This window comes from Peribacillus sp. FSL P2-0133, assembly GCF_037975445.1.
In the GTDB taxonomy this organism is placed as follows: domain Bacteria; phylum Bacillota; class Bacilli; order Bacillales; family DSM-1321; genus Peribacillus; species Peribacillus simplex_E.
This window is the reverse complement of record NZ_CP150254.1, coordinates 1,666,959-1,724,629: the sequence shown is the minus strand read 5'-3', so window position 1 is coordinate 1,724,629 and position 57,671 is coordinate 1,666,959. Positions and strand designations below refer to the sequence as shown.

The window sequence follows — 57,671 nt, the reverse complement described above, 5'->3', positions numbered from 1 at the left end:
TCATCACCGAATGTAGCTCAACATCCTCTCCATTAACCAATTTGGTTGTAAGATCATCAGATGCCACTTGTGTTCCGTTGACTTTATTAATTGATTCTTTTAATACCGACGCAAAATTTCGGTGTGCTTCGTATGGTGTATTAGTATTGCTTTGATCTTTTTTCAATACATTACTTGCATTGTTCACTGTAGAAAGAGAAATCCCCTCCATATCAACAATCTCCTTTCAAACTTTTATTTTCCAATTTCCAAAGCTTTCATCATCATTCCCTTTGATGCATTTAAAACTGTCACATTTGCTTCGTATGAACGTGTGACACTCATTAAATCAACCATCTCCCGAAGCGGGTCGACATTTGGCATTTCAACATAACCATCTTCATTGGCATCAGGATGTTCGGGATTGTAATCCAGTTCAAAAGGTGTTTTATCTTTTACTATTCCAGTCACCTTCACTCCATTCCCTACTTCGCTCGTTTTTTGGGATGCTGCGTTTAAGAAACTTGAAAAACCGTTTTCCTTACTTTGCAGCACAACCGATTTTCTTGTATACGGCTTCCATGTTTTCGATTCCACGTCATATTCCGCCCTAGTCGTATCGGCATTAGCCATATTAGCAGAGATTACATCCATCCTTACCCTTTGACTCGTCAGGCTGGATCCGGTCATGTTTATACTTTGGAAGATTCCCATCACTTACCTCCTCTAATTACATTCTGCAATGATTGAAACTTACCTGAAAGCCTGTCGGTCACTGCATTATAATAAATCTGATTGGCTGCAAGCTCCGTCATTTCCTTATCAACGTCCACGCTATTTCCATTATTGTTATATCGGACATTTTTCTGCGTCACGATCTGAGAAGTATGACTCCCCTCTGACTTGAAAGTAAAATGCCGTTCATCGGTACGATATGACTCCAGGTAAGATTCCAGCTCTGCCTTAAAGGATTGTGTTTTCTTGACCTCTTTGGCTTTATAATTAGGCGTATCCGAGTTGGCTATGTTCTGTGAAATGACTTTTTGTTTTACATTAGAATAATTAAGGGCATTTTCTAGTGATTGAAAAGTATTTGAAAATAACTCCACATCGATCACCTCTTTCTATAATTTACAAATAATTACATTATCAATAAATTAACCCAGTACATTACGTTTTTAATTTTAAAGAAACATTATAACTATGTCCATAAACAATACATAGACTTTAGACCTATTATCGTCGAAATTTGTCATAACTTGTTCAAGTTTGTCGTTTTTATTAGTATGATTACATGGTTAATATTACGTAATATTACATTTTAATATGATATTCTACATATTAACCAAATTTTACTTCTATTAGCTTTTATATCATACCGAAAAACAAACCTATATACCTGATACTTTAGAACTAATTTTCACATTTACTTTCAATTGATTATTTCAATTTAGTTGATTTCACCCTTTAAAATAAAGGATTTATAAGAAAACAAAGGCTTACTGCCTTTTTTCTTTTTTTGAAAAAAAACGTTTTTTTCAAAACGCTGATTTATTCGACAAAATTCCCTAATAGCTTAAACCCGTTATCCATAGAATTTTAGCAATCTAAAAGTTATAACAACGTTCATTTTCACTATTGCAACAGTTATAATAATATAATTCCTCTTTTTAAGAAAAATTTAACTATTTTTTCAATTCTAATAGAAACCAAGCCTATATTCATATTTCCATTTAATTCGAATTACCTCTTTTTCCTTTCTCCCCCTGACATTCACCCGCTTTTGCTTATTAGTCCCAGAAAGCAACAGATCCAAATACCACAAAAAAAAAGCAGCCCTTTTTAAAGGACTGCTTTTTTAGTATGTTAATTATTTTTAAGCTTTTCTAATTCAAGAAGGAATTTATCGTTCAATACTTTGATATAAGTACCTTTCATTCCTAGTGAGCGGGATTCAATGACTCCGGCACTTTCCAGTTTCCGTAGAGCATTTACGATAACGGAACGGGTAATGCCGACACGGTCTGCAATTTTGGAAGCTACAAGCAGACCTTCATTACCTTTAAGCTCCTCAAAAATGTGCTCAATAGCTTCCAATTCGCTGTAAGATAACGAGGAAATTGCCATTTGAACGACAGCTTTACTACGAGCTTCTTCTTCTATCTCTTCTGATTTTTCACGCAGGATTTCCATACCGACTACTGTCGCACCATATTCAGCCAAAATTAAATCATCATCATGAAATTTTTCTTGTAATCGGGCAAGAACCAATGTTCCTAAACGTTCTCCCCCACCCATAATCGGTACGATCGTCGTTAATCCAGTTGCGAAAAGCTCTTTGTTTTCGACTGGGAAAGCAGTATATTCGCTTTCGATATCAAGATTCGAAGAGGTTTCAGGAATATTGAACAGGTTTTTTGTGTACTCTTCAGGGAATTGTTTATCTTCCAACATTTTGTACATGCGTTCGTTTTCAATTTGCTGACTTACCGCTATGCCAAGTAATTTCCCGCGGCGGCTGACGACGAATACATTCGCTTCGATAACTTCACTTAAACTTTCAGCCATTTCCTTGAAGTTAACTGCTTTACCTGCTGCTTTTTGGAGCATTGCATTGATTTTTCTTGTTTTTGCTAATAAGTTCATTTGATTTGTTCCTCCTAAAAATACCATGGTTCACAATAACTATGAAGTTGTATTTCCGTAATTTTATGTTCATTGCGTAGGCAAATCATTGCCAAGATTGTTTCTTAATTAAAGGATAAACTGGCTTAAATCTTTGTTCCGGGCGATAGAACCAAGCTTACCTTCGACATATTGGGGCGTAATTGTAATCTTCTCCATCGTTATTTCCGGAGCTTCAAAAGATAAGTCTTCAAGCAACCGTTCCAAAATGGTATGAAGTCTTCTTGCACCAATATTGTCTGTGTTTTGATTTACTTCGAAGGCCACTTCAGCTATCTTACGAACAGCATCGTCAGAAAATTCAATTTCTATACCTTCAGTTTCTAATAAAGCAACATATTGTTTTAACAAGGCATTATCCGGTTCATGAAGAATCCGTACAAAGTCATCTACAGTCAGTTTGTTCAATTCTACACGAATTGGGAATCTACCTTGCAATTCAGGGATAAGGTCGGATGGCTTAGCCATGTGAAAGGCCCCTGCAGCAATGAATAAGACATGATCCGTTTTAACTGAACCATATTTAGTCACTACTGTCGAACCTTCAACAATTGGCAGGATATCCCTTTGGACACCCTCTCTTGATACATCCGCTGATGAACTTCCAGATTGCTTACTGGCAATTTTATCTATTTCATCGATGAAGATAATCCCATTTTGCTCAGCCCCGTATACTGCATCGGAAGTGACTTCATCCATATCAATCAATTTTGCCGCTTCTTCATTTGTTAAAACGGTTCTTGCTTCACTTACTTTCAATTTGCGCTTCTTGCTTTTTTTCGGCATCAAGCTTCCTAAAGCGTCCTGCATGTTCATCCCCATTTGTTCCATTCCCGAACCTTGGAGCATATCAAACATCGAAGCAGCCTGTTCTTCCACTTCGACCGTTATCATTTCACTTTCTAACTCACCGTTAGCCAGCTTTTCAGCGACGGTTTTTCTTTTTTCCTGCAAACTTAAATCTTCGGAATTTTCTTCAGAATCCTGTTCGTCTTGATTGTTATTGCCTCCAAAAAAGACTTCAAGAGGATTCTTGAAATTACTCTGTTTTTTTGTTGATGGCACTAAAAGTTCTATTAAGCGGCGATTTGCATTTTCTTCTGCCCGCTCCTTTACGCTGACCATCTTTTCTTCCTTCACGAGGCGGACGGAAGTCTCCACCAAATCACGAACCATCGACTCAACATCCCGGCCGACATACCCGACTTCCGTAAATTTCGTTGCTTCAACTTTTACAAAAGGAGCACCTACCAATTTAGCCATTCTCCGAGCTATTTCTGTTTTCCCAACGCCTGTCGGTCCAATCATTAATATATTCTTCGGAACGACTTCATCACGAAGTTGATCCGAGAGAAGGGAACGTCGGTAGCGATTCCGAAGAGCCACTGCCACTGCCCGTTTTGCCTCACGCTGCCCTACGATATACTGATCCAGTTTTTCAACGATTTGCCTCGGTGTTAAATTAGCTTTTTTTGACATTTGCGCTCCTCCTTACAACTCTTCCACGATTATATTCGTATTCGTAAATACACAAATTTCCGCTGCAATTTGTAAAGATGATTGGGCGATTTCCTTTGCCGATAATTGGTCACTGGAAAACCGCATTAATGCCCTGCCGGCAGCCAGTGCATAATTCCCACCCGATCCTATGGCGAGAATCCCGTCATCCGGTTCAATTACTTCCCCGGTGCCCGAAACGAGCAGCAAATGGTTCTTATCCATCACGACTAGCATGGCTTCCAGCTTTCTCAATACATTGTCACTTCTCCATTGCTTTGCCATTTCGACGGCAGCGCGCTGAAGATTGCCATTATACTCTTCAAGTTTAGCTTCGAACATCTCAAATAAAGTGAATGCATCTGCAACGGAACCTGCAAAACCTGCAAGGACATTACCATTAAAGATTTTTCTTACTTTCCTCGCCGTATGCTTCATCACTACTGAATTTCCTAAAGTAACCTGCCCATCACCGGACATGGCACATTCACCTTTATGATGCACTGCAAATATCGTTGTCATAAAGTGTCCCCTTTCAACATTTAAGGCCGCGGATGTGATGCATTGTAGACTTTTTTCAATTGGTCTTTTGTAACATGCGTATACACTTGCGTTGATGAAATTTTAGAATGACCAAGCAATTCTTGAACCGTGCGAATGTCCGCCCCATTATTCAATAGGTGTGTAGCAAACGAATGCCTTAGCATATGGGGATGAAGACTTCCATCTGCGGCTGACTTTTTAATCAATTCATTCAATATATAGCGAACTCCCCTAGGTGTCAGAGGGTCTCCACGAAAATTAACAAATAAATAAACATGCGCCTTGGCGTCAGACGAAGTCAATTCCATCCTGGCTGTACGTATGTATAAATCTATCGCTTCCTGTGCATAGCTACCAACCGGAACGTAGCGATCCTTTTTTCCTTTTCCATGGATCAGTACCGTCCCTAAGGAAAGATCGATATCCTGCAGTTTAATCTCACAACATTCACTTACACGAATTCCTGTAGCATACAATAATTCCAGTAAGGCATTGTTCCTTATTCCTATCGGTGAATCCTTCTTTAAAGAAGAAAACAACTGATTCATTTCCTTCTCATAAAGAAAACGTGGCAGTCTTTGATCCTTTTTAGGTAAAGAAGCCAAAGAAAAAGGATTATCTTTCACATCACCTTCACGTAGTAAAAATCTATAAAGGCTCCGCAAGCAAGATGTTTTTCTTGCTACAGTGCGCTTAGAAAGGTTTTTCTCATATAAATTCGTTAAATATAACCGGACATCAAAATATTCAACGGACGTGATATCCTCAATGCCCTGTTCATTAAGGAACAGAAAAAATTCGTGAATATCACGTTTGTAATTTTCAATGGTGTATTGTGAACTGTTTTTTTCAATCTGTAAATATTCGATGAAGGATGATAATGCCTTTTTTTGATTAATCATGGAAACACCTCGCAAAGGCTAATAAATAGTATCATACTTTAAAACAGCAGGCAAATATTTTACAAATTTTTCACAAAGTTCTGAATTGTGTCCAAAGCGCGTTTAGCATGCGTTTCGTTCCGCTCTTTTTTTGATTTGATTCTCACTTCTAGGTCTGGAAGCAATCCAAAGTTGGCATTCATCGGTTGGAAGCTCTTACCATTCGTCGACGTTATATACCTTGCCATGCTGCCCATCGTCGTCTCCGCAGGGAATATGATAGGCTCCAATCCTTGGACGATCCTTGCAGCATTGATACCTGCAACAAGTCCTGATGCAGCAGATTCTACATACCCTTCGACACCAGTCATCTGACCGGCAAAGAATAAATCATCCCGATTCTTGAATTGATACGTAGGCTTCAATACATTAGGTGAGTTTATGAATGTGTTTCGATGCATAACTCCATAACGCACAATTTCCGCATTTTCCAAACCAGGTATAAGCTGCAATACTTCTTTTTGCGGCCCCCATTTCAAATGTGTCTGAAAACCAACAATATTGTAAAGTGTTCCTGCCGCATCATCTTGACGCAATTGAACTACTGCAAAAGGACGTTTTCCCGTTTTTGGATCTTCTAAGCCAACTGGCTTCAATGGACCAAATAACATTGTTTTCTTCCCTCGTGATGCCATCACTTCAATGGGCATGCAGCCTTCAAAAAAGATTTCCTTTTCGAATTCTTTAAGTGGTACTGTTTCAGCAGCGATCAATGCTTCATAAAAGCGGTCAAACTCTTCTTCCGTCATCGGACAGTTCAAATAAGCTGCTTCCCCTTTATCATAACGGGATTTCAAATATACTTTATCCATGTTGATGCTGTCTTTTTCAAGAATTGGCGCGGCAGCATCATAGAAGTACAAGTATTCTTCATCCATGATTTGCTTTAAGCTGTCAGATAGTGACTGACTTGTAAGCGGACCGGTTGCAATGACGGTAGGACCTTCCGGAATTTCCGTCACTTCTTCATTAATGACCGTCACATTTGGATGATTTTTGACCCTTTCCGTAACAAGACCGGCAAATTCATGACGATCAACAGCTAAAGCACCGCCAGCCGGTACAGCACAAGCATCTGCTGCGGACATGATGACCGAATCCAGGATACGCATTTCTTCTTTTAATACACCAACTGCATTTGTTAAAGTATTTGCCCGAAGTGAATTGGAACAAACAAGTTCAGCGAATTTATCGGTATGATGGGCTGGCGTTTGTTTTACAGGGCGCATTTCATATAGATCGACTTTAATTCCTCTTTTAGCTAACTGCCACGCCGCTTCACTTCCGGCAAGCCCAGCACCGATTACACTTACTTTTGTTTCTTTCATTTTTCGAACCTCCATGTATAGATATGATAAGACAGGATCATTTATCATTAAAACTGCTTTCATAAAATTTTCATTTTTAACGATATCTATGTATTTATACCCGAAATACTCATTCCTGCTAACGATAATTTTAAAGCATATGCCACAAAGCCGGCATTCTTCCTGCAATCCATCTTTTTAAAAAGGGTAACGGACGCAAATAGGAATTATATCTTTAAAAGAATGTACTTGTCCACTGAATTTTACATCACATGGCCTAAATAAAAAAGTTTCAAGCTTTATCCATTTTCTTCTTGGAAGCGAATCCACATATTATCATGATATCATACTTTCCTGAACATAAAGAAACCCGGCAGATGCCGAGTCAATTTATATTTAGGGTTTTTCGATAATTCACAGGGAAAGTAAACGATTTCACGGTCTTTTCTATGCTTGGGGCATTTCTTTGAAATCACAATCCATACACTGGACCTGGACGCCTTTTTTGAGTTTTTTCTCAACAAGTGTACCTTCACATTTTGGACAACTCCGCGGCAATGGTTTATCCCATGATATGAAGTCACATCCAGGGTAGGTATCACACCCGTAAAATATGCGGCGTTTTTTACTTTTCCTTTCAATGATGTTTCCTTCTTTACATTTTGGGCATTTGACACCGATTTCTTTAACGATTGGCTTTGTGTTACGGCAATCCGGGAAATTACTGCATGCCATGAACTTTCCATAACGCCCCATCTTAAAGACCATCCCATGTCCGCATTCCACGCAATCTTCACCAGCAGGTTCATCTTTAATTTCAATTTTCTCCATCTCGACTTCGGCTTTAGCCAGATGAACTGCAAATTCTTTATAAAATTCATCAATGACCTTTATCCATTCGATACTGCCTTCCTCGACGCTGTCGAATTCCTGTTCCATCTTGGCAGTGAACTCTGCATCAAGAATATCCGGGAAGAATTCGCGTATCAATTCAAGAACGATCTCACCAAGCTCTGTCGGGATGAACCGTTTATTATCCAAGGTAACATAGCCCCGTTTTTGAATCGTATCCAAGGTAGGGGCATATGTAGAAGGACGGCCTATTCCCAGTTCCTCTAGGGTTTTGACAAGACGGGCTTCAGTATATCGGGGCGGAGGCTGTGTGAAATGCTGCTTCGGCTCGATATCTTTTGAAAAGAATTGATCTCCTTTTTTCACATCCGGAAGTGCATTTTCCTTTTCTTCCACCGAGTCATCGGACCCTTCAACATATACCTTCATGAAACCCGGAAATTTAATTTTTGAACCATTTGCCCTGAAGATGACATCTTCGTTATGCAGGTCGATGCTCATCGTATCCATGACTGCCGAAGACATTTGACTAGAAACGAATCGTTCCCATATCAATTTATAAAGACGGAATTGATCTCTGGATAAGAACTCCTTGACTACACCCGGTTCACGTAATGTGCTTGTTGGCCTGACTGCTTCATGGGCGTCCTGGGCATTAGTTTGTTTTTTCTCCTTGCGCTGTTCAACCTGAACATAATCTTTACCATAATTATTTTGAATGAAGGTATGGACTTCCTCTTTCGCAACATCGGAAATCCGGGTTGAATCGGTTCTCATATAAGTGATTAACCCGACTGTACCTTCCTTGCCAAGCTCGATTCCTTCATAAAGCTGCTGAGCAAGCATCATGGTTTTCTTTGCACGGAAATTCAATTTACGTGCCGCTTCCTGTTGCAGGGAAGAAGTTGTAAAAGGGGAAGCTGGATTGCGCCTTCTTTCCTTTTTAGCCACAGCTCCTATCGTAAATTCGCCGCCATTTAAAGAAGCGAGCACTTTTTTGACGTCCTCTTCGGTATTTAATTCCTTCTTCTCGCCGCCAAGGCTGAAGAAGGAACCTTCAAACTGTTCTTTTCCTTTTACAAAATCAGCCTTGATTGTCCAATACTCTTCCGGGATAAAATCTTTGATCTCCTTCTCCCGGTCAATGATCATCCGTACAGCAACCGATTGGACCCGTCCTGCGCTTAAGCCTTTTTTCACCTTTTTCCACAAAAGCGGGCTTATATTGTATCCGACTAAACGATCCAAGATCCTTCTTGCCTGCTGGGCATCAACCAATTTCATATTTATTGGCCTCGGCGATTTAAATGATTCTTTGATAGCCTCTTTCGTGATCTCGTTGAATACCACGCGGCAATCTGAGTTAACGTCAACATCAAGACTGTGAGCCAAATGCCAGGCAATGGCTTCCCCTTCCCTGTCGGGGTCAGCCGCGAGATAAATTTTTTTCGCTTTTTTCGCAGCGGTTTTCAATTCTTTTAAAACCGGGCCTTTGCCGCGGATAGTTATATATTTAGGTTCATATTCATGTTCAACATCGACACCCATTTGACTTTTAGGCAAATCTCGAACATGCCCCATGGAAGCCTTTACTTTATATTTTTTTCCCAAGTAACGTTCTATTGTTTTCGCCTTTGCGGGCGATTCCACAATCACTAAGTATTCTGACATCCAATAAATCCTCCTCAAAGAGGTAATATAAATCTTCACTATTATTAATCATTCAAAAATCATTTGTCAACACCTCTTTACTTTTCAAAGCATGCTGATTCATTTATTAATAGGTATTTTGACAAGAGGTGCCATTTGCAAAACTTATAACAGTTTTACAATATTTTCAACCTTTTTGTCTAATAATTCAACCCATCCTTCTAAAAAAGCACCTTTTTTTCTTTTTTCCCGTTTGATTCTCCGTCTATCTTCTATATTATATTGTTCAAAACTCTTCCTCGATCTGCCTGTAACTCAAAACAAGTTTGGCACCATCGGAAATCAATTGATTGGTCCCCAGTGATTCAGGGCTCGTAACATTGCCTGGAAGCGCAAATACCTCCCTGCCGTGTTCCAAAGCAGCTTGTGCCGTAATAAGGGAACCGCTTCTTTCTTTTGCCTCGACCACGAATACTCCCTGTGATAATCCACTGATGATTCGATTCCTAAGCGGAAACATCCAAGGTTCCGCCTTCATTTCCGGTGGAGTCTCAGATATAAGCAGGCCTTTATTGATGATTTCTTTAGCAAGGGTAACATTGAATTTCGGATATATTTGCATAAGCCCCCCTCCTAAAACCCCAACCGTATCTCCGCCTCCCCTTAATGTGATCTTATGTGACTCTGCATCGATTCCAGCCGCCACTCCGCTTATGATCACGAACTTTTTCTTTACAAGCGGTAATAGAATCGATTTTAAGGCCTCCAGACCATACGAGGTTGGCTTACGTGTTCCAACAACACCTAGCGTATTCTTCCTTGTTAAAAGCTTCGTATCACCTTTATAATAAAGAACCCACGGAGGATCGAATATTTGCTTCAGCAAAAAAGGATATTCATCATCGAAGATCGTCAAACAATGGATTTGGCTATCTTCGTAATTTTTAAGTTTATCGATGGTATTGAGTGAATGTAAATCTTTGAAAAAGAGGTTAAGCTTATTTGAAGGGATAGGGAGCATTTTTGCCCATTCAACGTAATCCGTCGTGAACAGGGAAGATAATGACGGGTCTTTGGACATGATTGTTTGGATTGATTTCCATCCTGCCCCGCGGCAATGATGGAGATGGATTAACTTTTCTTTTTTATTCAATTTGAAACGCCCCTAATCGGATATTTTTAGTGGTAGGTTGATAGTGATGTACTAGGTGTTTCCCGAGGAAATTGGAGGAAAATAAGACCGACCCAAAAAAAGGTCGGCCCAGCTTAAATTAATGTGTTTTACAAGGTTCGTATATCTCTTTTTCTTTCAAGACGGAAATCAATGTTTCACCCATTACGGATGGAGTTTCGGCAACTTTAATTCCACATTCGTTCATAACGCGGATTTTCTCGTCAGCAGTTCCTTTTCCTCCTGAGATAATGGCACCAGCATGTCCCATGCGTTTACCGGCAGGAGCCGTACGGCCACCAATGAAACCAACAACTGGCTTAGTCATATTTTCCTTCACCCAGATTGCTGCTTCTTCTTCTGCCGTTCCGCCGATTTCCCCGATCATAATCACAGCATGTGTTTCCGGATCATCATTGAATGCCTTCAATACGTCAATGAAATCCGTTCCATTAACTGGATCCCCACCGATACCGACAGCCGAAGATTGCCCGATGCCTGCTTGCGATAATTGGTGAACAGCTTCGTACGTTAAAGTTCCAGAACGTGAAACTACACCTACATGGCCTTTTTTGTGGATATATCCTGGCATGATACCAATCTTACACTCTTCAGGAGTAATGACACCTGGGCAGTTCGGTCCGATCAAGCGAGTTTTTTTGCCTTCCATGTACCGCTTAACCTTGACCATATCCAGGACAGGAATATGTTCCGTGATACAAATGACAAGATCAAGTTCTGCGTCTACGGCTTCCAGAATTGCATCAGCAGCAAATGGCGCCGGTACATAGATAACGGAAGCATTCGCTCCGGTTTCAGTGACAGCTTCGGAAACTGTATTGAATACAGGTACCCCTTCCGCCTCTGTTCCACCTTTACCCGGAGTGACTCCTCCAACGATTTTCGTGCCGTATTCCAACATTTGTTTTGTATGAAATAATGCTGTTGCACCAGTGATTCCCTGAACGATCACTTTCGTATCTTTATTAATATAAACGCTCATTATGTTCCCCCCTGCCTATTATCCTACAAGTGATACTATTTTTTGTGCTCCATCAGCCATTGATTCAGCAGCCGTAATATTTAAACCTGACTCTTTTAGAATCTTTTTGCCAAGGTCCACATTCGTTCCTTCAAGACGAACAACAAGAGGGACATCCAGGCCAAGCTCTTTAGCAGCAGCCACGACGCCTGTTGCGATGATGTCACATTTCATGATTCCTCCGAAGATATTAACGAAGATGCCTTTAACATTTTTATCGGAAAGGATGATTTTGAAAGCCTCTTTCACTTTTTCCTCAGTGGCGCCGCCACCAACGTCAAGGAAGTTAGCCGGATCTCCCATATAATGTTTAATGATGTCCATCGTCGCCATAGCAAGCCCGGCACCATTAACCATGCATCCGATATTTCCGTCAAGCGATATGTAACTAAGGCCATGTTTGGATGCTTCAATCTCTTTTGCATCCTCTTCATCCAAATCACGGAATTCCGCGATGTCTTTTTGGCGGTAAATCGCATTATCATCAAAATTCAATTTAGCATCAAGTGCCATTACATTGCCGTCGCCCGTAACCACTAATGGGTTGATTTCTGCGATTGAGCAATCTTTTTCAACGAAAGCAGTATATAAGTTAACCATCAGCTTGGAAGCTTTATTTATAAGTGAAGCCGGAATATTGATATTGAATGCAATTCTCCGTGCTTGGAAGCCCGTCAGGCCGACAACCGGATCGATTACTTCTTTGAAAATTTTCTCTGGCGTCTTTTCGGCCACTTCCTCAATTTCCGTTCCGCCTTCTTCAGAAGCCATCAACACGACACTGTTCGTAGCACGGTCAAGGACCAGCCCGATATAATACTCTTTCGTAATGTCGCAGCCCTCTTCAATAAGTAAACGCTTAACTTCCTTGCCTGCAGGTCCTGTTTGATGGGTCACCAACGTCTTGCCAAGAATTTCTTCTGCATATGTACGTGCTTCATCAAGATTCTTCGCTACCTTGACTCCGCCGGCTTTCCCGCGGCCGCCCGCATGAATTTGAGCTTTTACGACAACAACTTCCGTACCTAACTCCTTCGCTGCTTCCACTGCTTCATCAACAGTAAAGGCAACCCGGCCATTTGGAACGGATACCCCGTATTGTCGCAATATCTCTTTCCCCTGATACTCATGGATATTCATTTCCCATCCTCCTTATCTACTAAAAAACAACTTCGGAATTTAATGCGTGTTTTCTCTATCATATTACAACAAAATTCTCCTTCGTGCATAATTTTCTTTCACAAAATTTTTAAAATATTATTATAATATACTTCCATACCCCTGTGTAAAATGGAAAAAACCTTCTTTGCGGTTGGTTTTTTTCTTATTAAAATCATTTATTTTTGCTCTGTACAAAAAAGTCATTACTGTTATAAATCTAGTGAAAACGCTATCATAAAAGCCTTTTCATCATTGACTCAGAGATCTTTTCATGAGAAATTACGGTTATCCTTTGACTGACCCTAAATAAAAGCAAAAGGACAAAGCCATTGCCTTGTCCTTTTGTTAATAGTTTAGTATTTTTTTAATATAATGAAAATACACCAGTGATTTCCCTAATATTCTACATAAACCAACAGAACTCCATTTGGTGAAATCACATGGAAAACTAGGATCCTACCGATTCTTTTCTTTGTCAACTTTATAAATGAATGCAAATACCTCTGCAACTGCTCCATATAATTCTTCGGGAATCGTTTGATTTATATCAAATTGACCTAAAAGTGCAGCAAGCGATTCGTCCCTCTGGACCGGTATATCCAGTTTCATGGCCTTTTCCAGAATTTTTTCAGCCGTTTTACCTTTCCCCTTCGCCAATATGACGGGCGCTTTGGATGTTCTTTGATCATACTTTAAGGCAATGGCTTCTTTTCGTAGATCATTTATCATATTCGAATATCCACTCCGCTATATGGACCGGCTTCTGAAAAAGGAATCGGTTTTACCCTTAGGTCCCGCTCTTTTTCATTCACGGGTTTTACAAATGAAACCCCTGATAATCTGTAATCCATTTTTCCGAGATTCTCTCTTAGGATGTCAAGATATTGACCGGCTGCCTCTTCAAGGACCGCACCATGCCCATTGATGACCGTCACTTTTATGATTCGGTTTTGAACCTGCATGTCGATGACCGTTTCTTTAAGACGTTCCAATTCTAAATAAAATAGGACTCGGCAGTAATCCGGGTCTATTTTGCCATCTTTTGTTTTCCTTCCGCTCCATTGTAAAGTTAGGTCCGTTTGAATCGATCCCAAATTGAGTGGAAGTGTCAGGAGCAAATTCTGAATCGGCCCATTTTCCTGTGAAAGGATCTGTTGCGCAGTAATCCGATTTAGGATTTGTTCTGCCATTTCCTTGATAGATGCCGGAATTTGCTCATTCAGCAATTTAAGCAGCAGCGGTTTAAGTGTCTCTAAATCATTCGGGATCTCCTTCATATCATCTCCAGAAAGATTAATGAGTGCATGTTCCAGCTGAAGGCCAAGGACCTTGGTCATTTCTTTTAGTTGGTGTGCAACGGAAGGCCCATTGGTGAAATCGATTGTTTGAAACTCGGCTTCCAGTAGATGTGAAAGGACAAGCTTCTCATTAATCCTAACGTATCGGGCTTCAGGAAGCTTATTAAGCGACTGAAACAGTAATTCAGCCACCTTACCCTTCGACTCCTCTATTTGCTCTGTATCCATATTCAAGTAGCCTATAAGGTCATTCACTTCTTTTTTTCCGCCTATTGCCTTTTTAGCTGTTGCTTCGGTAAAAGCACTCTGGAGTAAATGAAAGGCATGAGGGGAAAGTTTTTCTGCAGAAATGTTTTTTCTCTGTATCGAGTGGATATCAGCTGGCAGGTGATCATGACCGTTAAATATGCGATTAATGGTCGTTTCGATCTCTGCAACTTTTGCAAATGCACCGCTTTTTGCCCCGGATAGCAACTGCAATCCTTGGTGTAATTTATCAATCACTGAAATCTTGGCCATACCGGACCTTGCCTCAGCTCCATCCATTAAGTTTTCCAGAAAGACAGATTCTGTAATTCCCTTTGGAATTAAACCCGTCTTTTGAAGCAGGGAAAATGCACCGGATTTCATTTCTGGCGTTGAAGCGGGATCCAGCCAAGCGGCCACTAGGTTTTGCAAACCATTTTGTTGGAGCTGGTTCTGTTTAACAACATGTAAAGAGTCCAATACATCCATAAGCTTGACGGCCGTCCTCGTTACTGCCCCGACATCTTGCAGCTGTTGCTTGAAGACACTGAGTAGTTTGTGGAAAGGTTCACCTTTGTACTGTGTAAATAATGCATCAAATACATCTTTTAGAAATGGCAGTTGCTGAATGAACATCGATTTTATTACAGGTAGACCAGCTTCTGCAGCATCAGCAGCTTTTAACCATTGCAAAGCGGACTGAAAGGTTTCCTTGGTTATCGGAAGCCGATTTGTCAGGAGGTATTCGGCAAGTTTCGTAGCGGCCGGTTCAGGCGTCATGCCGAGATGAGCGATCAATTGCGCAGCCGTTCCCTTTAAGCCGGAAACGTTCAAATCGGGGGAATCTAAAGCTTTTAACACGACACCCCCCTCTATTGGGTGCCTCACTTGAAACCAGTACATTTCTCCTGACCGTAGCGGGATTTCGAGATTGGCAATCATTTTTTGATGGCCAATCTGTACCTCGGCTGTTTGGTCAGGAAAAACCTTATTCACCTTCCCGATAAGGATTTGCCCGTTTTTCAAACTCACAAATCCTTTTACTTCAATGGGTGAAGAAACGGGTTTGCCGCTTGTTATGGATTGCACCACTCATCCCCCCTTAGCCCTTCGTTCGTGCAGCGATTTCCTTAACTGGTGCAAAACTTCTTCTATGCCAAGGTGTAAGCCCGTGCGTGCCGAGTGCTTCTAAATGTTGGCTCGTCCCGTAACCCATGTGCTTTTCGAAACCATATTGCGGATATTTTTCACCATATTCCTTCATCATCCTATCACGGGTCACTTTCGCTATTATAGAGGCCGCAGAGATGCTAATGCTTCTTGCGTCCCCCTTTATGAGTGAAAGCTGGGGAATGGGCACATCCAGTTCCATCGCATCAATCAACAAATGATCAGGAAGTTCTGTCAAATCGTTCACTGCGGCCACCATCGCCTTTTTAGTGGCTTGGTATATATTGATTTCATCAATAACTTCGCTATGTACAACACCCACACCTATTGATAGTGCTTCCTTAAAAATCATCTCATAAAACCGTTCCCTTTTTGACTCTGGAATTTTTTTAGAATCATTAAGACCCGGTAAATAAAAAGATTCAGGCAAGATGACTGCACTCGTCACAACTGGTCCTGCGAGCGGTCCTCTTCCCACTTCATCGATACCAGCCAAAATGGAAAACCCCTGTTTTCGCAATTGCCGTTCAAACTCTGTCATTTCCGTGAAAGCATCCCTTAGATGTTGTTCTTTTTCATAAGTTCTTTGCCATTTGCTTACTAAGTCGGTTACTCCCTTTCTTCCGTCCTCCCGGCATTCTTGTAAAAATGAATCCTCGGGCTCTCTTATTGTCATTAACTTTGAGGAGATTTCCTTAATGCTCATTGCAGTTATCATCTTTTATCACCCATCATATTAATTATCGGCAGTCTTGCTTCCTTTTTTCAGTTCAGAAAAATACGGAGCGGAAAAGAGACATCAAAAAGAAATATCTTTTCGACATCCAACTCCAGCTCCGTATCACTTCATGTTAATCGGGGATATCAACCTCTTCATATTCCAATGGGACCTCAAACGTCAGCGGGCCCATCTTTTCTGAACGGATTTCACGTACGACCAACTCTGCGGTTTTATCATAATCGATGAAGCCCCCAGATGCCAAACAGCCCCTGAACTTTCCGACAGCATCGAACAATTCGAGCGTTTCCTGCGGAATTACATCCAGGTTATAACGGGATTTCATTCTATCCGGATATTCTTTTTCCAAAAAGCGAAGACCGTATAAAGAGACTTCGTGCAAGTTTAAAATCGTATCCTTGATCGCACCTGTCAATGCCAGCTTCAAACCAACTTCTTGATCCTCGAATTTTGGCCAGAGAATCCCCGGCGTATCCAGCAATTCCAATTCCTTACCAACTTTTATCCATTGCTGCGCTTTCGTGACGCCAGGAGTATTCCCTGTTTTGGCAATGTTCTTTTTGGCAAGTCGATTGATTAATGTCGATTTCCCCACGTTCGGAATGCCGACTATCATGGCACGGATCGCTCTCGGCTTTATTCCTCTTGATTCCATCCGCTCATACTTCTCTTTTAAAAGTTTTTTGGCAGCAGCTGTAATCTGGTTTAAACCGTTTCCTGCCTGCGAATTAATGGCAATCGCCGTTTTCCCCTGCGATTTATAATGCTCAAGCCACAAATTAGTTTTTACCGGATCTGCCATATCAGCTTTATTCAATAGGATAACCCTCGGTTTATGCTGAATGATTTCATCGATCATCGGATTTCGTGAAGATGCCGGAATCCGGGCATCCACAAGTTCAAAGATGATGTCGATCAGTTTTAATTTCTCTGTTACTTCCCGTCTTGCTTTGGCCATATGGCCAGGGAACCACTGTATTGTCAATGGAATCCACCTTCCTACTATTCCGCCAATCGAAAGTCTTCAATCGGCCAATAAACTAATTTAGTTTTTCCTAACACTTTATCGTAAGGAACGACACCTACGCCAATATGGCGGCTATCCTTACTAAAACGACGATTATCCCCTAGGACAAATAGAGTGTCCTCAGGTACCGTTCCTTGTTCTATGACATCACTTAATGTAAAAGGCTCCGTCAAATCCCCGCCATCAATCAATTGTTCTTTATATTCATCCAAGTATGGCTCATCATAAGCTTTTCCATTCACGTAAAGAGTATCATCTCTATATTCCACTTTTTCCCCTGGCAATCCGATGACCCGTTTTATGTAATCTTTGCCTTCAGGAGCTTCGAAAACGATAATGTCGAATCTTTTCGGTTCGCCAATCGAATAGGAGATTTTATTAACGATCATGCGGTCCGTATCCTTTAATGTCGGCATCATGGAATTACCGTCCACAACAATAGGAGCCAGGAGGAAATAACGAATCAGCGTCGCCGCTATAACCGCGATTATGACCGCCTTCGTCCATTCCCACAATTCATTTTTCTTTTTCGCCATCCTTACCCACCCTTTTTGAAGCATATCAACAATTATTTTAACATGTTGCGGACGCTATAGCGAGCAGGATTCTATATAGTTTTCACCGTATGTGTATTCATCGTTTCTTAAAGTGCAAAAAGGGAGCCTGATTAACAAGCTCCCTTTTTTTGCATGATACTGTTTGGTTATTCACCTTATGTGGATCATGGTAAACCCGCATGAAGATATTCGAAGGATTAACGACGAATTTCTTTAATACGTGCTTTTTTACCACGAAGTTCGCGTAGGTAATAAAGTTTCGCACGACGTACTTTACCGTGACGGATAACTTCTAGTTTCGCAATTTTTGGTGTGTGAACAGGGAAAGCACGTTCTACTCCAACGCCGTAAGAGATCTTACGTACTGTGAAAGTTTCACTAACTCCGCCGCCACGACGTTTGATTACAACGCCTTCAAACAACTGGATACGTTCGCGAGTTCCTTCAATAACCTTTACGTGTACACGTACTGTGTCACCAGGTCTGAATGATGGAAGATCTGAGCGAAGTTGTTCTTTTGTGATTTCGTTAATAAGATTTTGCATCGATTTCAACTCCTCCTGGACGCTCTTGCAAATACTTATTGTTTGCAGCGGAACATCGTTATAAGACTGAGCATTTTGCCCAAGTCACAAGTTATATCCTATCACACTATAAACGTCGATGCAATAGACATCAGTCTTCTTTTTTAATCTCGGATAATAATTTTTTTTCAACTTCCGATAGTTCATAACTATCGAGCAAATCCGGACGTCGAATCCAAGTTCTGCGCAGAGATTCCTTCATCCGCCATTCATCGATTTTTTTATGATTCCCGGATATTAGCGGATCGGGAACTTTCATCCCCCGGAAATCTGCAGGTCTAGTATAATGGGGATGCTCTAACAAACCAGAAGAATAGGAATCAAGAATCGGGGAGTCAACATTTCCAAGAACGCCAGGCAGCAAGCGCACAACGCTGTCAATTATGACCATTGCACCCAATTCCCCACCTGTAAGCACAAAGTCACCAATCGATATTTCATCAGTGACGACATGCTCCCGGATGCGCTCATCATAGCCTTCATAATGCCCGCAAATGAAAATGAGATGTTCCTCTTCAGCAAACTCTTCGGCTTTTTTCTGCGTGTAACGCTCTCCCTGGGGACAAAGCAGGACTACCCTTGGGGTTAGCTCACCTTGCCCTTTTAGAGCTTCCACAGCATCAAAGATCGGTTGTGCCTTCAATACCATTCCGGCACCGCCGCCATACGGATAATCGTCTACCGTCGAATGTTTATTATCTGCATAATCCCGAAAGTTGGTCACCTTGTAGCTGACAGCCTGCTTTTCCGCAGCCTTTTTTAAGATTGACGAACCAAATACCCCTTCGAACATTTCTGGAAAAAGCGAAAGCACATCGATTTTCATCAGTCCAAAAGTCCTTCCATCGGTGTAATGATGACCTTTTTAGCGGAAATATCCACTTCTTTTACAATTTGATCAATATATGGGATCAGGATGTCCTTACTGCCAGCTTTCTTAATGACCCAAACATCATTGGCACCAGGCGTAAGAACCTCAATGATTTCCCCAACTTCCATGCCTTCATCCGTAAATACCGAACAGCCGATGATTTCATGGAAGTAGAACTCACCTTCGTCCAATTTACCAAGCTGCGCTTCCTTGACTTTCAGGACCCCGTTTTTAAAAGCCTCGACCTGTCCGACGTTATAATAGTTCTCGAACGTCAACAGGTTAAAGTTTTTATGGGTGCGATGCGACCTGATGATAAGCGGCAAAGGTTTTTTCTCCGTGTCCCTAAACAAATACAGAGTATTTCCCACTTTGTATCGTTTTTCCGGAAAGTCTGTTGAAGAAATAACACGGACTTCTCCTAAAAGGCCATGTGTGTTGACAATTTTACCTACATTAAACCATTTTTCCATTCTTTCACCTCTAACGAATTTCCGAGACGATTCCATCTTTAATGACAATGGTCTTCGTTGCCATAATTTCGTCCCAATCTGCCCCAATTTCCACATCAATGATACTTTGAACTTCTCGTTCCTTCAATTCACTACCTGCGGGAAGGATCTCCAACTGCTCCATTTGAAATTCAAGCAGTTTAATTTTTTCTTGCCTCTGGTTTATTTCTTTTTCAAAATGAGCACGGAGACTAGCAGGTTGGAGAGTTCTTGTTTTTTCAAGTTTTTTCAGTTCAAAGCGAAGCTGTTCACTCTCTTTTTGAAGCTGAAGGCGTTTTGACTTGTATTTCTCGAGGAGCTGATTCTTGCTGGATTCCGTTAATACTTGGTTAACGATTACATTTTGGAGAATTTTCATTCCAGCACCTCCTATTATCTATGATTTCTTATTTCATTCAAAAAATATGTATGATGGGGTAATCTTTTTGAAATGGGGGTCATTCTCTTAAGTATAACGTAAATCGGTAAAAGATGCGTCTTAAAAAGGCGTAAAGTTTAAAGTCCTGGTCTATTCAATTAGGATCCCAGTCGGAATTTCACCTTCTTGAAGTACAAAAAAAGGAGGGGTATTAACCCTCCTTATTCGGAAATCTCCAAATAGATTTTCTTCTGCTGTGAAGATCCTGCTGCATATACCACAGTCCGAATCGCCTTAGCAACACGCCCTTGTTTACCGATCACCTTGCCCATGTCCTCTTTATGAACGGAGAGGATATAAACAATCCGGTCGGATTCTTCCTTGGAGGTCACGATGACCTCTTCCGGATAATCCACAAGTGCTGAAACAATCGTTTCAATCAGTGCTTTCATCAACTACCGTCGATTACTTGCTGTTTTTTGCAACATGGAATTTTTCCATGATGCCTTGTGTAGAGAATAAGTTACGAACTGTATCAGATGGTTTAGCTCCATCTTGTAACCATTTAAGAGCAAGCTCTTCGTTGATTTCAACTTTAGCTGGTTGAGTCACCGGGTTATAAGTTCCTACCACTTCAATGTAACGTCCGTCACGTGGTGAACGAGAATCTGCAACTACAATACGATAGAAAGGAGATTTTTTAGCTCCCATACGTTTTAAGCGAATTTTTACTGCCATTTTAAATAAGCACCTCCGAATAGTTTCACACAAGATAGTATAATATCAAATGTCTTGCATGTTTGTAAAGGTTTTTTTCTTAACAGGTGAAAAAAGTGTTGAAATACATGGCTTCGACCTGTATTTCGCTTCAGTTTCGACCTAAAATAAACCTTACATGAACGGGAATTTGAATCCCTTTTTCTTTCCTTTTTGCATGTTCGTAACCTGTTTCATCATCTTTTTCATTTCTTCGAATTGCTTCAGTAGACGGTTCACTTCTTGAATCGATCTGCCGCTTCCCTTGGCAATCCGTTTCTTGCGGGATGCATTCATGGTTTCCGGATGTTCCTTTTCATGCGTAGTCATTGAACGGATGATAGCTTCCACATGACCGATCTGTTTCTCATCGATCTGCAGGTTGTCCATCCCTTTCATTTTATTCGCACCGGGAATCATTTTCAGAATATCATCAAGCGGTCCCATATTCCGCACCTGACCAAGCTGATCAAGGAAATCATCAAAGGTAAAAGTGGCTGTACGCATCTTTTTCTCTAATTCTTTCGCTTTTTCTTCATCTACATTGGCCTGTGCTTTTTCGATAAGGGTCAATACATCACCCATGCCGAGAATCCTTGACGCCATCCGTTCTGGATGGAACGCTTCAATTGCATCCAATTTTTCCCCCATACCGACGAATTTAATCGGCGTGTCGGTGACTGAACGAATTGAAAGTGCCGCACCACCACGTGTATCCCCATCAAGTTTCGTTAAGACGACTCCAGTCAGACCTAGCTGTTCATTGAAGCTTTGGGCAACATTGACCGCATCCTGACCTGTCATCGCATCGACAACCAGGAAGATTTCATCAGGTTTTGTCAACTCTTTGATATCCTTCAGTTCGCCCATCAAGTTTTCATCAACATGAAGGCGGCCTGCGGTATCAATCAACACATAATCATGATGTTCTTCCTTAGCTTTTTCAATTGCCTGTTTGGCAATTTCAACAGGGCTGACCTGGTCCCCAAGGGAGAAAACAGGCATGCTTAATTGTTTGCCAAGTGTTTCAAGCTGCTTAATCGCCGCCGGACGGTAAATATCAGCCGCAACGAGCAATGGCTTGCGGTTGTATTTTTTTCTAAGAAGATTGGCAAGCTTTCCGGTGGTCGTCGTTTTACCAGCACCCTGAAGCCCTACCATCATAATGACAGTCGGTGGTTTCGAGGCAACGGCAATCTTGCTTTGTTCGCCGCCCATCAGCTCCGTCAATTCTTCCTTAACTACTTTAATTACCTGTTGACCGGGGGTTAAGCTTTTCAGCACTTCCTGACCTACCGAACGTTCACTGACACGTTTTACAAAATCCTTCACGACTTTAAAGTTAACATCCGCTTCAAGCAGGGCCAATCGAACTTCACGCATCATTTCTTTTACGTCCGCTTCGTTGACCTTCCCTTTTCCGCGGATTTTTTGCATCGTGCTCTGCAGTCGGTCGGCCAATCCTTCAAATGCCATATTGCCGCCTCCTAATCCAACTTCTCAAGCGTTGTGATTGCGTCAAGCAGCTCCTCTTTTGAAAAGGAATCCTTTTCTATGAGTCCCTTCATATTCGCAATCCACTGGTTACGCTCTTGAAATTTTTGAAATAACAAAAGCTTTGCTTCATATTCCTCAAGCATCGCTTCCGTTCTTTTTATATTATCATAGACTGCCTGCCTACTGACTTCGTATTCTTCGGCAATCTCGCCAAGAGAGTAATCATCCAGATAGTAGAGGGACATGTAGCTCTGCTGCTTCTCTGTTAACAACGATTGGTAAAAGTCATACAAATAATTAATCCGCGTTGTCTTTTCAAGCATCTTAGCAAGCCTCCCTGCTGTTAAGTGAAAACCCTTTACAAGTTTATATTGTAAAGCCTAGTTTATTTGATGTCAAGTTAAACTCCTTACCACTTGTTTGCAAAGCATTATTTTTTCTTTTTTCATCCTTTTTTTAGACCTTTCTGCAATTGCTACTCCAAATAACCACTGTGAACAAAAAACCAGAAGAGAAATATCTCTTCTGGCTTACAATTTTTCTAAATCTCTTCTTTATCGATGATATCAGCAAAAAGGCCATAAACATATTTCTCAGCATCGAATTCCTGTAGATCGTCCATTTTTTCACCTAGCCCGACAAATTTAACGGGAATGGCCAATTCATTGCGAATTGCCAAAACAATTCCACCTTTTGCGGTGCCATCAAGCTTTGTTAAAACAATACCGGAAACATTGGTCGCTTCCTTGAATGTCTTGGCCTGAATAAGGGCATTTTGCCCAGTTGTAGCATCAAGGGCAAGCAACACCTCGTGTGGTGCACCTGGTACTTCACGTTCAATTACACGTTTCACCTTTTCCAATTCCTTCATTAAATTCACTTTATTCTGTAAGCGACCAGCCGTGTCGCAGATCAGTATATCCGCTTTTCGTGCCTTGGCGGCCTGAATGGCATCGAACATGACCGCTGCAGGATCAGAGCCTTCACCCTGTTTGATTACACTGACACCGACACGCTCTCCCCAAACCTCAAGCTGTTCGATCGCACCGGCACGGAAGGTATCCCCGGCAGCCAATACGACAGATTTACCTTCAGTTTTGAATTTATGGGCAAGTTTACCAATGGTTGTCGTTTTACCTACCCCATTAACCCCTACAAACAAAATGACCGTCAAACCTTCTTCTTGTATATTCAGGCTTGAAGTCGCTTCATCATCACCTTGGTAGATTTCAACAAGCTTTTCGGAAATAACGGACTGCACTTCCCTCGTATCAGAGATATTACGAAGCTTGACTTCCATTTTTAATTGATCAATCAGTTCCATCACAGTATCAAAGCCCACATCAGCCTGTATCAGGATTTCTTCAAGTTCTTCAAAAAAGTCCTCATCCACTTTCCGGTAACGGGCAACAAGTTCATTAACCCTTCCAGTAAAGGAATTCCTCGTCTTCGTCAAACCTTGCTTGAATTTTTCCCCTATGGATACTTCTGCTTCAACTGATTTTTCTTTTTCTTCCTGGGTCGTAAATTTCTCTTTTAGCTTTTTGAAAAAACTCATTGTCCCACTTCCTCTAATTCATGAATTTTAAACTTCAATAAAGTTTTCTGATTCTTCCATCCGGACTGAAACAAGTTTGGAGACGCCTGACTCCTGCATCGTAATGCCATATAGGACATCCGCCTCTTCCATCGTGCCTTTGCGGTGAGTAATCACGATGAACTGTGTTTCCCTGCTGAACTTCCTTAAAAATTGACTGAACCGGACGACATTCGCCTCATCAAGCGCTGCCTCGACTTCATCAAGGATACAGAAAGGCACCGGACGCACTTTTAGAATGGAGAATAAAAGGGCTATGGCTGTCAATGCTCGTTCTCCCCCGGATAAGAGGCTCAAATTTTGCAGTTTTTTCCCAGGAGGCTGTGCAATGATATCTACTCCTGTATTTAGTAAATCATCCGGATTTGTCAGCTTCAGCTCCGCTCTGCCTCCGCCGAATAAAGCTTTGAAGACTTGTTCGAATTCTTCACGGATCGAATAGAAGGTATCCGCAAAGCGCCGCTTCATTTCATCATCCATTTCATCGATGACTTGGAATAATGTATCTTTCGCCTGTTGAAGGTCTTCCTTTTGACTAAGAAGGAATTCATAGCGTTCAGCTACACGTGCGTATTCATCAATTGCACCTAGATTCACCGTCCCCAGTTCCTCGATTGCAAGCTTGATGAGCTTCACCCTTTTTTGAGCCTCTTCTGCAGGCATCATCAATGGATACTGTTCTTTAGCACCTTCAAAGGAAAGGGTATATTCTTCTCTCAAGTGGTCGAGGCGATTTTCCAGTTCGACATCCAGACGAGTTAATTTCACTTCTTCATCCTTTATCACTTCGACAATGCCTCTATAAAGTCGATTTTCTTCTTTCAAGGACAGTTCAAGCGTTTCAACTTCCGTTAGAAGCTCGTTTTTTTCCTGTTTTTTTATGGCGATTCCTTCAATTGCTCCATTTTTATCGAGCAATTTCTGCTGAGCCATATCTTCCAGGGACTCTTCCCCGCTTGAACTGTCTGTCATTTCATTGGTCAGGAGCCCTAAATCATCTTTGTTTTCGGCAAGCCTGCTTGTTTCCTTTGAAAGATCCGATTCAATGCGTTCCATCTTCTCTTTTTGGTTTTGCAGCTGGCCGCGCTTAGAGGCAAGCATTACCCTCAGTTCATTCGTTTCTTCAGCAAGGCTCTCTTTTGAGGATTGTTGAGATTGCTTTTGTTCGGTCATTTCGGAAATCAACCGGTCCAGCCCTTCAATCTCAGTTTTACACGATTCCAAAAGTTCTTCCAGCTCTTCAAGTCTTGCTGTTTTTTGCTGTTGTTCTTCCAAATATGAATTTTTATCCAAATCATAAAGATGCAGCCGTTCATTCACATTTCTTTCCTGCAGTTCCACTTCACGGAGTTCGCCCTTAAGGGTTTGTTCTTGTAATCGAAGTCTCTCTCCTGTTTTTCTGGTTTGTTCAAGCGTTTGCTCTTGAACACCCACATCCACTTTGAGCTGTTTGACTTGCTTTTCTAGCTGATTCGTTTTAGCTTCCATGGCAGCAAGTTTTTGATGGAGCTCTTCCAATTCCGTTTTCCTTGAAAGCAGGGAGGTCGTTTTTTGCTTTAAGGCTCCACCAGTCATTGAACCACCTGGATTGACGATATCCCCTTCAAGTGTTACGAAACGGAAACGGTGCTGCATCATTTTCGCCAGGTCATTTGCACCTTTTAAATCAGTTGTGATCATCACGGTTCCTAATAGGTTTTCAGCAATCGCTGCATGCCTATCATCATATTGGATCAATGAGGAACCCGTCCCCACAAAAGCTGAATGACTCTTCAGCATCGATAATTGGTTAGCTGATATCTCTCTTGCCTTTATGACTGATAAAGGCAAGAACGTCGCACGCCCATACCTATTTTTCTTCAAGAAGGAAATGGCTTCCCGTGCATGCTCTTCGCGTTCCACGACAACATGCTGCATCGCTCCGCCCAGAGCCGTTTCGATGGCCGTTTCATATTCCTTTGGAACCTTTATCAATTCCGCAACTGCCCCTTCAATGCCTCGAAGGGTTTCCTTCGCTTTCAAAACCTCTTTTACACCCTGAAAAAAGCCAGCATAATCATCTTCCATTTCTTCAAGAAGTTCCTTACGAGATTTTGCCTGTTGAAGAAATTGATAGGCCTTATAAAGGGTGGTTTCTTGTTTTTGATACGTATCTTTTGCAGCATTCAATTTATTCTGCTGATTTCGGAAATAAGTGACATGCTCTTCAAGCTGCTTGGTCATATTTTCCATCAGCTGTGAATATTCCATTTTTTTAGCAGTGATATCCATTCTTTCGGTTAAGAACTTTTCATTTTCCATATCAAGTTTAGCATTTTTATGTTCCTGCTGCGTTAATTGCTGGAGTAGGTATTGTTTTTCGTTTTTAGCCGATGCCTGCTTGTTCAACCACTCGATATAGTCACTCTTTTTTGCTTCGATCATCGCTTCAATATCACTATTGAAAAGGCCTAGGCTTTTTTGTTTTTCATGTAAGGTTTCAGAAATCCCCTTCACTTCCAAGTTCAGTGCATTCAGGATTTCCGTTTCTCTTTCCTTTTGCAAAGCCAAACGATCGACGGCAGCCTCACCCTCCACAATCGCCTTTTCTAGCTGTGACTTGTTTTGGGCAGCATTTTTTTTCCGTTCTTTCAAAACCTCTTTACGGCCTTCAAGCTTTTCAAGTTCTTCGCTGGCATTCAGGAGAATTTCCTGAAGTCCATTGATCGATGTCTCAAGCGTCGCGAGACTATCCCTTTGTTTTTTGAGATGCGCTTCCCTGTCATGAAGCTGTCCAGCCATTTGCTGTTCCATTTCATTATGTTTTTCAAGTTCTTGTGACAGTTTTTCCCATTTTTCATAAAGCTCTTCTATTTCAAAAACGGTTAAAGCCACTTCTATTTGCTCAAGCTCTTCTTTCTTCGCCAAAAATTCCTTGGCGAGGGAAGACTGAATTTTTAACGGCTCCACCTGCCCCTCCAATTCATGGAGGATATCATGGACACGGTTTAAGTTATCCTGTGTTTCCGTCAGCTTCGATTCCGCTTTTCGTTTTCTAGTTTTATACTTCAGGACACCGGCTGCCTCTTCAAAGATCACTCGTCTTTCTTCAGCCTTACTGCTTAGGATTTCTTCCACTTTCCCTTGGCTGATGATGGAAAATGCTTCTCTCCCCAGACCAGAATCCATGAAAAGGTCAATGATGTCTTTCAGACGGCAACCTTGATTATTAATGAAAAATTCACTTTCTCCCGATCGATATACACGCCTTGTCACACTGACTTCATGAAAGTCGATCGGTAGGGAATTGGTCTCGTTATCAAGGGTCAATGATACTTCCGCAAAATTCAACGCTTTCCTCGTGTCACTTCCCGAAAAGATGATATCTTCCATTTTTGCTCCACGCAGTGATTTCGCAGACTGCTCTCCAAGTACCCATCGGACTGCATCGGTCACATTACTTTTACCGCTTCCGTTTGGTCCAACCACTGCCGTGACACCAGGTACAAAATCAATCGAAATTTTCTCTGCGAAAGATTTAAATCCTACAACGTCCAAACGTTTGAGGAACATGACCTTTCCCCCTCTACTGTTAAACTATCTTGTTGATTTTTTATCTTTTAAAACGACCAATGCATGCTCGGCAGCATGCTGCTCCGCTTCTTTTTTGGACTTTCCTATTCCAGAGCCCAGTTCTTCCCCATTAAGGGAGACGGTCGAAACAAACTCCCGATTATGAGCCGGTCCTTTTTCCTGCAAGATCTTATATTGCAGGACACCGATGGCATCCCGCTGGATCAGCTCCTGAAGCTGGCTCTTATAATCCATCACATGAGAAAAAGCACCCTCGTCTATCTTCGGAAACACGACATTCGTCAAAAACTGCACAACCGGCTCTAATCCTTGATCAAGGTACAAAGCACCAATGTAGGCTTCGAATACATCCGCAAGCATGGCAGGGCGTTCTCTTCCACCTGTCATTTCTTCCCCTTTTCCGAGTAATACATATTCCCCGTAAGAAAGGCTATTTGCAAAAGCAACAAGTGAAGGCTCACACACAATGGCTGCCCTTAGTTTGGTAAGTTCACCTTCGCTCATCATCGGATATTTTTGATATAAGTATTTAGAGATGGTCAATTCAAGTACAGCGTCCCCTAAGAATTCAAGCCTTTCATTATCTTCATAAGGCTTACGGCGATGCTCATTCACATAAGATGAATGCGTAAAAGCTTGTTTTAATAGATTTTCATCCTTAAAATGAAAACCCAGATTTTCTTGCAACTGTTTAAATTTATTATCCTTGATTGATGGTTTACGATTATTTCCGTTCCTACGCATCACACAAAACCCTCCACAACGGTTCAAAAAGCATATTTTTCCAATATATAAAAAGAAACCTGGCAGGAATTCCTGTCAAGCTTTCCTATGTACCATCATACATTATTATCCGCTTAAAGAAAACTAAAGGCAAAAGACCACTGCCATGCAGGCGGAACTTACCTTGTACATGCTCATTTCCTTATCTGCCGCTGCATCAAACTTCTTTAAGCAATAAGAGAAAGCCCCGTTATAAAACGGAGCTTTTAGTCAAATGACAATTCATTACATAGTACTTTGTATGTAATTCACAGCATCACCTACTGTGGCGATTTTTTCAGCGTCATCGTCCGAAATTTCCATATCAAACTCGTCTTCGAATTCCATGACTAGTTCAACTACATCAAGGGAATCGGCACCAAGATCTTCTTTGAAAGAAGCTTCAAGTTTTACCTCTGATTCTTCTACGTTCAAACGATCTACAACGATTTTAGTTACTCTTTCTAATACATCTGCCAATGTGTTCACCTCCCCTCAAAACATTATAAATTAATTTCGAAAAAAATCAAAGAAAACTTACATAACCATGCCGCCATCTACATGAAGAGTTTGCCCAGTCATATATTTGCTGGCATCAGAAGCAAGGAAAGACGCCACTGCAGCAATATCTTTAGGGTCACCGAACCGTGCAAGCGGAATTTGGTCCAGCATGGCTTTTTGGACGTCTTCAGGCAATTCACCCGTCATATCCGTTGAGATGAAACCTGGGGCAATCGCATTGACCGTAATGCCTCTTGAAGCAAGTTCCTTTGCCGTGGTTTTAGTCAGGCCGATCACACCAGCTTTAGCCGCTACATAATTAGCCTGCCCTGCATTTCCGCTGACGCCGACGATCGATGCCATATTGATGATCCTGCCGCTACGCTGTTTCATCATTTGCCTTGTAACCGCTTTGGTGCATAGGAACACGCCTTTAAGATTCGTATTGATCACTGAATCCCATTCATCTTCTTTCATACGCATCAATAGGTTATCACGTGTGATGCCAGCATTATTGACCAGGATATCCACTCTGCCAAACTGTTCGACGACCTCTTTGATCATGCTTGTCACCGATTCACTATTTGCAACATCGCATTGTATGGCGAATGCTTTACGGCCCAATGCCTTGATTTCGTCAACCACTTCATTCGCTTTAGCTTCACTGCCAGAATAGTTGATGGCAACATCTGCTCCCTGACGGGCAAGTTCTAATGCAACTTCCCTGCCTATACCTCGTGAAGCTCCCGTTACAAGTGCTTTTTTTCCTTCGAGGATCATGCTTGTACCCCCTTCAATGTTTCAATTGTTTTAGTTAGAGTATCTATATCGGATACCGAGTGAATTTGAACGGAACGATCAATTTTCTTAATCAATCCGCCCAATACTTTCCCAGGGCCCACCTCGATGAACGTATCCACGCCCAATTCAAGTAGATTTTTCACACTGTCCTCCCAAAGGACCGGTGAATACAGTTGTTCGATTAATTTTTCTTTTATTTCGGCAGGTGCTGTAATGGGCTTAGCCGTTACGTTTGAAATAACAGGAATTTCTGCCTGTTTGAAGCTTACTTCATCAAGGACACCCTGTAACTTTTCTGCTGCCGGTTTCATCAATTCCGAATGGAACGGTCCACTAACTTCAAGAGGCAGAGCCCGTTTAGCGCCATTTTCCTTAGCTTTTGCACTCGCAAGTTTAACCCCTTCCGAGGTGCCTGAAATGACGATTTGCCCTGGACAGTTAATATTGGCCAATTGAACGGATTCCCCTGTGGCCGTAATTTCAGAAGTAACTTCAGATAGAGCTTCCCGGTCCATTCCCAAAATCGCAGCCATTGAGCCTTGACCATTCGGTACCGCAGCTTCCATGAATTCACCACGCTTACGCACTGTATATACGGCATCCTCAAAAGAAATTGCACCAGATGCCACTAATGCCGTATATTCACCTAAACTGTGCCCGGCTGTATAATCGGGTTTGATCCCCGCTTCTTCCAACTCCTTGACAAAAGCATAACTCGTGGTCAATAAAGCAGGCTGTGCATTATAAGTCACCGTTAATTCTTGTTGTGTGCCATTAAAGATCAATTCGGAAAGTGGAAAATCAAGTTTTTCATCAGCTGTTCGAAAAATTTGCTGAGCACGCTCGTTTTCCTGAAATAAGCCATGCCCCATTCCTATTGTTTGTGAACCTTGTCCTGGAAAGACAAAAGCAATTTTACCCATCTGTTACTCCCCTGCCTCTATGATTTATTATTGTTTTTCTATCGTCTCCGCAATTGTCGATATGACGTCATTTCCAACCATATCGCGAGTCTGGCGTATTGCATTATAGACCGCATTCGCATCTGAAGAACCATGAGCCTTAATGACAGGGGCCTTCAAACCGAATAGGCCGGCACCGCCATACTCCGAGTAATCCATTTTATTTTTTATGCCTTTTAGTTCAGGCTTTACCATTGCTGCGGCCAACTTACTCTTGAGATTGCTCATCAAAGCCGTTTTCACCATTTTGAATACGCCCATAGCAGTACCTTCAAGCGTCTTTAATACCATATTTCCCGTGAAGCCGTCCGTTACGACAACATCTGCCGGCCCGTTCAGGAGGTCCCTTGCCTCTACGTTACCTATAAAGGATATCTCCGATGATTGCTGCAGTAATGTAAAGGCATGCTTTGTCAGTTCATTCCCTTTTTTTTCTTCTGTGCCAATATTAAGTAATCCGACACGGGGCTTTTCGATTCCCCGCACTTTTTGTGCATAAACAGACCCCATTATGGCGAATTGAAGGAGATGCTCCGGTTTCGCATCGGAGTTCGCACCTACATCCAGTAGCACAAAACCTTTACCATCGATTGTCGGAAGGGTGGGAGCCAATGCCGGACGTTCAATTCCTTCTATCCTTCCGACCACAAACAAGCCCGCAGCCATTAGCGCCCCTGTATTGCCTGAAGAAATACATGCATCGGCTTCTCCGTCAGCCACTTGCTGTGCAGCCAACACCATCGAGGCGCTTTTCTTGCGCCGGACCGCACGAACCGGTTCATCGGTACTCAATATTTTTTCATCAGTATGTATAACCCTTATACGGTCATGTTTCGCTAAGTATTGGTTAATTTCAGCTTGATTGCCTATCAAGGTGATTTCCACATCGGAAAAATTCTCGACAGCTTTCATCGCTCCCAAAACCTGTGCCTCGGGAGCATTATCGCCACCCATGGCATCTATCGTAATCTTCATTTTCTTTCATCCTTTACTAGAAAGTTAAGAGCGATACATTTCGAACTCGCCTTTAAAAACCAGTTCATTACCCACGTAGCTTCTGACTTCCACCACGGAACGATCGTTGGTGTGGTCCACGCTTTTAACCCTCGCTTTAGCTACCACTCTTTCATTTTCCTTTACAGAACGAGTAAATAAAATGGATGCTTTTGCAGTTAATGCCAGTTCATCATTTATGACTGCAACAGCCAATGAATTCGCTTGGGCAAAAAGGTGATGTCCCCTTGCAATACCATTCCGCTTAAAGACATGCTCTTTATTTATATCCAAAATCGAAATTGCATTATCATCTAAATTAAGGTCAATTACTTCCCCGATGATCTCATCCAAAGGCAATGCCCTGATTTCGTCACTGAATTTTTTCTCGGCCACGCTTTTAATACGCTCACGCAGTTCCGGTATCGATAATTCAAGACGGTCAAGCCTAATGGTCTGGACGCTCACCGAATATTTTTCAGCCAGCTCCTCATCCGTTACAAAAGGATTCTGTTTAATCGTTTCGATTAATAATTGCTGGCGTTCCTTCTTATTTCTTCGCATTTGAAGGTCACCATCCGTAGTATTATGACTAGGTACTAATAGTAGTATATATATTTTAAAAACAGATTGCAAGATATTGCGTAAAATCTCACAATCTGCTATTGGTTTTTCATTCAGTTCAGTCCAGCTTTTCTCCCGTGAATACGCCCGTCCCCTCTAAATAGTTCCGAAGCGGAGTATATTCCGGGGAATGCCAAAAGCTTTGGGAGGCAATCAATTTTGCTGCATCCGTCCTTGCCACTTCCAGGGTCCTATAATCATGGACCATGTCGGCTACCTTGAACTCGGGAAGGCCGCTTTGTTTTTTACCGAAGAAGTCCCCGGGGCCACGAAGTTCCAAATCTTTTTCGGAAAGGGCAAAACCATCGTTTGTCTCGGTCATTATTTTCATCCGTTCTTTGCCGACTTCCGTTTTCGGATCAGCCAGCAGTATGCAAAAGGACTGATCACTCCCCCGTCCAACTCTTCCGCGTAACTGATGCAACTGTGAAAGCCCAAACCGTTCCGCATCATAAATGACCATTACCGTTGCATTTGGAACATTCACCCCAACTTCGACAACCGTCGTAGAAACAAGGATTTGTGCTTCATTGGCACTAAACTGCTGCATCACTTCATCTTTTTCATCCGCGGGCAGCCTTCCATGCATAAGACCCACTTTGTACCTGTTTGCAAAGTATTGTGTCAGCATTGCATGAACATCGAGAACATTCTGTAATGAATCGAGTTTCTCCGACTCCTCAATCAAGGGACAGATGACGTAAGCCTGTCTCCCTTTCTTTAGTTCCTTTTCGACAAAGGTTAAGATCCGATCAAGCATTTGGTGTTTCGCCCAATAGGTTTCTATCGCTTTTCGCCCGGCAGGCATTTCATCGATCGTGGAGACGTCCATTTCCCCAAACACAGTAATTGCAAGCGTTCGCGGAATCGGTGTAGCCGTCATGAAAAGGACATCTGGATTCGTACCTTTTTCACGAAGGATGCGGCGCTGTTCCACTCCGAAACGATGTTGTTCATCCGTTATGACAAGACCTAGATTCCGAAAATTCACTTCATCCTGTATCAATGCATGAGTTCCTATCAAAAGATCTAACTCACCGGATTCCAACATTTGCAATAGTTCCTTGCGTTTTTTGCCTTTTACCGAACTTGTCAACAATGCGACCTTTACTCCACTCGGTTCCAACATTGCCTTCAGGGATTGTGAATGCTGCTCAGCCAAGATTTCCGTCGGGACCATAAGTGCACCTTGGAAACCTGCTGTAATCGTCGCCTTCAGGCATATGGCGGCAACCACCGTTTTTCCAGACCCGACATCCCCTTGAAGTAGACGATTCATCCGGTAAGGAGATTTCATGTCATTCATTATTTCCTCGACGACCCTATTTTGAGCGTTCGTCAAAGGAAAAGGGAGAGTTCCAATGAACGCTTCCAGCTGCTCCATGTCAAACTCCTGTCCTATCCCTTTTGACTGCTCCCTCTGCACTTTACGAAGTGCCTGCATTTTAAGTTGAAACAATAAAAACTCTTCATACACAAAACGGCGTCGAGCCTTTTTCACCTCATTGGCCGATAGAGGGAAATGCATTGTATGAAGAGCATCGTTACGAGGCATCAGTTTGTATGCCGTCAATAATTGCGGGGGCAGATTCTCTTCTATCATTGCCCCATATTCAGAAAATGCATTGGAGATAAAGCGGCGGAGACCCTTGACCGTAATGCTGCCTTTCACTGAGTACACCGGTTCGAACTCTTTCTCCCGGCTACGATCACCAACGTGGCATTCCGACCCTGTAATGGTTTGGCGATGACGATCCCACTTCCCTGTAACTGTTACGGTTTCACCTATCGCGAGCTTTTGCTTCAGGTATGGCTGGTTAAAAAAAATGACATTTATTAAATATCTCCCAGTCAATACTTTAATCGTAAGCCTGGATTTTTTCTTTCCGAAGTATCCTAAAGTGGGCACCGTATGAACTTTGCCTTCCACGGTAACCCGCTCATCGTGCTCGACCGTTTCCAAATCCCTCAACCGGTAATCTTCATAGCGATATGGGAGATGCTCAAGGAGATCCGCGACGGTATGGATCCCCATTTCCCCCAACGCTGCCGCCGTTTCGGCCCCAATTCCTTTTACTGCTGTTATGGGTTCCTGTATAGTTGCTTTCACTTCTTATTCAGCGGCAAGCCAAAGATTTTCGCTTCCAACTCCCGCCCAGTCGGTGTAGCCGCTAAACCTCCTTGTGCAGTTTCCCTAAGTGCCGATGGCATCGTTTGCCCGATTTTATACATCGCATCAATCACTTCATCACACGGTATCCGGCTTGTGATCCCCGCTAACGCCATATCTGCGGCAACCATTGCATTGGCTGCACCCATGGCATTCCGCTTCACACAAGGCACTTCCACAAGCCCAGCAACAGGGTCACATACAAGACCAAGCATGTTCTTTAATGTGATCGCCATCGCTTCTGCACTTTGTGCCGGTGTCCCACCTGCCATTTCAACGATGGCTGCAGCTGCCATGCCCGAGGCAGAACCGACCTCCGCCTGACAGCCCCCTGCGGCTCCAGAGATCGAAGCATTATTCGCAACAACAAAACCAAAAGCCCCTGCTGTAAATAGGAACTCAATTTTTTGTTCCCGAGTCGGTTTTAATTTATTTTGCAAAGCAAAAAGTGTTCCAGGCACAACACCAGCAGATCCGGCAGTCGGTGTCGCACAAATCGTTCCCATGGCTGCGTTCACTTCGTTTGTTGCCACGGCTTTGCTTACCGCATCCAACAGCAGTTCACCGGATAAGGAATTTCCGGATTTAATGTAATTCTGAAGAAGAACTGCATCCCCTCCCGTCAGGCCGGAAACGGACCGTACACCTTGAAGTCCTTTTTCAACTGCCTGTTCCATTACATCCAGGTTGACACCCATCTGGCGGATGATTTCTTCATGGCTTTTTCCCGTTACTTCCATTTCCTGCTCTATCATCAGCGTTGAAATTCTTTTCTGCTTTGATTCAGCTAATTCTACTAATTCCGCTACATTTCGAAACATGATTCATTCTCCTTCCTAAGTGGAAACGATTGCCCTGTCAATCCACAATCCTTGCTACTTGAGTGATGTTGGGGAGTGCCGTAATTTCAGCGATGACGTGATCCTCTAGGTTATGGTCCACTTCAATCGTCATCAAGGCCATCTTCCCTTTCTCTTTTCGGGAGACTTCCATCTGGCCAATATTGATTTGATGCTTGGCTAATATGTTTGAAACATTGGCAATGGCACCAAATCGATCATCATGAACGACGAGTATGGCAGGGTTGTGCCCGGAGAGCCTCAATTTAAACCCATTCAGTTCGACGATTTCGATCTTTCCCCCGCCAATCGATATTCCGACAAGTTCCAGTTCACCATCATCATCACCAACTGTTATTTTTGCAGTATTGGGATGTTCCGGCACTGCTTCTTCTTCCCGAAAAGTAATTTTCATTTTCTTTTTGCGGGCTAGTTCCAGCGATTCTTTGATTCTCTCATCAAATGTATCAAAATCAAGTAAGCCTCCTACAATGGCTACATCCGTTCCATGGCCTTTATAGGTTTTGGCAAACGATCCGTAAAAAGAAATATGTGCCCATTTTGGTTCCCGGTCGAATAAATTCCTGGCAACCCTACCGATCCTTGCTGCTCCTGCTGTATGGGAACTAGAGGGGCCGATCATAACAGGACCAATTATATCGAATACACTTCTAAATTTCATGATTTGCTCCTCCTTCTGTACACTGGGAGTAGTTAAATAATAAAGCCTGATATATTGTAATTACAATCACGCTGTCCGTAATCCTTCTTTTCAAAAAAATAAAACTGCATAGCCTAATGACATATGCAGTTTATTGCCTTTTATTTTTTTCAGGATCCTTCAAAAATTATGACGAATAAGTCTCACTTATCTTCATGATCCTCTACTTATTCAATTGAAAAAATAAAAGAATATAAAGGTTGTTTCCCATTATGGACTTCAACTTCAACGTCTTCGAAATTCTCATTACAAAACGCAACAAGATTTTCGACATCTTCAGCAGTGGCATCTTCCCCATATAAAATGGTAAGGATTTCCGAATCTTCGTCAATCATATCGGAGAGAAGACCTTTTGCCGCCTGAGTCATGTCTTTATCCTTCACTTTGATGGTGCCTTCAGCAATTCCCATGAAGTCCCCGGTCTCGATTGCTAGACCGTCAATGTTTGTATCCCGGACAGCATAAGTAATCTGGCCCGTTTTCACATGCGAAAGGGCTTCGATCATCGCTTTTTTATTCTCTTCAGCATCAAGTGAAGGGTTGAATGCCAACAATGCAGCCATTCCCTGTGGTACTGTTTTCGTTGGAATGACAGTCACATGATCCCCAAGCACATCTGCAGCCTGATTGGCCGCCATGATGATATTTTTATTATTAGGCAAGATGATCACATGATCTGCATATGCCTCTTCGACAGCTTTAACGATATCTTCCGTGCTAGGATTCATCGTTTGGCCGCCTTCGATGATGGACTTAGCGCCGATGCTTTTGAATAATTCGCTGATGCCAGCACCCATCGCCACTGACACTACAGCGTACTTCTCTTTGGTGGACGGTTTAGTTTGAAGCGGTGTATTCGTCTCACCGACAATCGCAGTATGCTGTTCACGCATATTATCGATTTTCATTTTTATTAAACTACCATATTGCTGTCCATAATTCAGGCACGTGCCAGGTTGTTCCGAGTGAATATGTACTTTGACGACTTCATCATCTGAGATGACTAATAATGAATCCCCGTATTCACTTAAATCATTTCTGAATTTTTCTTCATCAAATGGTTGATTGGCAAGTTTTTCACTTTCCAATCGGACCATGAATTCCGTACAGTAGCCATACACGATATCTTCCGTATTCATATGCCCTTGTACATTCATGTGATGTTCGGCACTGATCATGTCGTCCATGCTTGGACCATTTGAAGATCGAACTGGAAGGGCTTCACCTTTCAGCTCAGCAAGAAAACCTTCATAAACGAACACCAACCCTTGCCCACCGCTATCAACGACTCCCACTTCTTTTAAGACTGGAAGAAGATCCGGTGTGCGTTTTAATGAGGCATTGGCCTCACTAACGATTTCTTCCATTACTTGAATAAGGTCTTGGTGCCTTGCTGCTGATGAAACCGCTTGCTTGGCCGCATCTTTTGCAACCGTTAAAATGGTTCCTTCAACAGGTTTCATTACAGCTTTATAAGCTGTCTGAACCCCTGCTTCAAAAGCTTGGGCAAATTCTTCACTATTGATTTCCGATTTATGTTCAATCGCTTTAGCAAAACCGCGGAACAGTTGCGAAAGGATTACTCCTGAATTGCCGCGTGCGCCCATTAGCAGTCCTCTTGAAAGGGACGTACCCACTTTCCCGATGTGTTCTTGGACGTTATTTTGCACTTCCTTCGCTCCCGAAGTCATCGATAAATTCATATTCGTTCCTGTATCTCCATCTGGAACAGGGAAAACATTCAACGCATCAACCATTTGGGCATTAGCCGCTAAATGGTTGGCACCTTGAATGATCATTTTTGCAAAGCGCTTTCCGTTTAAACTTGTAATTGACACAAAACTTTCCTCCTATATTTAAGGGTTCGTCACACGAACTCCCTGCACAAAAATGTTGACGGAATCAACAGCTAATCCTACAGTTTTGTCCAGAGTATACTTTACCTTTGATTGCACATTATGTGCAACTTCCGAGATTTTCGTTCCATAACTTACGATAATATACATATCGATATGAACTTCTTCTTCTTCTTGACGGACTATTACACCCTTAGTAAAGTTTTCTTTTCTTAAAATTTCGGCAATGCCGTCTTTAAATTGTTTTTTGGAAGCCATTCCTATAATTCCGTAGCAATCCACGGCTGCTCCGCCTGCTACAGTAGCGATAACATCATTAGAGATGTCAATTTGTCCATACTTCGTTTGTAATTCGATAGACATTTTCTTTTCCCTCCCAAAAAATCAAATCAACTAAAGACATTTTACTATAATGTCTATGGTTTTAAAAGTAAATGTCATACGGTACTGTATATAATTCAATTTTGAAGTATGTATGTCAAGGTTTTTTTCTTGAAAGTAATTAACTGAAGTATTGCATTCTAACGGTAGGTATGATAAATTATTAAAGTATTTTACAAAGACTTAAGACGACTGCGAAAAACTTAAGCTTGTTGTAGTTAGGAGGGAATTTAACATGGCACGTAAATGTGTAATCACTGGAAGAAGAACTCGTTCTGGTAACAGCCGCTCTCACGCAATGAACGCTAGCAAGCGTACATGGGGCGCTAACCTTCAAAAAGTACGTATTTTAGTTGACGGTAAACCTAAACGTGTATACGTTTCTGCAAGAGCTCTTAAATCGGGCAAAGTAGAACGCGTATAATGTTACGGCATCCTCTTAGGATGCCTTTTTACTTGTAATGGCCAGTATTAATGGGGATGGTTTCAATTCGTTGAACAAGGCTGGTCTGCATCAAGGAAGAAAGCCTTCACCCATTAATGGATGGCTTTCTCTTTTTACCGAAAAATAACACCTCCCTGAATTTGAGAGGTGTCATGGAGATAAGTATCAGCCTTTTTTAAACGCTCCGAGCATAGCCCTTACCAAACTGCCCAGAACTTTTGGCAATTTAATCGTATAAAATTTCATCATGCCCCTCCTCTTTGCATCCCACAATTAAAGATGAAGTGGAATTTTTCTATTACAACATAAGCTTTTAAGCGGATATAGGATGATCGTAATTATATCCGAATCTGCTCTAAGCATGAATTTTAATCACTGCTTCTTATCACCATTAATATGCCTTTCTCAAATGAAACATTCCCAGAATCGGAAATTAGTTCATTGCTGATGCAAAGCGTCGAACCTATTTCCACGCTTGCATCATTCAGTGGGTATTTGAAACCCGAAAGTGTAATGCCGGTGACTTCCGCCGTTACAGGAAGCAATGACAAGTATTTCTTATCTTTCAAAGCAGTGACATCATATGAACCTGCTGTCTTTACTGTGAATATATTTTGCCGATCGACTATGTATATTTCTATATCGCCATGATAAGGGAGGACACTTTCTTTTTGGAGCAGCTGGATATTTCCAAGAAAATGGTCCATTCTTCCCCCTGTAGCGCCCAGGATATGAATTTCACTTGGCTTTTGCCCTATTGCCCATTTAAATGCAATCTCTAAATCCGTTTCATCCTTTTCCGAAGAATATAGATTGATTTGTTCCAGCCTTTGCTCAATCTTCTTGTATTCGCCTTCCGAAACTGAATCAAAATCCCCAAAACCGTACTTAGGTTCGATACCTTTTTCAAGCAAGGACCATACTCCCCTATCAACCCCGACCCAAAGATCAGTCTTCTCCACATACCATTCCAGATCCGGCCAAAAGCATTCCGGACCTCCAGCCATTATACTAATAATCATTGAAATCATCCTTTTCTATATCTAATCTTATCCAAGGTGCCTTTGTTTAATTGATAAAAAAAGCCGACCACCATCATACGAATATGATAGTGTCGGCTTATATCACTTTCCCCGAATCTTTTGAATCGCTGCGTGTCGATCTTCTTGATTATATATTGCCGAGCCGGCCACCAGGACTGTCGCCCCTTGTTCAATACATAGTTTAGCCGTTTCTTCATTCACTCCACCATCAATCTCTATTTCGAGGTTTTGATTATACATTTCTGCCATCGCCTTCACTTCGGCAATTTTCGGCAGAACGGATTTAATGAACTTTTGCCCGCCAAAACCCGGATTGACCGTCATCAACAATACCATGTCAATATCTTCGATTATAGGTTGGATCAAGGAAGCCGGAGTGGCTGGATTAAGCACCACGCCTGCCTTTACACCAAAAGATTTAATCAATTGTATCGTCCGATGCAAATGAGTGCATGCCTCTACATGTACAGTTATATAATCGGCTCCCGCTTTCGCAAAAGCCTCGATATAACGATCAGGTTGTTCGATCATTAAATGAACATCAAGCGGAAGTTTTGTCACCGGGCGGATAGCATCAACAATTAGTGAGCCTATCGTTATATTCGGCACGAAATGCCCATCCATGACATCCACATGGATTAAATCCGCTCCGCCCCTTTCCACATCAAGAATTTCTTCTCCCAATTTTGCAAAGTCAGCTGATAAAATGGATGGTGCGATTTTAACCATTTTAATACCTCGGCTTTCTATCTCTGATTTCTTCTAAGAATTGCATATAATGCTCATATCGATAACGTGGAATTTCCCCGGCGTCAACCGCTTCCTTCACTGCACACTTCGGTTCTTTATCGTGCAGGCAGGCACGGAATTTACAGTCTTCCCCATACTTATGCATTTCCGGGAAGCAATAAGATAACCGTTCAGCTTCCATTTCCATGAATTCAAGTGAACTGAACCCTGGAGTATCTGCGACAAGTCCAGAGCCAATATGAATCAATTCAACGTGGCGGGTGGTATGCTTCCCACGTCCCAGATGTGATGAAATGTCATCCGTCTTTAAAGCCAAGTCAGGATTGATTGCATTCAGTAAAGACGATTTTCCAACGCCGGACTGACCGGCAAATACACTGGTTTTTCCTTCTAAATACGGCACTAGTCCTTCAATTCCTCCAGCAGTAACTGAAGATGTTTCCAGTACAGTATAGCCAAGTTTCTGATAGTCCTTGATATACTGAGACAATTTCTTTTGGTTTTCAGCCGTAACCAAGTCGAGTTTCGTCACGACGATAATGGGTTCGATTTCGTTATCTTCGATCAGTACGAGGAATCGATCAAGTAATGCCGGACTGAAATCAGGCTCTACTGCTGAAAAGACAAGGATAGCCTGGTCTACATTCGAGATTTGCGGACGAATCAATTCATTCTTTCGCGGTTTTATTTCGGTCACGGTCCCGTCCGTTTTATTTTCCGCTTCAAAAACCACATAATCACCCACAAGCGGCGTTACCTTATTTTTCCTAAACACGCCTCGTCCGCGACATTGATAGACCTCTTCATCATCAAGGACATAATAAAATCCACTTAATGCTTTGATAATTTTTCCTTCGGGCATAACCACACTCCTAATTATTAAATTTATTCTGGATATGAGACGGATTCGTCAATGATGACCTGATTGTCCCGCATGACTTTATATCCTGCTTTCTTATCCGGGGAAACCATTAATTCGATCGTTCTTTTGGCATCATCCAAGATAAAGAATGTTTCTTGAGGCTCCGTCATGCTATTGTCGATATCCTCGATGAAAATTTGTATTTTTTGCGTTTTGCCTGGCTCAACCGGATCATACTCGATTTTGATTTCCTCCGTTACACTCTTGGGAGGAATCTCTTCTTTCCCTTTTGAAATGACCACTTTCACAGTACTGCCCTTTTCCACCTTCGTAGCAGGTTCGGGTGACTGGGAAATGACAAGCCCCTCTGCTACTGTATCATCATAGATTTCTTCTTCGACATCGATCTTTATTCCACTTTCATTGGAATAATCATCAAGGCCAGCTTGATTGAACCCAGTTAAGTTCTTCAAGCTCAGCAGATCTGCCCCTTTACTGACCGTTAGCTCAAGCTCCGTTTCGGATGGTACGACCTCAGTGGCACCCGAGGGCGATTGATCTATGATCGTGCCGGCAGCACTGTCATCATATTTTTCGGTCACGCTTATGTTTTTGAATCCCATTTTTTCAAGAAGGGATTTAACATCAGAGTAGTCTCGACCTTCATAACTGGACAATGAAATCGTCTCTTTGCCAATGCTTTGATAAATATTGATCACTGCACCTTCCTTGACCTTCTTACCTTCCTTAGGGTTGGTTTTGATCACAAGACCAGCTTCGACCTCTTCATCTTCAATCTCGATCGTGTCCCCAATTTCCAAATCCATTTCAAGCAATTCAGTAATGGCATCATCCAATTCTTCCCCTTTAAGGTCCGGGATCGTCACTTCCTTCGAAACAAGGAGGGGAGGTAAAACAGTGACAGATAAAACAGCAAGCAGGGCGAGAACTAAAAAGGTGGTCACCAAGATCGCAGGCATGTTCTTTCGTTTTTTACCTTTATGTTCCGACTTGATTTTTTGTTTTTTCTGTTTCTTTTGTTTTTTCGGTTTCTTTTTCGATTTACTCTCTGCTTCTGGTTCACTTTCTTCATCGTCCGCATAGACCAATGTATTTTTTTCCGGACCCCTTATGATTGTCTCATCCACGCTTGAAATCTGATCATCCGTTATGACGGGGATGGCTTTTGTTGCATCATGATCTTCAGGAATGGCAAAAGGCAGTTCATTTGAACGCTCAGGATTAAGCGAAGTCCGCATGTCATCTTCCATTGAGTCCACGCTATCATAGCGGTAATATGAATCTTTGGCTGTCGCTTTCAGGATAATATTTTCCACACTCTGAGGTATTTCAGAGTTCCAGCGTTTTGGCGAAGGAGTTTCCGATTGTAAATGTTTAAGCGCTATCGAAACGGCTGATTCACCCGAAAAAGGCAATCTCCCCGTTAACAATTCAAACATGACGATGCCCAGTGAATAAATGTCCGATTTCTTATTGGCCATACCGCCTCTGGCCTGTTCCGGAGATAAGTAATGAACCGAGCCCAAGACTGCGTTGGTCTGCGTTATGTTTGTTGCACTTAGGGCCAATGCAATGCCGAAGTCCGTAATCTTGACGGTTCCTTCTTTATCTATCAAAATGTTCTGTGGCTTGATGTCACGATGGATGATCCCATTATGATGGGCATGGGAAATCGCTGCCGTGATTTGCTTCATGATATCCAAGGCTTCATCAACTGGAATTGGATAATATTTTTGTATGTATTGCTTTAGAGTAAAACCGTCCACGTATTCCATTACAATATAATAGATTGAATCTTCTTCACCAACATCATAAATACTTACGATATTGGGATGGGCCAAACTGGTTGCCGATTGGGCTTCCCGATTGAAGCGCTTGATGAACTCTTCGTCATTATTAAAGTCCATGCGAAGGATTTTCAATGCAACGTCCCTATCCAAGATCATATCCCTTGCAAGGTAAACATTCGCCATACCGCCGCCGCCGACCATCTCGATCAGTTTATAACGGCCGTTGATTCTTCTACCAATCAACATTCAATTCACCTGCTTTCACTTTCTTCAGTAAATTGAACAAGCACAAGGGTGATATTATCTTCCCCACCGTAGTGATTGGCCTTATCTATTAATGAATTCGCCTTTTCTTCAAGTGACTGTCCATTGGTTATGGTTTCTTCCAGTTCATGTTCACTCACTTTATTCGTCAATCCATCCGAACAAAGCAATAGTAAATCATTTTCTTCGAATATGACAGTCATAATGTCCATTTCCACTTGCATTTCTGTCCCCAGGGCTCGTAATAAAACATTTTTCCGTGGGTGGTTTTCGGCATCTTCCTTTGAAATCTGCCCGGAACGGACCAATTCATTAACAAGTGAATGATCTTCCGTGACCTGCTTAAAACCGCTCTCATTATACAAATAACATCGGCTGTCCCCGATGTTGGCAATGGTAGCAAACTTGTCGGTGCAAATGGCTGCAACAATGGTGGTCCCCATGCCCTTACATTCCGTATTCGATTCAGCATGTTCAAAAAGCAACTGATTGACCAAGACGATTTGCTGCTTCAGCCAATCCTCGGCCTCATTTGCCGTTTCGATACCTGTAGATGCTTCCCAGCCCTTTTTAAGAAGGTCTATCGTCATTGCACTGGCTACATCCCCGGCACGGTGGCCGCCCATGCCATCTGCAACGATGGCAAGGCGAACGCCTTCCGAGTTTTTAAAGATTCCGCCATTATCTTCATTATGCTGGCGGACTTTTCCACGGTCTGTCTTAAATATTGCCCTCATAGGGTCACCTCGTCTCTTCTTTGCGCTCCTTGGCCCGAAGCTGGCCGCAGGCTGCGTCAATATCACTGCCTTGTTCCCTTCGGATCGTTACATTAATGCCGCGCTTCTTCAATGTTTTTTCAAACTCAAAAATTTGGTCCCGAGGTGTACGTACATAGTTGCGTTCAGGTACATAGTTAACCGGTATTAAGTTAACATGGCATTTTATCCCTTTTATTAAACTTGCTAATTCTTCTGCGTGCTCCACTGTATCATTTTCGCCACCGAATAGACCATATTCAAAACTTACACGGCGACCTGTTTTTTCTGTATAGTATTTGATGGCTTCAATCAAGTCTGGAAGTTTGTAGGCCTTATTGATCGGCATCAATTTACTTCTCAATTCCGTATTCGGTGCATGAAGGGAAACAGCAAAATTTATTTGCATGCTTTCTTCGGCAAACTTATAGATTTTAGGAATGATTCCACTTGTGGAAACGGTAATATGACGCGCCCCGATGTTCAAGCCCTTTTCATGGTTTATATTCTTCAAGAATGACATCATATTATCGTAGTTATCAAACGGTTCACCGATTCCCATGATAACGACAGAACTAACACGTTCTTCCGATTCGTCAAGTGCTTGCTGAACTTTAACGACCTGGGCAACAATTTCCCCTGATTCAAGATTACGCTTTAAACCGCCTAATGTCGATGCACAGAATGTACAGCCAATTCTACATCCTACCTGCGTTGTCACGCAAATGGAGTTTCCGTATTCATGGCGCATCAGCACCGTTTCAATCGAATATCCATCATGGAGTTCAAATAAAAACTTCATCGTTCCGTCATTGGACGTTTGCTGAATCAAAGTCTTCAATGTCGTGAAGGTGAATTGTGATTCCAGCTTATCCCGTAATGTTTTCGAAAGGTTGGACATATCTTCAAAACTGGAGACACGCTTTTTATAAAGCCAGTCATATACTTGTTCGGCCCGGAATGCCTTCTCTCCATTTTGAATAAGCCATTCTTTAATTTGGTGAAGCTCTAATGAGTAGATCGATGGTTTTTCTGGTGTCGTGTCTTTTCTTACTCTAGATGATTTAGTGATTTCTGCCATTACAGCACCTTCTTTCTAAAACTCGCAATAAAGAATCCGTCACTGCTAAAATATTGCGGAAAAACTTGCAGCGTATGACCCTCGATAAATGGCTGAACGCTTTCAGGCATTCTTGTGGACAAGGTTGCATCGCTTTCAAAATCCGGATGGCTTTCCAAAAATGCTGCAGCGACTTTGTCATTTTCTTCTTTATCCACCGTACAGGTACTATATACTAACCGTCCGCCTTGTTTGACAAGCGGGGCAGCCGATTCCAATAATTGTTTTTGTATACTTGAGAGTTTCATTATATCATCTTTTGTTTTAGTGTACTTTACATCAGGCTTCCGGCGCATGACTCCCAATCCGGAACATGGTGCATCGATCAGCACCCTGTCAAACCCTTCCTTATTAAAGTGTTCTTGCACTTTCCTGCTATCAAGGGCCATTGTCTTAATATTGTTTCTAAGTTTTAGGCGCTCAGCCTGCTCTTTAATGAGCTTGACCTTATGCTCATGAAGGTCGAGCGCATATACTTGTCCAGTGGTCAAGCCTTCTGCGATATGTGTCGTTTTCCCTCCAGGTGCAGCACAGCAATCGAGTACAGCATCATTTTCATTCGCACCTAATGCATGGGCTACAAGCATTGAACTCTCGTCCTGAATCGATAAATACCCTAATTTGTAGCTTTCTGAATGAGCAAGATTCCCTTTATAGCTGACGATTGCTTCGGGAACGACTTCACTTGCTTCAACATCATATCCTTCTTCCGTTAATATGCTGATCAGTTCACGGCGTGAAATCTTCTTTAAATTAACCCGTCCCGTCTGTAAAGGCGCAGTTAAGTTTATTTCACACATTTCCTTGGTTTTTTCAAAACCAAATTGCTCTACCCAACGCTTGACCAACCAAATTGGGTGACTTACTTCTATGGAAAGCCGTTCCAGATCATCTTTAATATCACCTAAAGAAGGAACACCATTTCTTTGAATATTACGAAGTACACCATTTACCATCGAAGATGTACCTTTATGCCCGCGCTTTTTGGAAATTTCGACGGCCTCGAAAATGATTGCATGATCAGGCACTTTATCTAAATAGACCATTTGGTAAACGGAAAGTCTAAGTAAATTGATGACCCAGCTTTGCGTTTTTTTCGGTTGTTTAATATATGGGTTCAAATAATAATCCAAAGTCATCTTCCGCTGTATGGTACCGTAGCTTATTTCTGTAAGCAGTCCGCTGTCCACGGCGGATAACTGGTGCTTTTTAATCAAATTGTTCAATAATAGGTTACTGTAGGATTGGTTTTTCTCTACAGATTCCAAGATATCGAGAGCGATTTCACGTACTCCCTTTTTAGTTTGCTTCATTCTGTTCTCCTAACTTCATGCCTGCTTTAATGAACGATCCGGCTCCGCGCAAATAATCTTTCGCCGGCATTTTTTTCTTCCCTGAAGGCTGCAGTTCTGTAACTAGTATTGCCGTCTCATTGCCTGTCGAAACGATGAAACCATCACTTTGTACATCAATGACCGTGCCCGGCACTGCCTGATTGCCATCTTCAAGTTTCTTTACCTGCCAAATTTTCAAAATGGCCCCGTCTAAGGTTGTATAAGCAACAGGCCAAGGATTCAGGCCACGTACATGGTTATAGATGTCTTCCCCTGATTTCGACCAGTCGATTTTTTCCTCAGACCGTTTTATGTTAGGCGCAAAAGACGCTTTTGCCTCATCCTGCTTGATCGCCTGTAACTCCTGATTTATAAGTTTCGGAAGCGTCTCTGCAAGTAAATCCGATCCTATCTTGCTTAATTTATCATGCAGTGAACCTACATTGTCTTCTTCCTCTATAATAACTTCCGCCTGAGTCAATATATCACCGGCATCCAATTTTTCCGCCATATACATGATGGTTATTCCCGTCTTTTCTTTCCCTTGTAAAATGGAATAATGAATTGGCGCCCCTCCACGCAGTTCAGGAAGCAGGGAGGCATGTACATTAATACAGCCGTACTTAGGGGCATCCAGCAATTCATTCGGAAGGATTTGACCGAAAGCCGCCGTCACCACTAAGTCAGGATTCAATGCAATGATTTTTTCAAGTTCTTCTTTTTCACGGATTTTTTCGGGCTGATAAACGGGAATCCCCTGCTTTTCGGCTTCGACCTTAACTGGCGGCGGCGTCAGCACCTTTTTGCGGCCTACTGGACGATCGGGCTGTGTGACCACAGCGATCACTTCATACCCTTCATCAATGATTCTTCTCAATACCGGCACTGAAAAGTCCGGCGTACCCATAAATATAATTTTTGTCATTCTTCCCCAAACCTTTCTAACTCTTCTTCCGAAATATACCGGGAAACCTTACTTGTAAATAAAACTCCTTGCAGATGATCAATTTCGTGCTGAAGGGCCCTCGCGAGGAAATCCTCCGCTTCTATCTCGAAAAACGATCCTTTTCGGTCTTGTGCCCGGACTTTGACACGGTATGGACGCGATACTTCGCCATATAAACTCGGGAAGCTCAAGCATCCTTCAACACCTGTCTGTTCGCCTTCCACTTCCAGCACTTCCGGATTAATCAGTTCGATAGCACCTGATCCTTCCTCTATTTCAACGACGGCCACTTGCTTTTTCACGCCAACCTGAGGTGCTGCAAGTCCAACGCCATCCGCCTCCACCATCGTTTCATACATATTATTTAACAGCTTTGCCAACTTTTTATCAAAACTTGTTACTTTATCGCATTTTTGTTCTAAAATTTTTTCAGGAAACAAGACAATCGGTAAAATAGCCAAAATTAAAGGTACCCTCCTAGATATGAAAAACAACACTTCATTATATAAAAACGCAAGCTGTAACAGCTCGCGGTAATCATCCATCTCTTAAACAATTACATCATGATCTGTGGATTTAAATCTATTGAAATCTGCAGATGATTTTGAGCGGTTTCTTTTTGGTAATGCTCCAAAAGTGTGCGTAGATGCTGATTAAGGTCCGGCTCTCGTTTGTATTTTATCAGACATTGATAGCGATATCTATTGTTGATTCGGCTAATGGGCGAAGCAACCGGACCTAGTACGATAGAATCCCGATTCAATCGTGAGCCTAAATAATTGGTGATTTTTTCAGTAACACTGACCGTCTTCATTAAGTCTTCATGTGAAACGGTTATAAGGACAACATAATAATAGGGAGGGTAATGACTTTGCCTCCTTAGATTCATCTCCCGTTCATAAAAAGCATCAAAATCCTGTAAGGCAGAAAGCTCGATGCTGTAATGCTCAGGCGTATAGGTTTGGATGACCACTTCTCCCGGAAGCTGATGACGTCCCGCCCTTCCGCTTACCTGTGTCAGCAGCTGGAATGTCTTTTCAGAAGAACGGAAATCAGGCAGATGCAGCATCGTATCAGCTGATAGGACTCCAACAAGAGTGATATTAGGAAAATCAAGGCCCTTGGCTATCATTTGGGTACCTAACAATATATCGGCCTTCCCTTCACCAAAAGCATTCAGCAACCGCTCATGTGAACCTTTCTTGCTCGTCGTGTCAACATCCATTCGTATGACCCGTGCTTCTGGGAGGATTTTTGCTAGCTCTTCTTCAACCTTTTGAGTGCCTGTACCGAAGAACCTTATATGTTCACTTTCACATTCAGGGCAAACGGAAGGCATTCCCTCTTCAAACCCACAATAATGGCATTTCATTATATCATTAAAGCGATGATAAGTAAGTGAAATGTCACAATTAGGGCAGTTGATGACCAATCCGCAGCTTCGGCACATCACAAAGGAAGAATGTCCCCTTTTATTTAGCATCAGGACTGTTTGCTCTCCCTTCTCAAGCCGGTCTTTCAGCTTGGTAAAGAGCAGCTCCGAAAACATGGAACGATTTCCCGTTCTTAGTTCTTCCCTCATATCTACAATATCCACTGCTGGCAACGCATTTTTATTCATCCTCTGGCTAAGGGTCAATAATTTATAGACGTTTTTCTTGGCACGCGCAAAAGATTCAAGTGTAGGTGTGGCGCTGCCAAGAATTACCGGACACTTATATGATTTTGCTCTTTCAACGGCAACATCCCTGGCGTGGTACCTTGGGGTTTCTTCTTGCTTATAACTGGATTCATGTTCTTCATCAATGATGATCAGCCCCAGGTTTTCAAAAGGAGCAAACACGGCTGAACGCGCCCCCACCACCACTTTAACTTCCTTACGATGAATTTTCCGCCATTCATCATATTTTTCACCTACGGATAAACCGCTATGCATGACAGCTACCTGCTCACCAAATCGTTCCTTAAACCGCTTCACTGTCTGTGGCGTTAAGGAGATTTCAGGTACAAGCATGATGGCTTCCTTCCCTTTTTCAATGACAGAGGCAATTGCCTGTAGATACACTTCCGTCTTCCCGCTGCCTGTTACACCATATAAAAGAAAGACATCATGTTCATCATGATGTATTTTCTCGTTGATGGGCTTCAAGGCAGCTGTTTGTTCAGCTGTTAGTGTAAAGGGTGTGGATTTTTCGAACACACGGTTTTCATACGGATCACGGTATATTTCTTGATCCATTTCCGCCAAAGCCCCTTTTGCCACTAGGGATTTGACGGTACCGCTCGATGTGTTTATCAATTCAAGCAATTCCTTTAACGGAATGGGTTCTTGATGTTCAATAAAGTATTGAAGGAGTTCCTGTTGTTTTTTTGCATGGCTGGACATGGCTGATGCCATTTCTTTCAGTTCCTTAGGGGAAAGCAAAGATTTAATGACACGGACCGTCTTCTTATTTAGTCGGTTTTTCACATTATATACGAGTTCAAGATTGCCATTTTGCATTTCCTTTTGGAAGAGGGAGGCGTTCTCCCCTTCAATCACGTCTTTCCAGGATATTGAATCATTTTTTCCGAAAAGGTTTTGAATGAAGAGAGGCAGCTGCTCCTTTTTATCTTCAACGACTTTAATAACTTTTTCATACTTTGCTTTCATCGCTGCCGGAAGCATGGCCTGCAGCGCTGAAATTTTAAAACACATCGCCTCTTTAGTCAACCAGTCACCAAGCTGCAGCAATTCATCATTAAGGATAGGCTCCAAATCCATTGGTTCCTTTATATTGCGTAATTTCGCAAAGTCGCTTTTAGCTTTTAAGCCTGTGACGAATCCCTGCACCATTCTTGGACCGAATGGGACGATGACCCGCATTCCGGGCTTGATGACTTGGTTCCACTTTTCAGGTATGCGATAGTCGAATTCTCGATCCGTTTGTTTAGCAGGTACATCCACGATGACGGATGCTATATCCATAAGACATCATTCCTTTTGCATGCGGGATACTTCTGCCAGAATGCTTTTAGCTATATCCGCTTTACTCATTTTTGGAAGTTCGATCGCACTTCCATCTTTATCGTAAATGGTCACGATGTTCGTATCCGTTCCAAATCCTGCCCCTGCGACGGTAACATTATTGGCAACGATCATATCTGCGTTCTTTTTGACTAATTTTCCTCTAGCGTATTCTTCGACGTTGTTCGTTTCAGCCGCAAAACCTACCAAGATCTGATGAGTTTTATTTTCACCGAGTTCCTTAAGGATATCCTTTGTCCGTTCAAATTCAATCACATTTTCCCCTGGCTGCTTTTTCATCTTTTGAGCATGATAAATCTTTGGTTTATAGTCTGCCACTGCAGCCGTCATGATTACGACGTCACTGGAATCGAACTGATCGAATACCGCATCATACATATCCGCTGCCGATTCCACTGGTATTACTCTAGCCTTGAAAGGTGGCTTCAAGTTCACGGGGCCAGTAATCAATGTCACTTCAGCACCCATTTCAATTGCCTCTTCGGCTAGGGCATAGCCCATTTTTCCGCTGGAATGATTCGTCACGTAACGCACCGGATCAATCGCTTCACGAGTCGGTCCTGCCGTTATCAAATATTTCTTTCCTTTAAGAGGCTGTTTCTGTGATTTGCGTTCACCGAAATATCGATTAAGATGTTCCACGATTGTTTCCGGTTCCTCCAATCGCCCTTTTCCTACATAACCGCAGGCCAAATACCCTTCACCCGGTTCAATGAATTGATATCCAAACGACCGAAGTGTCTCCATATTTTTCTGAACCGCTGGATGGGCGTACATGTGCACGTTCATTGCCGGCGCAACCCAAACAGGTGCTTCCGTTGCCAGTAGCGTGGTCGTGATCATATCATCCGCGATTCCATTGGCCACCTTGCCAATGACATTGGCTGTAGCTGGGGCCAACAGGATGATATCAGCCCAATCAGCCAAGTCGATGTGGGCAATGACTGAAGAATCCTTCTCATCAAAAGTATCTGTATAAACATCATTTCTCGAAAGTGCCTGAAAGGTGAGCGGCGTCACGAACTTACGTGCCGATTCACTCATGATCACTTTTACATGCGCACCTTCCTGAGTTAATTTACTTGTCAGGGCAGCAGCCTTATATACAGCAATCCCGCCGGTGACACAAAGAAGTACTTTTTTATCGATAAGCATGCAAATTTCCCCCAACTATACATTCTTTTTTTCTAATTATGACGGAAAACCGAAGAAATTTCATTTGAAATGCGCAATATCATATGGATTCCCCCAGCATTCCATATCTTTCAGGATTTCATCCTGACTTTGGTTACTTTTAAAAAAATCAAAACAAACAGGCCTGACACCTTGGCCGCAGGAAGGAAGCACTTTCCAAATGTAACGCTCCTGTTTGCTTTAGGGTGTCAGGCCCGATAGGTCAAGCTATGTGTTCTCTTAGTTTTCCTCGTAAGAATTATCATAAGTCAATTTACCGGAATGAATTTCTTCAAGGGCACGACCTACTGATTTATGGGAAACCGGTTTCGTTACGAGGCAGTTATCTTTAATTTGCATTTCCCTGGCACGTTTGGCTGCCACTGATACAAGTGAGTATTTTGAATCGATTTTAAGTAATAGAGAATCAATTGATGGATATAACATAATTTATTCCGCCTCCAACATTTTTTTATATAAAACAGCAACTCTTTCCCGACGGCAATGCTCGGCAATTACAATTGCATTAATTCTAGCACATGCAGCATCCACATGATCATTTTCAACAACATAATCATACAGATCCATAAGTTCTATTTCTTCCTTGGCCACCTTCATACGTCCTTTTATCGCTTCCTCCGTCTCGGTTCCGCGAGTAACGATGCGGCTTTCGAGTTCAGTCAAACTCGGAGGAGCAAGGAAAATGAAAAGTCCTTCAGGGAATTTCTCCCGAACCTGTTTAGCTCCTTGAACTTCTATTTCCAGAAATACATCTTTTCCGGAATCGATTGTTTCACGGACATAATCCACGGGTGTTCCATAATAATTACCGACGAACTCAGCATATTCCAGCAATTTTCCTTCTTCGATAAGTGCTTCGAATTCCTCGCGTTTTTTGAAGAAATAGTCCACTCCGTCCACTTCACCATGGCGAGGCAGCCGTGTCGTCATCGAAATTGAATATTCGAATGCCGTTCCTGGCTGTGAAAAAATTGCCTTCCTTACAGTTCCTTTACCAACACCGGATGGACCGGACAAAACGATTAATAAACCTTTTTCTCTCATATTGTTTCAGTTACCCCTCTTCTACGCTGTCATCTCTATCTTGGAGCCGTGCGGCAACCGTTTCCGGTTGAACGGCAGATAAGATAACATGGTCGCTGTCTGTAATTATTACGGCCCTGGTTCTTCTACCATATGTAGCATCTATTAAGGATCCGCGGTCCCGGGCGTCTTGGATGATCCTTTTGATCGGAGCCGATTCCGGGCTCACGATTGATACGATCCGGTTTGCGGAAACGATATTCCCAAAACCAATATTAATGAGCTTTATTGACATTTTTGTCCCCCATTCATATCTATTGTCACCTTGTTAGGTTCATCATAAACCGACTACTCGATATTTTGAACCTGTTCCTTTAATTTTTCAAGAAGACTTTTCATTTCCACCACTTCTTTGGTAATGGCTGAATCATTTGCCTTTGATCCAATCGTATTGACTTCCCTGTTCATTTCCTGGACAAGGAAGTCAAGTTTCCTTCCAATTGGTTCACTATGGGTAAGCGTCCTTGAAAATTGCTGTACATGGCTATCGAGTCTGGTCAGTTCTTCATTTATATCACATTTATCAGCAAAAATGGCCGCTTCTGTAACAATGCGGCTATCTTCAATCAATCCTTCAGTCAACTCAGCCAGTTTGATTTCCAACCGGGCTTTATATTTCTCGACGACTGAAGGTGCATGCATTTTGACCCCTGCTACAATCTCACCGAACTTTTTCAGCTGGCGTTTCATGTCCAAGGCCAGTTCCTGACCTTCCAGGTTCCGCATTTTTTTCAGATTTTCCAATGCCCCCGTGACAGCCTTCAATAACAGGGATTCCAAATCGGCAGGAACCGCAGGTACTTCTTCCGTTATGAAAATCGATTCAAGTTGCAGCATATCCTGTAATGCAATGGAACTTTCCAGATTGTACTTTCGCTTGACTTCATCCATCAAACCCACATACTGATCCGCAAGATTCCATTCGATCTTCACCTTTTTGGAAACCAGGCTCTCACCTTCCACTGTGATGAAGATTTCCACCCGTCCCCTTCTTATGTATTGATTCGCCTTCTTCTTTACCTTTTCTTCCAAAACCAAAAGCTGGCGCGGCATCCGAATCGTATATTCACAAAAACGATGGTTCACGGTCTTAATTTCGGCAAAAACCTTGACCTGTTCGTTTTCCGCTTCTTCTCTTCCATAGCCCGTCATACTGGTAACCATGGTTCCACATCCTATCAAACATAATGTAGTAATTTGGCCTTTAACTTTCATTATATATTAGCTACAGCACGAAAACTTAAGCTCACAAATAAAATACTACAAAAAATAAAAAGGCAATAGAGCATGACTCTACCACCTTAAAGATTATATCATATATCATTGTGCTTTTCTTGCTAAAAAGGTTCCAGCCAGTAAAAAAGTTGGAATGGATGCCATCCCTATAACTAATAGCCAATCCCTTCCCGAAATCGGTACCGTATGAAAGATTGTTTGTAGAGGCTGCACATACATGACGGCTACCATCAATAATAGGGAGGACAGTACCGCCCCCACTAGATAAAGGTTACCGAATGGATTTCTCGAGAAGATCGAACGTTCGCTTCGGCAATCGAATACATGTATTAGCTGAGCCAGGACCAAGGTAGCGAACGCAATCGTTTGTGCATAAGCAAGATTATCCGGATTTGCACGGTATACCACATAAAATGCGATCAATGTAGAAATCCCGATCAGAAAACCACGAGAGATGATCTTCCAGCCAAGCCCTCTTCCAAAAACACCTTCATTAGCATTTCTTGGATTTCTTTTCATTACATCTTCTTCTGCGGAATCCAGTCCCAATGCCATCGCAGGCAGTCCGTCGGTAACAAGGTTCACGAATAAGATCTGGATTGGTATCAAAGGTAACGGCAAGGCACATAGCATCGCAAAAAACATGACCAAAATCTCCCCAACATTGGAAGCAAGCAGATAACGGATGAACTTCCTGATGTTTTCGTAAATATTCCTGCCTTCTTTGATGGCCGATTTAATTGTGGCAAAATTGTCGTCAACCAATATCAAGGAAGAAGCTTCCTTAGCGACATCAGTACCCGTGATACCCATGGATATACCAATATCCGCTGATTTTATCGCAGGGGCATCATTGACACCATCCCCTGTCATTGCAACGACATGTCCTTTATTTTGCAAGGCTTTTACGATTTTCAACTTATGTTCCGGGGAAACGCGGGCAAATACCGAAACACTTTCAACAACTTCCTCAAGTTCCCCTACTTCCATGTCGGCCAATTGCCGTCCTTCTAGTACGCGGTCTTTTCCTTTTAAAATACCAAGTTCTTTAGCTATTGCCTTTGCTGTTATTACATGGTCGCCAGTAATCATGACAGTTTTGATTCCGGCATCCCTGCATTCCTTAACTGCCTGCTTCACTTCCGGACGTGGGGGATCGATCATGCCTTGCAGTCCCATGAAGGTCAAATTGCGCTCAGCTTCGGTTTCATGAAGCAAAATCGTTCCTTTTGAAAGGGGTTTATAACCAACAGCAATCATTCGAAGTGCCTGAGAGGCAAGCTCATTCATGTCCTGTTGCACCCTTTCCTTACTCTTCTGATTCAATATTTCCGACTTTCCTTCCCAAAGAATCGTGTCGGACTGGGCGATCAATACATCAGGGGCCCCTTTTACGATGACGAAATGATTATCTTTATCATCCTTCACTATGACACTCATCATTTTGCGGCTCGAGTCAAATGGAAACTCCTTGACTATCGTAAACCGCTTAGACAAGTGTTCCCTCGTCAAGCCCGCTTTCATTGCCGTGACCAACATCGCCCCTTCTGTCGGATCACCGTCCAAAATATATCGTTTACCATCATCCTTTAACTCGGCTTTATTACAGAGCATGCCGAATGTAATTATTTGAAGCAAGGCATTATGGTTTTTCGGGGCAACTGAAACTCCCTCTAAGGAAAACTCTCCGACAGGATTATAACCAGTACCGCCGACATCCCAAGTTTTCCCTCCACTCCAGACCTTCGTCACCGTCATTTTGTTTTGTGTCAGTGTACCTGTCTTATCTGAGCAAATCACCGTTGCGCAGCCAAGCGTTTCTACGGCAGGAAGCTTGCGGACAATCGCTTTTTGTTTGATCATACGCTGAACGCCCAAAGACAATGCTACGGTCACAATGGCTGGCAAGCCTTCAGGAATCGCCGCAACAGCCAAAGATACCCCGGCCAAAAACATCGTATAAAGATCATGCCCTTGAATGACGCCAGTCAGGACCACGATTACAGTTAATATTAAAGCCGTGACGATCAAAATTTTGCCTAGCTGCTCCAACCTCCGTTGAAGAGGTGTTTCTTTTGTTTCTGCAGTCTGCAGGAGATCCGCAATCTTGCCCATCGCCGTATTCATTCCTGTAGCGATTACGATTCCTACCCCATTTCCTCTTGTTACCATCGTTCCCATAAACGCCATATTTTCCTGATCACCGATACCTTCAACCTCATTCATCAATGGATCAGAACATTTAACGGCCGGGAGTGACTCGCCGGTAAGTGCAGACTCTTCTATTTCAAGGCTTGACTGGTCGATGATCCGTAAATCGGCACCAATTCGGTCACCACTCGAAAACTTCAGGATATCCCCTACTACTACTTCTCTCGATGGGACTTTCAGCCACTGGCCATCCCGAAGTATGTTAACTTGCGGCGCAGCCATTTCCTTTAGGGCATCCAGGGATTTCTCGGCCTTCCGTTCTTGAAAAAACCCAAGTAATCCATTCAAAAAAACAATCGCCATGATGGCAATCGCATCGATATATTCACCCAATATCCCGGAGACTAAGGTCGCGGCAAGTAAAACTATGACCATGAAATCTTTGAATTGGGCGAAAAATAAAAGAATGGCTGACTGTTTTTCTCCTTCCTTCAATTCGTTAAAGCCATGCTTTCGCAGCCTGTCCTTTACTTCATCATCGTCCAAACCGTGTGTAACGTTTGTTTGAAGCGCTTTCTCCATTTCTTGATTATTCATTTCCTTGAACTCCATCAAGTATCACACATCCCTTTGAATAGAATGAAATAGGCTCCTGTATACATCTCAACAGGCGCTTTTTGCTTTACTCATCCAACACCTGCCTGCTTACCGATACATAAAACAACCTGCTCTTCTTCCATGATTATTCAGACTCGTCCAAAATAATGCTATAATTAAACAGAATTGCGGAAAGAAGAACGATCCGGATAATTTAATGAATGAACGACCGCTAATCATGATGAATGGACCCAAATTTGTATTTAATCTCTGGAACCAAAAAAAGCAGCCATTCAATTTACCTGAACTATCAACTCCAGCTTTTCACCCAGTTCGCTAAAAAATTGGGATTAGCTAAAATGGGCAGCCAAAATGAGTTCTTAGAAAATCTTATGTAAAGGAAGTAAAAATAGAATGTCATTTGATGGATTATTCACGAAAGCGATGACGGAAGAAATCGCTTCTTTATTAAAAGGTGGACGAATCAATAAGGTACATCAGCCTTATAAAAATGAAGTAATACTGGTTGTTCGTGCTGGAGGTAAGAACCATAAGCTCCTATTATCAGCCCACCCAAGTTATTCGAGGGTGCAAATGACCGAAGAGAGTTATGAAAATCCCAAAGAGGCACCCATGTTCTGTATGCTTCTTAGGAAGCACCTCGAGGGCTATACGATAGAAAATATTTATCAATATGGACTTGATAGAATGATCATTTTTGAAGTGAAGGGCCGCAATGAGCTTGGTGATGTCTCTCAAAAGCAGTTAATCATCGAAATCATGGGGCGTCACAGCAACATTGTTTTAGTCGATAAAGAACGAAATATGA

57 protein-coding genes (2 of these 57 cut by a window edge) are annotated in these 57,671 nt (G+C 42.3%); 2 read left to right on the top strand and 55 right to left on the bottom strand.

The window, feature by feature from the left end:
- The 38 genes from fliE to MKY17_RS08145 form a co-directional block, all read right to left on the bottom strand.
- Window positions 1–211: the 5' portion of a flagellar hook-basal body complex protein FliE gene (fliE, locus tag MKY17_RS08330; protein ID WP_098371024.1), read on the bottom strand. The gene continues 98 nt to the left of window position 1, outside the view; only the first 211 of its 309 coding nucleotides appear in the window; it begins with the start codon at window positions 209–211; its stop codon lies beyond the left edge, outside the window.
- 23 nt (window positions 212–234) lie between these two features.
- Window positions 235–693, bottom strand: coding sequence for a flagellar basal body rod protein FlgC (gene flgC / locus MKY17_RS08325; protein WP_098371025.1), 459 nt, complete (start codon window positions 691–693; stop codon window positions 235–237).
- Window positions 693–1,088 (bottom strand): flagellar basal body rod protein FlgB, encoded by a 396-nt coding sequence (flgB, locus tag MKY17_RS08320; RefSeq protein ID WP_098371026.1) that lies wholly within the window; start codon window positions 1,086–1,088, stop codon window positions 693–695. The genes flgC and flgB overlap by 1 nt, the downstream gene beginning before the upstream one ends.
- A 757-nt stretch (window positions 1,089–1,845) precedes the next feature.
- Window positions 1,846–2,625 carry a GTP-sensing pleiotropic transcriptional regulator CodY gene (gene codY, locus MKY17_RS08315; RefSeq protein WP_057278408.1) on the bottom strand — a complete coding sequence of 260 codons (780 nt, stop codon included), beginning with the start codon at window positions 2,623–2,625 and terminating at the stop codon, window positions 1,846–1,848.
- Between the two features lie 108 nt (window positions 2,626–2,733).
- Window positions 2,734–4,143: an HslU--HslV peptidase ATPase subunit gene (gene hslU, locus MKY17_RS08310; protein WP_098371027.1), complete on the bottom strand. Its 1,410-nt coding sequence runs from the start codon at window positions 4,141–4,143 to the stop codon at window positions 2,734–2,736.
- A gap of 12 nt (window positions 4,144–4,155) precedes the next feature.
- On the bottom strand, window positions 4,156–4,683 hold the full coding sequence (hslV, locus tag MKY17_RS08305) for an HslU--HslV peptidase proteolytic subunit (protein ID WP_057278409.1): 528 nt from the start codon (window positions 4,681–4,683) through the stop codon (window positions 4,156–4,158).
- Between the two features lie 20 nt (window positions 4,684–4,703).
- A complete protein-coding gene (xerC, locus tag MKY17_RS08300; RefSeq protein ID WP_098371028.1) occupies window positions 4,704–5,606 on the bottom strand; it encodes a tyrosine recombinase XerC in 903 nt (300 codons plus the stop codon).
- Between the two features lie 59 nt (window positions 5,607–5,665).
- Entirely contained in the window at window positions 5,666–6,973 is a 1,308-nt protein-coding gene (gene trmFO / locus MKY17_RS08295) for an FADH(2)-oxidizing methylenetetrahydrofolate--tRNA-(uracil(54)-C(5))-methyltransferase TrmFO (RefSeq protein ID WP_063231875.1), read from the bottom strand.
- A gap of 426 nt (window positions 6,974–7,399) precedes the next feature.
- Window positions 7,400–9,475, bottom strand: a complete 2,076-nt coding sequence (gene topA / locus MKY17_RS08290) for a type I DNA topoisomerase (protein WP_098371029.1) — start codon at window positions 9,473–9,475, stop codon at window positions 7,400–7,402.
- A gap of 265 nt (window positions 9,476–9,740) precedes the next feature.
- Window positions 9,741–10,607 (bottom strand): DNA-processing protein DprA, encoded by an 867-nt coding sequence (gene dprA / locus MKY17_RS08285; protein WP_286177003.1) that lies wholly within the window; start codon window positions 10,605–10,607, stop codon window positions 9,741–9,743.
- A gap of 118 nt (window positions 10,608–10,725) precedes the next feature.
- A complete protein-coding gene (sucD, locus tag MKY17_RS08280) occupies window positions 10,726–11,628 on the bottom strand; it encodes a succinate--CoA ligase subunit alpha (RefSeq protein WP_076366551.1) in 903 nt (300 codons plus the stop codon).
- Window positions 11,629–11,646: 18 nt separating this feature from the next.
- On the bottom strand, window positions 11,647–12,807 hold the full coding sequence (gene sucC, locus MKY17_RS08275; protein ID WP_076366553.1) for an ADP-forming succinate--CoA ligase subunit beta: 1,161 nt from the start codon (window positions 12,805–12,807) through the stop codon (window positions 11,647–11,649).
- A 477-nt stretch (window positions 12,808–13,284) separates the two neighbouring features.
- Entirely contained in the window at window positions 13,285–13,557 is a 273-nt protein-coding gene (locus MKY17_RS08270; protein ID WP_098371030.1) for an EscU/YscU/HrcU family type III secretion system export apparatus switch protein, read from the bottom strand.
- A complete protein-coding gene (locus tag MKY17_RS08265) occupies window positions 13,554–15,461 on the bottom strand; it encodes a hypothetical protein (protein WP_098371031.1) in 1,908 nt (635 codons plus the stop codon). The genes MKY17_RS08270 and MKY17_RS08265 overlap by 4 nt, the downstream gene beginning before the upstream one ends.
- 13 nt (window positions 15,462–15,474) lie before the next feature.
- Window positions 15,475–16,248, bottom strand: coding sequence for a ribonuclease HII (locus tag MKY17_RS08260; protein ID WP_098371380.1), 774 nt, complete (start codon window positions 16,246–16,248; stop codon window positions 15,475–15,477).
- Between the two features lie 145 nt (window positions 16,249–16,393).
- Window positions 16,394–17,266, bottom strand: a complete 873-nt coding sequence (gene ylqF, locus MKY17_RS08255) for a ribosome biogenesis GTPase YlqF (RefSeq protein WP_098371032.1) — start codon at window positions 17,264–17,266, stop codon at window positions 16,394–16,396.
- Between the two features lie 17 nt (window positions 17,267–17,283).
- A complete protein-coding gene (gene lepB / locus MKY17_RS08250) occupies window positions 17,284–17,844 on the bottom strand; it encodes a signal peptidase I (RefSeq protein WP_076366561.1) in 561 nt (186 codons plus the stop codon).
- A gap of 218 nt (window positions 17,845–18,062) precedes the next feature.
- The gene (gene rplS, locus MKY17_RS08245; RefSeq protein ID WP_034313702.1) at window positions 18,063–18,410 is read right to left on the bottom strand and encodes a 50S ribosomal protein L19; all 348 of its coding nucleotides are present in this window, start codon (window positions 18,408–18,410) and stop codon (window positions 18,063–18,065) included.
- Window positions 18,411–18,540: 130 nt separating this feature from the next.
- Window positions 18,541–19,275 (bottom strand): tRNA (guanosine(37)-N1)-methyltransferase TrmD, encoded by a 735-nt coding sequence (trmD, locus tag MKY17_RS08240; RefSeq protein WP_048684912.1) that lies wholly within the window; start codon window positions 19,273–19,275, stop codon window positions 18,541–18,543.
- Entirely contained in the window at window positions 19,275–19,793 is a 519-nt protein-coding gene (gene rimM / locus MKY17_RS08235; RefSeq protein WP_098371033.1) for a ribosome maturation factor RimM, read from the bottom strand. The genes trmD and rimM overlap by 1 nt, the downstream gene beginning before the upstream one ends.
- Before the next feature lie 10 nt (window positions 19,794–19,803).
- Window positions 19,804–20,190, bottom strand: a complete 387-nt coding sequence (locus MKY17_RS08230) for a YlqD family protein (protein WP_034313711.1) — start codon at window positions 20,188–20,190, stop codon at window positions 19,804–19,806.
- A gap of 221 nt (window positions 20,191–20,411) precedes the next feature.
- Window positions 20,412–20,642: a KH domain-containing protein gene (locus MKY17_RS08225; RefSeq protein ID WP_048684915.1), complete on the bottom strand. Its 231-nt coding sequence runs from the start codon at window positions 20,640–20,642 to the stop codon at window positions 20,412–20,414.
- A 13-nt stretch (window positions 20,643–20,655) separates the two neighbouring features.
- The gene (gene rpsP, locus MKY17_RS08220; RefSeq protein WP_034313715.1) at window positions 20,656–20,928 is read right to left on the bottom strand and encodes a 30S ribosomal protein S16; all 273 of its coding nucleotides are present in this window, start codon (window positions 20,926–20,928) and stop codon (window positions 20,656–20,658) included.
- A 153-nt stretch (window positions 20,929–21,081) separates the two neighbouring features.
- Window positions 21,082–22,422 carry a signal recognition particle protein gene (gene ffh, locus MKY17_RS08215; RefSeq protein WP_098371034.1) on the bottom strand — a complete coding sequence of 447 codons (1,341 nt, stop codon included), beginning with the start codon at window positions 22,420–22,422 and terminating at the stop codon, window positions 21,082–21,084.
- Window positions 22,423–22,433: 11 nt separating this feature from the next.
- On the bottom strand, window positions 22,434–22,766 hold the full coding sequence (locus tag MKY17_RS08210; protein ID WP_076366571.1) for a putative DNA-binding protein: 333 nt from the start codon (window positions 22,764–22,766) through the stop codon (window positions 22,434–22,436).
- A 218-nt stretch (window positions 22,767–22,984) separates the two neighbouring features.
- Window positions 22,985–24,001 (bottom strand): signal recognition particle-docking protein FtsY, encoded by a 1,017-nt coding sequence (gene ftsY, locus MKY17_RS08205; protein ID WP_098371035.1) that lies wholly within the window; start codon window positions 23,999–24,001, stop codon window positions 22,985–22,987.
- A 27-nt stretch (window positions 24,002–24,028) separates the two neighbouring features.
- Window positions 24,029–27,592 (bottom strand): chromosome segregation protein SMC, encoded by a 3,564-nt coding sequence (smc, locus tag MKY17_RS08200; protein WP_098371036.1) that lies wholly within the window; start codon window positions 27,590–27,592, stop codon window positions 24,029–24,031.
- A gap of 24 nt (window positions 27,593–27,616) precedes the next feature.
- Window positions 27,617–28,357, bottom strand: a complete 741-nt coding sequence (rnc, locus tag MKY17_RS08195; RefSeq protein ID WP_098371037.1) for a ribonuclease III — start codon at window positions 28,355–28,357, stop codon at window positions 27,617–27,619.
- A gap of 264 nt (window positions 28,358–28,621) precedes the next feature.
- Complete coding sequence (locus tag MKY17_RS08190; protein WP_034313729.1) at window positions 28,622–28,855, bottom strand: acyl carrier protein; 234 nt, start codon at window positions 28,853–28,855, stop codon at window positions 28,622–28,624.
- A gap of 57 nt (window positions 28,856–28,912) precedes the next feature.
- Complete coding sequence (fabG, locus tag MKY17_RS08185; protein ID WP_098371038.1) at window positions 28,913–29,656, bottom strand: 3-oxoacyl-[acyl-carrier-protein] reductase; 744 nt, start codon at window positions 29,654–29,656, stop codon at window positions 28,913–28,915.
- Window positions 29,653–30,600, bottom strand: coding sequence for an ACP S-malonyltransferase (gene fabD / locus MKY17_RS08180; RefSeq protein ID WP_098371039.1), 948 nt, complete (start codon window positions 30,598–30,600; stop codon window positions 29,653–29,655). Before fabD ends, fabG begins: the two co-directional genes overlap by 4 nt.
- Before the next feature lie 27 nt (window positions 30,601–30,627).
- Window positions 30,628–31,614, bottom strand: coding sequence for a phosphate acyltransferase PlsX (gene plsX / locus MKY17_RS08175; protein ID WP_098371040.1), 987 nt, complete (start codon window positions 31,612–31,614; stop codon window positions 30,628–30,630).
- Between the two features lie 24 nt (window positions 31,615–31,638).
- Complete coding sequence (gene fapR / locus MKY17_RS08170) at window positions 31,639–32,196, bottom strand: transcription factor FapR (RefSeq protein WP_098371041.1); 558 nt, start codon at window positions 32,194–32,196, stop codon at window positions 31,639–31,641.
- A 118-nt stretch (window positions 32,197–32,314) separates the two neighbouring features.
- A complete protein-coding gene (gene recG, locus MKY17_RS08165) occupies window positions 32,315–34,366 on the bottom strand; it encodes an ATP-dependent DNA helicase RecG (protein ID WP_098371042.1) in 2,052 nt (683 codons plus the stop codon).
- On the bottom strand, window positions 34,363–35,247 hold the full coding sequence (gene sdaAA, locus MKY17_RS08160; RefSeq protein ID WP_098371043.1) for an L-serine ammonia-lyase, iron-sulfur-dependent, subunit alpha: 885 nt from the start codon (window positions 35,245–35,247) through the stop codon (window positions 34,363–34,365). The genes recG and sdaAA overlap by 4 nt, the downstream gene beginning before the upstream one ends.
- Before the next feature lie 37 nt (window positions 35,248–35,284).
- Complete coding sequence (sdaAB, locus tag MKY17_RS08155) at window positions 35,285–35,947, bottom strand: L-serine ammonia-lyase, iron-sulfur-dependent subunit beta (RefSeq protein WP_098371044.1); 663 nt, start codon at window positions 35,945–35,947, stop codon at window positions 35,285–35,287.
- 206 nt (window positions 35,948–36,153) lie between these two features.
- Window positions 36,154–37,824 (bottom strand): DAK2 domain-containing protein, encoded by a 1,671-nt coding sequence (locus MKY17_RS08150; protein ID WP_339201634.1) that lies wholly within the window; start codon window positions 37,822–37,824, stop codon window positions 36,154–36,156.
- Between the two features lie 18 nt (window positions 37,825–37,842).
- The gene (locus MKY17_RS08145; protein ID WP_048684651.1) at window positions 37,843–38,205 is read right to left on the bottom strand and encodes an Asp23/Gls24 family envelope stress response protein; all 363 of its coding nucleotides are present in this window, start codon (window positions 38,203–38,205) and stop codon (window positions 37,843–37,845) included.
- A gap of 253 nt (window positions 38,206–38,458) precedes the next feature.
- Here MKY17_RS08145 and rpmB point away from each other — a divergent pair, with 253 nt between their 5' ends.
- Window positions 38,459–38,647, top strand: a complete 189-nt coding sequence (gene rpmB / locus MKY17_RS08140; protein WP_034313767.1) for a 50S ribosomal protein L28 — start codon at window positions 38,459–38,461, stop codon at window positions 38,645–38,647.
- Window positions 38,648–38,833: 186 nt separating this feature from the next.
- Here the strand turns inward: rpmB and spoVM are convergent, their stop codons facing one another.
- From spoVM to MKY17_RS08055, 17 genes are all read right to left on the bottom strand, one after another.
- On the bottom strand, window positions 38,834–38,914 hold the full coding sequence (spoVM, locus tag MKY17_RS08135; protein ID WP_034313769.1) for a stage V sporulation protein SpoVM: 81 nt from the start codon (window positions 38,912–38,914) through the stop codon (window positions 38,834–38,836).
- Window positions 38,915–39,036: 122 nt separating this feature from the next.
- Window positions 39,037–39,690, bottom strand: coding sequence for a thiamine diphosphokinase (locus MKY17_RS08130; protein ID WP_098371046.1), 654 nt, complete (start codon window positions 39,688–39,690; stop codon window positions 39,037–39,039).
- A 102-nt stretch (window positions 39,691–39,792) separates the two neighbouring features.
- Entirely contained in the window at window positions 39,793–40,440 is a 648-nt protein-coding gene (rpe, locus tag MKY17_RS08125; protein ID WP_098371047.1) for a ribulose-phosphate 3-epimerase, read from the bottom strand.
- A 1-nt stretch (window position 40,441) separates the two neighbouring features.
- Window positions 40,442–41,323 carry a ribosome small subunit-dependent GTPase A gene (gene rsgA, locus MKY17_RS08120; protein ID WP_098371048.1) on the bottom strand — a complete coding sequence of 294 codons (882 nt, stop codon included), beginning with the start codon at window positions 41,321–41,323 and terminating at the stop codon, window positions 40,442–40,444.
- A gap of 23 nt (window positions 41,324–41,346) precedes the next feature.
- On the bottom strand, window positions 41,347–43,380 hold the full coding sequence (gene pknB, locus MKY17_RS08115) for a Stk1 family PASTA domain-containing Ser/Thr kinase (protein ID WP_098371049.1): 2,034 nt from the start codon (window positions 43,378–43,380) through the stop codon (window positions 41,347–41,349).
- A gap of 5 nt (window positions 43,381–43,385) precedes the next feature.
- On the bottom strand, window positions 43,386–44,135 hold the full coding sequence (locus tag MKY17_RS08110) for a Stp1/IreP family PP2C-type Ser/Thr phosphatase (RefSeq protein WP_098371050.1): 750 nt from the start codon (window positions 44,133–44,135) through the stop codon (window positions 43,386–43,388).
- 4 nt (window positions 44,136–44,139) lie between these two features.
- Window positions 44,140–45,234 (bottom strand): 23S rRNA (adenine(2503)-C(2))-methyltransferase RlmN, encoded by a 1,095-nt coding sequence (rlmN, locus tag MKY17_RS08105; RefSeq protein ID WP_098371051.1) that lies wholly within the window; start codon window positions 45,232–45,234, stop codon window positions 44,140–44,142.
- On the bottom strand, window positions 45,234–46,586 hold the full coding sequence (gene rsmB, locus MKY17_RS08100; RefSeq protein WP_098371052.1) for a 16S rRNA (cytosine(967)-C(5))-methyltransferase RsmB: 1,353 nt from the start codon (window positions 46,584–46,586) through the stop codon (window positions 45,234–45,236). Before rsmB ends, rlmN begins: the two co-directional genes overlap by 1 nt.
- Window positions 46,573–47,532 (bottom strand): methionyl-tRNA formyltransferase, encoded by a 960-nt coding sequence (gene fmt / locus MKY17_RS08095; protein ID WP_098371053.1) that lies wholly within the window; start codon window positions 47,530–47,532, stop codon window positions 46,573–46,575. The genes rsmB and fmt overlap by 14 nt, the downstream gene beginning before the upstream one ends.
- Window positions 47,529–48,014: a peptide deformylase gene (gene def, locus MKY17_RS08090; RefSeq protein WP_098371054.1), complete on the bottom strand. Its 486-nt coding sequence runs from the start codon at window positions 48,012–48,014 to the stop codon at window positions 47,529–47,531. Before def ends, fmt begins: the two co-directional genes overlap by 4 nt.
- A 95-nt stretch (window positions 48,015–48,109) precedes the next feature.
- Window positions 48,110–50,521, bottom strand: a complete 2,412-nt coding sequence (gene priA, locus MKY17_RS08085) for a primosomal protein N' (protein ID WP_098371055.1) — start codon at window positions 50,519–50,521, stop codon at window positions 48,110–48,112.
- A 6-nt stretch (window positions 50,522–50,527) separates the two neighbouring features.
- Window positions 50,528–51,736, bottom strand: coding sequence for a bifunctional phosphopantothenoylcysteine decarboxylase/phosphopantothenate--cysteine ligase CoaBC (coaBC, locus tag MKY17_RS08080; RefSeq protein WP_098371056.1), 1,209 nt, complete (start codon window positions 51,734–51,736; stop codon window positions 50,528–50,530).
- 258 nt (window positions 51,737–51,994) lie between these two features.
- Window positions 51,995–52,201, bottom strand: coding sequence for a DNA-directed RNA polymerase subunit omega (rpoZ, locus tag MKY17_RS08075; protein WP_098371057.1), 207 nt, complete (start codon window positions 52,199–52,201; stop codon window positions 51,995–51,997).
- Between the two features lie 3 nt (window positions 52,202–52,204).
- Entirely contained in the window at window positions 52,205–52,819 is a 615-nt protein-coding gene (gene gmk / locus MKY17_RS08070; protein ID WP_034313809.1) for a guanylate kinase, read from the bottom strand.
- A 10-nt stretch (window positions 52,820–52,829) separates the two neighbouring features.
- Window positions 52,830–53,093, bottom strand: coding sequence for a DUF370 domain-containing protein (locus MKY17_RS08065; RefSeq protein WP_034313813.1), 264 nt, complete (start codon window positions 53,091–53,093; stop codon window positions 52,830–52,832).
- Window positions 53,094–53,146: 53 nt separating this feature from the next.
- Window positions 53,147–54,022 carry a YicC/YloC family endoribonuclease gene (locus MKY17_RS08060; RefSeq protein WP_098371058.1) on the bottom strand — a complete coding sequence of 292 codons (876 nt, stop codon included), beginning with the start codon at window positions 54,020–54,022 and terminating at the stop codon, window positions 53,147–53,149.
- 156 nt (window positions 54,023–54,178) lie between these two features.
- Window positions 54,179–56,857 (bottom strand): calcium-translocating P-type ATPase, SERCA-type, encoded by a 2,679-nt coding sequence (locus MKY17_RS08055; RefSeq protein WP_098371381.1) that lies wholly within the window; start codon window positions 56,855–56,857, stop codon window positions 54,179–54,181.
- A gap of 399 nt (window positions 56,858–57,256) precedes the next feature.
- Between MKY17_RS08055 and MKY17_RS08050 the strand changes: the two genes are divergently transcribed.
- Window positions 57,257–57,671: the beginning of an NFACT RNA binding domain-containing protein gene (locus tag MKY17_RS08050; RefSeq protein WP_098371059.1), read on the top strand. The gene runs 1,307 nt beyond the window's last position; the window shows 415 of its 1,722 coding nt (coding positions 1–415); the start codon lies at window positions 57,257–57,259; its stop codon lies off the right edge, out of view.

Excerpts from the sequence above, each read along its gene's own strand:
- flgC (WP_098371025.1), bottom strand. The coding sequence starts at position 693 with ATGGGAATCTTCCAAAGTATAAACATGACCGGATCCAGCCTGACGAGT.
- codY (WP_057278408.1), bottom strand. The coding sequence starts at position 2,625 with ATGAACTTATTAGCAAAAACAAGAAAAATCAATGCAATGCTCCAAAAA.
- hslU (WP_098371027.1), bottom strand. The coding sequence starts at position 4,143 with ATGTCAAAAAAAGCTAATTTAACACCGAGGCAAATCGTTGAAAAACTG.
- hslV (WP_057278409.1), bottom strand. The coding sequence starts at position 4,683 with ATGACAACGATATTTGCAGTGCATCATAAAGGTGAATGTGCCATGTCC.
- xerC (WP_098371028.1), bottom strand. The coding sequence starts at position 5,606 with ATGATTAATCAAAAAAAGGCATTATCATCCTTCATCGAATATTTACAG.
- trmFO (WP_063231875.1), bottom strand. The coding sequence starts at position 6,973 with ATGAAAGAAACAAAAGTAAGTGTAATCGGTGCTGGGCTTGCCGGAAGT.
- topA (WP_098371029.1), bottom strand. The coding sequence starts at position 9,475 with ATGTCAGAATACTTAGTGATTGTGGAATCGCCCGCAAAGGCGAAAACA.
- sucD (WP_076366551.1), bottom strand. The coding sequence starts at position 11,628 with ATGAGCGTTTATATTAATAAAGATACGAAAGTGATCGTTCAGGGAATC.
- sucC (WP_076366553.1), bottom strand. The coding sequence starts at position 12,807 with ATGAATATCCATGAGTATCAGGGGAAAGAGATATTGCGACAATACGGG.
- MKY17_RS08270 (WP_098371030.1), bottom strand. The coding sequence starts at position 13,557 with ATGATAAATGATCTACGAAAAGAAGCCATTGCCTTAAAGTATGATCAA.
- MKY17_RS08260 (WP_098371380.1), bottom strand. The coding sequence starts at position 16,248 with ATGAGCATTAAGGAAATCTCCTCAAAGTTAATGACAATAAGAGAGCCC.
- lepB (WP_076366561.1), bottom strand. The coding sequence starts at position 17,844 with ATGGCGAAAAAGAAAAATGAATTGTGGGAATGGACGAAGGCGGTCATA.
- rplS (WP_034313702.1), bottom strand. The coding sequence starts at position 18,410 with ATGCAAAATCTTATTAACGAAATCACAAAAGAACAACTTCGCTCAGAT.
- trmD (WP_048684912.1), bottom strand. The coding sequence starts at position 19,275 with ATGAAAATCGATGTGCTTTCGCTTTTTCCAGAAATGTTCGAAGGGGTA.
- rimM (WP_098371033.1), bottom strand. The coding sequence starts at position 19,793 with ATGGAAAAATGGTTTAATGTAGGTAAAATTGTCAACACACATGGCCTT.
- MKY17_RS08230 (WP_034313711.1), bottom strand. The coding sequence starts at position 20,190 with ATGAAAATTCTCCAAAATGTAATCGTTAACCAAGTATTAACGGAATCC.
- MKY17_RS08225 (WP_048684915.1), bottom strand. The coding sequence starts at position 20,642 with ATGAAAGCACTGATTGAAACGATTGTTTCAGCACTTGTGGATTATCCG.
- rpsP (WP_034313715.1), bottom strand. The coding sequence starts at position 20,928 with ATGGCAGTAAAAATTCGCTTAAAACGTATGGGAGCTAAAAAATCTCCT.
- ffh (WP_098371034.1), bottom strand. The coding sequence starts at position 22,422 with ATGGCATTTGAAGGATTGGCCGACCGACTGCAGAGCACGATGCAAAAA.
- MKY17_RS08210 (WP_076366571.1), bottom strand. The coding sequence starts at position 22,766 with ATGCTTGAAAAGACAACGCGGATTAATTATTTGTATGACTTTTACCAA.
- ftsY (WP_098371035.1), bottom strand. The coding sequence starts at position 24,001 with ATGAGTTTTTTCAAAAAGCTAAAAGAGAAATTTACGACCCAGGAAGAA.
- smc (WP_098371036.1), bottom strand. The coding sequence starts at position 27,592 with ATGTTCCTCAAACGTTTGGACGTTGTAGGATTTAAATCTTTCGCAGAG.
- rnc (WP_098371037.1), bottom strand. The coding sequence starts at position 28,357 with ATGCGTAGGAACGGAAATAATCGTAAACCATCAATCAAGGATAATAAA.
- fabG (WP_098371038.1), bottom strand. The coding sequence starts at position 29,656 with ATGATCCTCGAAGGAAAAAAAGCACTTGTAACGGGAGCTTCACGAGGT.
- fabD (WP_098371039.1), bottom strand. The coding sequence starts at position 30,600 with ATGGGTAAAATTGCTTTTGTCTTTCCAGGACAAGGTTCACAAACAATA.
- plsX (WP_098371040.1), bottom strand. The coding sequence starts at position 31,614 with ATGAAGATTACGATAGATGCCATGGGTGGCGATAATGCTCCCGAGGCA.
- fapR (WP_098371041.1), bottom strand. The coding sequence starts at position 32,196 with ATGCGAAGAAATAAGAAGGAACGCCAGCAATTATTAATCGAAACGATT.
- sdaAA (WP_098371043.1), bottom strand. The coding sequence starts at position 35,247 with ATGTTTCGAAATGTAGCGGAATTAGTAGAATTAGCTGAATCAAAGCAG.
- sdaAB (WP_098371044.1), bottom strand. The coding sequence starts at position 35,947 with ATGAAATTTAGAAGTGTATTCGATATAATTGGTCCTGTTATGATCGGC.
- MKY17_RS08145 (WP_048684651.1), bottom strand. The coding sequence starts at position 38,205 with ATGTCTATCGAATTACAAACGAAGTATGGACAAATTGACATCTCTAAT.
- rpmB (WP_034313767.1), top strand. The coding sequence starts at position 38,459 with ATGGCACGTAAATGTGTAATCACTGGAAGAAGAACTCGTTCTGGTAAC.
- spoVM (WP_034313769.1), bottom strand. The coding sequence starts at position 38,914 with ATGAAATTTTATACGATTAAATTGCCAAAAGTTCTGGGCAGTTTGGTA.
- MKY17_RS08130 (WP_098371046.1), bottom strand. The coding sequence starts at position 39,690 with ATGATTATTAGTATAATGGCTGGAGGTCCGGAATGCTTTTGGCCGGAT.
- rpe (WP_098371047.1), bottom strand. The coding sequence starts at position 40,440 with ATGGTTAAAATCGCACCATCCATTTTATCAGCTGACTTTGCAAAATTG.
- rsgA (WP_098371048.1), bottom strand. The coding sequence starts at position 41,323 with ATGCCCGAAGGAAAAATTATCAAAGCATTAAGTGGATTTTATTATGTC.
- pknB (WP_098371049.1), bottom strand. The coding sequence starts at position 43,380 with ATGTTGATTGGTAGAAGAATCAACGGCCGTTATAAACTGATCGAGATG.
- MKY17_RS08110 (WP_098371050.1), bottom strand. The coding sequence starts at position 44,135 with ATGAGGGCAATATTTAAGACAGACCGTGGAAAAGTCCGCCAGCATAAT.
- rlmN (WP_098371051.1), bottom strand. The coding sequence starts at position 45,234 with ATGGCAGAAATCACTAAATCATCTAGAGTAAGAAAAGACACGACACCA.
- rsmB (WP_098371052.1), bottom strand. The coding sequence starts at position 46,586 with ATGAAGCAAACTAAAAAGGGAGTACGTGAAATCGCTCTCGATATCTTG.
- fmt (WP_098371053.1), bottom strand. The coding sequence starts at position 47,532 with ATGACAAAAATTATATTTATGGGTACGCCGGACTTTTCAGTGCCGGTA.
- priA (WP_098371055.1), bottom strand. The coding sequence starts at position 50,521 with ATGGATATAGCATCCGTCATCGTGGATGTACCTGCTAAACAAACGGAT.
- coaBC (WP_098371056.1), bottom strand. The coding sequence starts at position 51,736 with ATGCTTATCGATAAAAAAGTACTTCTTTGTGTCACCGGCGGGATTGCT.
- rpoZ (WP_098371057.1), bottom strand. The coding sequence starts at position 52,201 with ATGTTATATCCATCAATTGATTCTCTATTACTTAAAATCGATTCAAAA.
- gmk (WP_034313809.1), bottom strand. The coding sequence starts at position 52,819 with ATGAGAGAAAAAGGTTTATTAATCGTTTTGTCCGGTCCATCCGGTGTT.
- MKY17_RS08065 (WP_034313813.1), bottom strand. The coding sequence starts at position 53,093 with ATGTCAATAAAGCTCATTAATATTGGTTTTGGGAATATCGTTTCCGCA.
- MKY17_RS08060 (WP_098371058.1), bottom strand. The coding sequence starts at position 54,022 with ATGGTTACCAGTATGACGGGCTATGGAAGAGAAGAAGCGGAAAACGAA.
- MKY17_RS08055 (WP_098371381.1), bottom strand. The coding sequence starts at position 56,857 with ATGGAGTTCAAGGAAATGAATAATCAAGAAATGGAGAAAGCGCTTCAA.